The organism is Gammaproteobacteria bacterium, assembly GCA_016712635.1.
Lineage (GTDB): Bacteria > Pseudomonadota > Gammaproteobacteria > SZUA-140 > SZUA-140 > JADJWH01.
The window spans coordinates 617,427-674,106 of sequence record JADJQS010000001.1; the positions used below are offsets into that span (position 1 = coordinate 617,427).

Here is a 56,680-nt window from a genome sequence, read left to right on the forward strand (position 1 = left end):
ACGACGACACCGGTCGCAAGGTCTATTCCTCATTCATCCATAACGACCCATCCGGCACCATGCTGGACGCGCACCTGGCAGACGCGCTGCGCAGCGGACAGGTGCAGAACCGCGACATATATCGCGACGCCAGGGGCCATGTTCATCTCGAGTTCATCGTCCCGCTGCTCCTGGACACAGGCGCTGCCGGGCGTGTGGCCATCGGAAACCTCGTGCTGCATGCGCCCGTGGAGCGGTTTCTCTATCCGCTTGTCGATACCTGGCCTACGCCAAGCGCCAGCGCCGAAACCCTGCTGGTCCGCCGGGATGGGGACAAGCTCAGGTTGCTCAGTGAATTTCACCACAACCATGCCATCCAGTCAGACCAGGCCCCGCTTGAGATCGAACTTGCCGGCGTGGACGTCCCGGAACAAACGGCGGAGACGAGGGACTATCGCGGCACAACCGTACTGGCGGCCATCCGGCCGGTCATCGGCACCCCGTGGCATATCCTCGCCAAGATCGACCGCGATGAAGTGATGGCCCCGCTGCGGGACCTGGTGTTCTGGGTCTCCATCGTGGCGTTCTTCGCCATCGCCTGTCTCGCAGCGGCGGTATTCATGCTCTGGCGCCAGCAGGCGCATGCCCACGCCATGGAACTGCGGGCACAGGCGGCGGAGAAGGACAGGGTGTTGCGGCACTTCTATGATCTTTCGCTGATCGGCATGGCGATCACGTCGCCTCTCACCAAGCAGACGCTCCATGTCAACGACGAACTGTGCAGGATCACCGGGTACACGCGCGACGAGATGTTGCGGCTCCCGTGGCCGGAACTTATCCATCCGGAGCGGCGCAGCGTGGACCTCGCCGAGTACGCGCTGCTGCTGAGCGGCGAGATCGCCATATATGCGCGCGACTCCAGGCTCATACGCAAGGATGGCTCGGTCATCGACATCACCGTCAATTCCCAATGCGTTCGCAGGCCCGATGGACAGCCGGAACTCACCATCGCAACGATCCAGGATGTAACCGCACGCAAAAACATGGAACACGCGCTGCGTGAGAGCGAATCCAATCTGAATCACGCGCAGAGAATCGCCCGAATGGGCAGCTGGGCGCTGGATGTCCGTCGCAACGAGCTGATCTGGTCTGCCGAGACACACCGCATCTTCGACATCCCGGTCGGCACGCCCCTGACCTACGAGCTTTTCCTCAATCGCGTGCACCCCGAAGACCGCGACCAGGTGGATCGCGCATGGAAATCAGCATTGCAAGGCGAACCCTATGACATTGAGCACCGGATCATCGCCGCCGACGGGATCAAATGGATCCGGGAGCGCGCCGAGCTGAACTTCGCGGCCGATGGACAGCTGATCGGCGGACTCGGCACTTCGCAGGATATTACCGAGCGCAAGGAAATCGAGCTCAGGCTGCTGAAGAGCGAAGAGATCCGACGGCAATCCCAGCGTATCGCGGCGCTCGGACATTATGTCTTCGACATCGCAGCCGGAACCTGGACCAGCTCCGACACACTGGACGAGATCTTCGGCATCGACGCCTCCTATCCGAAGGAGGTAGAGAACTGGCTGATGCTCATTCATCCGGAAGAGCGCGACGAGATGCAGGATTACCTGCTGGATCATGTGCTGCGTGACAGAAAACCGTTCGACCGCGAGTATCGCATCGTGCGTCACAATGACGGCGCCGTGCGCTGGCTGCACGGTCTGGGGCGTCTGGAGCACGGCGCCGATGGGGCTCCGGTCATGATGCTCGGCACCATCCAGGATGTCACCGAACGCAGGAGGAGCGAGGAACGCATCCGGCTCGCCGCCGCGGTATTCGACAACAGCCGCGAGGGCGTCATGGTCACCGACGCGCAGCAGCGCATCGTGCTGGTGAACCGGGCCTTCTGCGAGCTCAAGGGTTACGACGAGCAGGAACTGCTGGGACAGGCGCCGGACATGCTCCAGTCCGGCCGCCACAGCGACGAATTCTACGCCGCCATGTGGGAGAGCCTCAAAACCACCGGCCACTGGCAGGGTGAGGCCTGGAACCGGCACCGCAGCGGCGAGGTATCTCCAGTCCTGGTGAACATCAGCAGTATCCATGACAACGAGGGCAAGATCACGCACCATGTCGGAGTATTTACCGACATCTCGATACAAAAATCGACGGAGGCCAGGCTCGAGTTCATGGCCCATCACGATTCGCTGACCCAGCTGCCGAATCGGCTGCTGATGCATTCGCGCCTCGAACACAGCGTCGAGGTCGCCCGGCGCGAGAATCGCCGCCTGGCGCTGCTGATGCTGGATCTGGACCAGTTCAAGGACGTCAACGACAGCTTCGGCCACCTCGCCGGGGACGAACTGCTGCAGCACGTCAGCAAGCGGCTGACCGGACGCATGCGCGGGGTGGATACCGTCGCCCGCCTCGGCGGCGACGAGTTCGCCGTTCTGCTCGACAACCCCGCACACCAGGAAGATGCCCTGCGCATCGCCAACGACATCATCGCCCTGCTCAGCGATCCCTGGCATCTCTCCAACGGTGTCGAGGTGCGCATCGGCGTGAGCATCGGCATCAGCCTGTACCCGGAACACGGCCGCAACGCCGACGCCCTTTTACAGCAGGCGGATGCGTCGCTGTATCGTGCCAAGTCGGAAGGACGCGGATGCGCCAGGTTCTTCACGGACGACATGACCGAATCGGCGCGCAACCGGTTGCAGACCGAATCCAAGCTGCGCCGCGCCTTGAAGCAGAACGAGCTTCGGGTTTATTACCAGCCCCAGGTCGACATGGCGAGCGGGATGATTACCGGAGCCGAGGCGCTGTTGCGCTGGCATGACCCGGAACGCGGCATGATCCCGCCGTGCGACTTCATTCCGGTCGCGGAGGAAACCGGACTGATCTCCGAGATCGGGGCCTGGGTGCTGAAGGAAACCTGCCGCCAGGGGCGCACGTGGATTGACGCGGGCCTGCCGCCCCTCACCCTCTCGGTCAATCTTTCTCCGCACCAGTTCCGCTTCAATGACATCTGGTCCACGGTGGGACAGATACTTTCCGAAACCGGCTTTCCGGCGCAGCGGCTCGAGCTGGAATTGACGGAAAGCGCCCTGATGGCGCGCGAGGGTGAGGTGACCGAGAGACTCGAGCGGCTGCGCGAGCAGGGAGTGCGCCTGGCCATAGACGACTTCGGCACCGGTTACTCCTCCCTTGCCTACCTCAAACTCTTCCCCATCGACGTGCTCAAGGTCGACAAGCGTTTCATCGACGACATACCGCACAATGAAGATGACAAGGCGATCACCGCCGCCATCGTAGCCATGGCCCATACCCTCGGCTTCGAGGTCACGGCCGAGGGGGTGGAAACTCCGGAACAGCTTGCCTTCCTGCGCACTCAGGGATGTGACCGTTACCAGGGCTACCTCGTCAGCCCCGCCGTGCCGGCCGAGGACTTCGCGGCGCTGGTGAGCGGCAAGCCGCAGCGGAACAGCCGCGCCGGCTGACACATCGCTCACATCCTCAGCGGGATTCGTCCCGCGACGCAGCCTCGACAGGCGCCTCGCGCAGCATGGAAGGATTCTGCTCCGTGAAGCGGCGCACCAGCGGGGCCGCGAGGGCGGCATCGCCGTGCCGGGTGTAGCGGTAGCCGAGCAGGGCGGCGAGGAAGGCGCTCGCGGCGTTCACCATCAGGTCGGTCATGGTGTCGACCAGGCCGGACTTCTGCATGTTGAAGCCGAACGCCCAGTCCATCAGGAACTCGAAGATCTCCCACAGCGTGCCCACTGTCACCGCGAATCCGAACGACATCAACCCGACATAGAGCGGCGCCATCCGGATGCGGTACGTGCTGTAGAAGATATACACCAGCAGGAAGCCGATCAGTCCCATGACCAGCGCGGAGACGCTGTGCAGCAGGATGTCCCACCACCAGAAACGCTGATAGAAACCGCGCACCTCGCCCAGGCCGAAGCTGGCGTACAGGAATACGGACGTCGCGAGGGTAAACTCGACCGGCAGGTGCACCGACAGCTGGTGCTCGATCAGGGCGGGCAGAAACGTCAGGGCGAGCACGACAACGGCCGTGAAGGCCACCAGCCACTGGCGCTCCCAGAGTGCGCCGAGAACTAACAGGAAGATGGCGAACTGCAATGCGCGCGACAGGCCGATCTGAACCGGCGTGGACCAGTCCCGTGTGCGCACCGCGCGCTTGATCAGGGCCTTCATGCGGGTCGGTCGGGGCATGACAGAGTCCGGCAGGGTCGTGGTGCGGGTGGCGCTCAATATACGCCAATTCCGCCGACAGCACACGGCGCCGGCGCGCCGTCCGGCGCAGGTACCGGGCGGATCCCGGGCAAGCGGCCGTCAGAGGATTTCCACCAGCGCCATCCTGCCGCAGACCAGCAGCTCCTTGTCGGCCTTGCTCAACTTCTTGACACGCCGCTCCGCCCGCAGAGCCTCGGATCGGCTGCCGACGGCACAGGTGTAGACGAGGTTGAGCGGCCCCTTGCCGCGCAGGTATTTCGCGCATGCCGGGCCTTCCTTCATGTGTTCGCGCAGTCTCCGCGCCAGGTCATTCGACACGCCGGTATAGAGTGAATTGTCCCGGCATCGGAGGATATAGAGCTGCCACATGGACGTGCATCCCGTCATTCGCGTCAGCTCGCCATAGAGTAGACGAGTCCCGCCGCCGCACAGGCGGCGATCACGGCTACGACTCCGACCTTGTAACGCCACAGCGCGATGAACGCGGCGACGCCCAGTGCCGCGGAAAACCACTCAAAACCGCCGTCGAAACCCTGCGGCCACAACACATGCCGGGCAAAGAAGAGTGCGAGGTTGATGATCACCCCGACCACCGCGGCTGTAATGCCCGCAAGCGGCGCGGTGAACCGGATCTCGTGGCGGCTGGCCTCGACCGCCGGTCCGCCGATCAGGATGAACAAAAAGGACGGCAGGAAGGTAAACAGCGTCGCGACGCAGGCGCCGGCGACTCCGGCCCATACGAGAAGCTCCGGACCGAAGATCTCCCTGCTCCAGGCGCCCACGAAACCGACGAAGGCCACCACCATGATGAGCGGGCCCGGCGTCGTCTCGCCGAGCGCGAGACCGTCGATCATCTGGGTCGCGCTCAACCACCCGTAGTGTTCGACGCCGCCCTGGTAGACATACGGCAGCACGGCATACGCACCGCCGAAGGTGACGAGCGCCGCCTTGGTGAAGAACCAGCCCATCTGGGTCAGCGTCCCGTCCCAGCCGTGATAGACGGTGAGAACGGCCATCATCCCCGCCCAGAGGAACGCCCCCGCGGCGACAAGACCGAGCAGCCTGCTCCACCTGAAGCGGGCATGATCCGGGACCGGCGTGTCGTCATCGATCAGGGCGGAACCCAGGGATCCCGCCCCTTCCGCGCCCTGAGTTGCGGTCATGAAACCACGCGGCGCGACGCGCGACCCGATGAGGCCCGCAATCCCGGCGGCGATGACGATCCAGGGAAACGGGACATCGAAGGCGAAGATGGCGAGGAAGGCCGCCAGCGCGATCGCCCACAGCCCCGGGCTCCGCAGCGTGCGGGACCCGATGCGCCAGGCCGAGAACGCGACGATGGCCGTCACCGCCGGCTTGACGCCATAAAGCAGGCCAGCGACCGCCGGCACGTCGCCGAAGGCAAGATAGATCCAGCTCAATCCGATCAGGATGAACAGGGAAGGCAGCACGAAGAGCAGGCCGGCAATGATGCCGCCGCGCACGCCGTGCATGAGCCAGCCGATATAGGTCGCGAGCTGCTGCGCCTCCGGCCCGGGCAGCACCATGGCATAGTTCAAGGCATGAAGGAAACGGCGCTCCGAGATCCAGCGGCGCTTCTCCACCAGTTCCTGATGCATCAGGCTGATCTGGCCGGCCGGGCCGCCGAAACTGATGAATCCCAGCCGGAACCAGTACGCGAAGGCCTGCCGGAGGGGCACAGGTGCGGTTTTCGCCCCGGACTCGTCGATGACTGGCGAGGACATGCCTGGACTGATCCTGGCGTGATGCGACTAACCCAGCGCGATGCTTCAGCCCGTCATGGCGAGGCCCGGCGCGGACAGGGCCCTTTACAAGCGTCGCCCCGCCCGGTCCGGCCCGTCAACGACGCGGGCTGCGCTGTGTTTCGGCGCTGCGGTACTGGGGATCGGTCCAGCAGCGCGGCAGCGCTTCCCCCGAGGGGAAGGTCAGGTCGCGCTTGGCGAAGGTCTCCGGATCCTGCGTCTCCTCGCCATGATGGTAACGGCCGACCACCGCCTCGCCACAGGGATCGATCAGGTCGTTGATGCCAAGCACCTCCACCAGATCGCCCGTCACCTTCTCTTTCAGGAACACGCCCTTCTCCTTTTATCAAGATGTTGAGCTGACGCGCGGCCGCCCGTATTGAAAAAGTCTATGCCATCACCGCGGCATTTACCATAGCGCGGGCAGCATCGGGATGTTCCATGATTATCCGGCGGCATTACAGGCCTTATCGCGTATAATGTCTCCATCGTGCGGGCAGACGCCCGATCACTGACCGATTGAAACCTGGGACCGCATCCATGGGTATTCCGGCCAAGGAAGCCTCCATCAACGTCTTCGGCGAGCCGCTGGAGAGTTGCAGCGAAAATCCGATGACCGGTTTTTTCCGCGACGGATGCTGCAACACCAGCGTCCAGGATACCGGCTCGCATACAGTATGCATCCTCACCACGAAGGAATTTCTCGAATACTCCCGTTTCCGCGGCAACGACCTCAGCACGCCCATGCCGCAGCACGGCTTTCCCGGCCTGCAGCCCGGCGACCAGTGGTGTCTGTGCGCGGCGCGCTGGCTCGAGGCCTATCACCAGGGGATGGCGCCGAAGGTGTATCTCAAGCGCACGCACCGGCGTGCGCTGGACATCGTCCCGCTGGAGCTGCTGCGCAAGCACGCCGTCGATCTGAATTAAACGGACGTCGAACCGGAACGAGCATCGCGGAATCGAGATGAGCGATTGCCTCGCGCCGCCGTTCATTTCGAATCCGCGCGCTGGACACGAGGACAGGAAACCGTAAGCAGATGTGCGGAATCGCCGGTTACCTGACGCGCAAAGGCGCCGCCGAATACGCGGTGCTCAATCTCATGCTCGACCGGATCGCCCATCGCGGACCGGACGATCGCGGCGTCTGGACGGATGGACACGTGGGCCTGGGACACGTTCGCCTCAGCCTGCTCGATCTCACCGATCGAGGGCATCAGCCCGCCATGACACCCGATGGAACCGGCGTACTCGTCTACAACGGCGAGGTGTATAACTTCAGTGAATTGCGCCGACTCCTTGAACAGACTGGAGTCCGGTTCAACAGCCGAAGCGATACCGAAGTCGTGCTGCATGCCTTGCATACCTGGGGTCCCGAACGCGCCGTCACGCTCTTCAACGGCATGTTCGCCTTTGCATATTTCAACCGGCGCGACGGCACGCTCTGGCTCGGCCGGGACCGACTGGGCATCAAGCCGCTCTATCTCGCGCGCACCGCATCGTCCCTGGTATTCGGTTCCGAGATCAAGGCATTGCTGGCACATCCCGAGATGGCGTGCCGGCCGGACATGCATGCCTTGGTAACGCAGCTGGTTTATGAACGGCTCGATGGTGGCTGGACCCTTTTCGAGGGCATTGAGTCCATACAGCCGGGCACGCTCGTCAGGATGCGGGGAGAAACATCGCACACGATCACATACTTTGACATCCTGCGTGACATCGACCCGCAGCGGATACTCGCTGGCGCAGGCATGAGCTTCATGAGCGCTGCCCAGCGCTTCGAGGAGCTTTTCCACTCCAGTGTCGAGCGGCACCTGATCTGTGACGCCCCGATCGCGGTCTTGTGCAGTGGAGGGCTGGACTCGAGCCTGATCACCGCCGCGGCGAAGGAACACAGGCCCGGTGTCGTGGCCTACGTCGCGGACATCGCCGGCATGGGGGGTGAAGAGGCGGCGCGCGCCGGACGCGTCTGCGACCATCTCGGCGTCGAGCTGCGCCAGGTGCCGGTGGAAATCGCGGATTTCTACCGGCTGTGGCCACAGGCGATATGTGCCAATGATCAGCCGAACTATTTCGCCCAGAACGTCGCGGCCCTGGCGGTGGCGGATGCCATGCGCCGGGACGGTTTCAAGGCGGTGCTTGCCGGCGACGGGGCGGACGAGCTCTTCGGCGGCTATGCGTGGCAGGCCGACGCCTACAGGATGTGGCGCAGGAGGCGACTGCATGCCGCCTGGATCCGGGACAACGCACTGTTTCGCCTGCTGGGCCGGCTCAATCCGTTACTGGCGCCCCTGAACCTCGCGGCGCTGGCCGAGCGGCCGTTCGCCCACGTCCACCATCCTGGCGAAAGCGGACTCGCCGGACCGAAGATCTGCGCCGTGGATGGGGCAAAGCGCCATCTGCGCGAGGCCGCGCTGTTTCGCCGCCTCGAATCCCTGCCGCTGCACGAAGAACGGGCCTTCCTTGCAAGATCCTGCGAGGACGTCTACGTTCATCTGGCGGAAATGCTGCGCACGAATGACCGCATGACCATGTGGCGGTCGATCGAAGCACGCGTCCCGTTTCTTGACAACGAACTGATCGACTTTGGCCTGCACCTCCCCTGCCGCATGAAATACCACCGCGGGGTGACCAAGCGCCTGGTTCACGCGCTCGCCCTCAAGCGACTCCCGCAGGACATCGTTCGCCGGCCGAAGATCGGATTTCACGCGCCCAGCTCACTCTGGTCAGGCCTCGCGGATTTCCTGCTCGGCGGCAGGCTCGCCGAGCTGCTCAAGTGGCGCAGTTCCGACCAGCAGGCGATCCTGCACATGTTCCGGAAACACCCGCGCATGCTTTATCGTCTGTTGAGCACGGAATTATGGGTACGCATCTATCTGCACGGGGAATCTCCCGCATCCCTGGGCGAATCGATGCTCCAGCTGCGCCTTAAGGCCGGATCGTGAAACGGGAGCGACCGGACCCGGGAGACGCCGCGAATGCGCTGCCGGGCGGTCTGCGGCCGCGAAGATGGCGCAGCACGGAACGCCGCGCGGCCGCTAGGAGAACAGCCTGCGCAACAGGCCCTTTTTGCTGTGGTTGGGATAAAGTCGGGTCTTGTCCCAGCGGCCGAAGGCATGATGCCTGTCCAGACCGCGTGCCAGCTCGTCCGTGATGATTCCCGGCCTGCCCCGCTGCAGGCTGCTGCAACCCCATGAACTGTTGCCTTCGATGATCATCGGGCCCTGCGCCGTATAGGCAATATCCCAGGCGATGGTGCCCATGAAATGGAGTTTCCGTGACGCCTTCAATGCCAGCTCGACGACGTCGTCGAATCCTTCGAACTCCGCGTCCAGCAGGCCGATACCCGTTTTTCTGTCATGGGTGATCAGCTCACGCAAGCCGAAGTCGTATGCGCAGTAGGGCCTGCCGCGCGCATCGAGATTGATCTGCACGCCCCCCTGGGCGTTATTGTCGACCACGGCCCCGGCGGCGCCGATCTTTACCGAGGTCGCCGCGCAATGCCACCGGCCGTCCCGGGTTTTTATGGTCACGACGCGAAACGTGTTGAGACAGCCGGGATTCAACCGCTCCAGCAGGCCTGTGTTTCCGACCCGCTCCTCGATCAGGTATCCCCGCTGCATACGCCCGCTCAACTCGGCCCATAAGACTTCCCGTGTGCAGGGCCTGTTCGCCGAATACAGCCGGCCATCCCGCTTTCCCACCAGCCAGATACTGTTTCCACCGGCGCTGCTGATGGATTTCACCATGACATCGCGTTCAAGGGTGTCGAGAAATTCGTAGAATCGCTGTTCTCCCTCGATCCCAAGCCCGGGCCCGAGCGTGGCGATCAAACGCGGGGTAGGCAGTCCGAAGCCGATGAACAGATGTTTCTGTATATATTTGTCGTTCAGCGCTATCGTGAATTTGAACTGATTGTTTTCGAACGGCCAGTAGCGAGACCCTCCCAAGGCCACGTAGCGGCCCTTTTCCTCCCAGCTTTTCCGGGTTTTGTAGAATTCGAAGAAGTAATAGTCCTTGACGCTGAAATTTATAATGAGCTTGTGCAGGACGATGTCCACAAGCTGCAGCGGAACGCTGCGATAGGGTGCTGCCTCCCTCATGTGGGAGAGCAATGTGTTAAACATCTTCATGATGGATATGACCTGAATGCGCACGCCCGGGACAGGCGCTTGACGCAACCTTATCGTGGCTGCTGACTCATGATAGTTTACATGAGTAGCTTGCGATATCCTGCTCCGGAGGAGAGCCCGACCGTATTCCATTGACCATATGACAGCCATCAGCCCCCGCGTCCGCTTGATCGACCTCTGCGGCCCCGGCCACCTGTTCAATTCCCGGGTGCCGGACAATGCAGCAGCGTGGGTCTTCGAATCTGCCGCCGTCGCCGACGCCTCCACCGGAAACCAGCTGACTGTACTGGGGAATATGCCGGTGCTTTGCAGTGCCGGCGTCGCCACGGAAAACGGCCTGGGCCTGCTGCGCGAGCTCGGATTCGAGCTGGAAGCCGAACTCGTGACCTTTACCGATGCCGCCGACCGTATGGACAAACTGAGGGAGCTGGCGCAACGCGACCTCATCTTCATTGATCAGCATGCCCAGCCCGAGGCCTCGCTGCAGCCCGGGGAGAGCTGGGTCGATCCCGCACTGCTGTCATCGCTGAACAACAAACGCAATCTGTCCCGGTGGGTGCCGGCCGAACTCGTGCCGCAGCGTGAAAACTGCGCCCTGGCCGCGCTGGACCATCTGAAAACAGCACCCGGGCGATTCCCCCTGCTGCTGAAGGCGGTGACGGATTCGAGCTGCGGCAGCGGCAAGGGGGTCCTGCTGCTTCGCGCCGCATCCGAAGTCGACGCGGCACGGGAATTCTTCGCCGCGTGCGACAGCGTCATCATTGAAGAGTACCTCGACATGACGCGCAACCTGTGCGTCAACTTCGCAGTATTCGACGACGGCAGGATCGAGTACCTCGGCGCGGCGCAGCAGATCATCAGCGACGGGCTGCGCTATCTGGGCAACTGGCTGGAGCCTGCCGGCGCTGAACCCGCCGCGCTGATAGAGGCCGGAATCGACATCATGCGTAACGCCTGTCGGCACGGTTATCGCGGCTTCGCGGGATTCGATGCCGCTGTCGGAACAGATGGCCGGTTTCACATCTATGATCTCAATTTCCGCTTCAACGGCTCCACCGCGCCGCTGTTGCTGTATGACTCGCTGGCGGCGCGCCTGGGACTGCCCGTCGCGAAGTATGGCGCCTGGAAATACAAGGGTGGCTTCGAGGATATGATGCCGCGTCTGCGCATCGCGATCGAACGATATCAACTCATGCCGTTCGGCATGTTCGACCCTTCACGCTGCGGGGTCGCGTACGAGCCTGTGCCACGCATATCAGCCATGCTGTTCGGATCCTCGCGGGAAGAGGTCGACGAGAAGGAAAAGGGGTTGGCCGCGCTGGGTTTTTATTGAGACCTGGTCCGGACTCGCGCCAGGCATCAGTTACCCAGGCGAAGCGACCGCTTAGCTCCGCCCAAAACACATCCCGGACATCCGGCCACGGATTTCGCCTGCCCACGCAGTGATGCGCGCGGAAACGTGCCATGTGTTTTCCCCGGAGACACTACCCCCCGCTCAGGGCGCACAGGATGTGGACACGGTCATCCGGCCGGAGCGCCCGGGCCAGATCCTCCGCCTCCGTCTCGTTGATGAAGATCCTGATATGCCGGCGGATCCGGTCCTGTTCGTCGATGATCCTGAAGCGCATGCCCGGATACGACTCATCGAGCTGACGCAGCAGTTCATCGAGCGTGGCGCCCTGCGCATCGACGACCTCGGACTGCGCTGTATACGTGCGCAGGGGCGAAGGGATGTAGACCCGCACGTGAAGACCCGGCGCCGCCGTCACCAGGCGGCGGTTTCCAGTGCGTAGATCTCCGGCAGATGCCGCGCCAGGCAGGTCCAGGAGCCGCCCTCGTTCGCACTGCCCCACACCTCGCCGGCCGTCGTGCCCAGGTACAGGCCCACCTTGGGCCGGTCATCGCAGGTCATCGCCTGGCGGAAGACGGTGAACCAGGCGTCCCTCTGCGGAAATCCCTTGTCGAGGCGCCGCCAGCGCCTGCCGCCGTCGCGCGTGCCGTAGACCGCGGGCCTGCCGTCGGGCGACGTGCGCGGCCAGACCGCGGTCCCGTCCATCGGGAACACCCACGCGGTGTCCGGATCGCGCGGGTGCAGCACGATGGGAAAACCGATATCGCCGACCTTCTTCGGCATGTTGTCACCGATGCGGACCCAGCGCCCCTCCGGCCGCTCCATGCGGTAGATGCCGCAGTGGTTCTGCTGGTACAGCCGGTCCGGCAGCAGGGGATGCAGGCGGATGCAATGCGGATCATGGCCGTATTCCGGATCCTTGACCGGAAGGAAATCGGCGGCGCAGCCGCGGTTCAGCGGCGTCCACGAGCGTCCCATGTCGACGGACTCGAAAACGCCTCCGCTCGAACAGCCCAGGTACAGGTGCGCGGGGTCGCGCGGATCAATGTTGATCGAGTGCAGCTTCGGCCCGTCCGGCGTGCCGTCCTTCTCGCCACCCGTCCACGCCTCGAGCATCGGGTTCCCGTTGAAGCCGGCCACTCCCTCCCAGCTTGCCCCGCCATCCGCGGAACGAAACAGTCCCTGCGGCGAGGAACCGGCGTACCAGACGCCGGGTTCCGAGGCATGCCCAGGCGTCAGCCAGAAGACGTGGTTGACCGTGCGACCCTTGCCGCCGGCCGGCGCCCTGGAAAAGGCGGGCGGCCGCGCGGACTCCTGCCAGGTCCTGCCGCGGTCGGTCGAGCGAAACACCGTCGGTCCGAGATGGCCGGTCTTGCAGGCCATCAGCAGCAGCTTCGGATCGCGCGGATCCTGCACCAGGTGATTGACGATGTGGCCGAGAAAGATTGGCCTGGATAGACTCCACTGCCTGCGCTTCGCATCGGAGCGCAGGATGAATGCCCCTTTGCGCGTCGCTATCAGCAGGGCCTGTCGTCGGGTCGCCCCCATGCTCACCTCCCCGGTCATTGCCTGGTTGTGAATCGTCCTGCCGTCGCCCGCATCGGGCAATGGCTGAAGTCGGAACGATAACGCCAAACCCCACGGAACGGAATAGCGCAGCGAAAAGCGCCGAATTAACAGCGCCGTTTTCGTCCATGCGCGGGAAAGACGCGCCCTACGTAGATGTACCGCCCTCCCGGCGACCGGGAAAGGAAACCTCGAGCACCACGCAGCCGGTATCCGTGCGGAATGGACCGTGCCGCTCGCCGGGCGGCCGGCTGGCGTAGTGGCCCGCCTCCAGCCACAGCCCGAAGGCCGCGTCGTACAGGCGGCCGCTGACGATGAAGATCTCCTCGGGATAGTCATGGGATTTGCCGCCGAACGCCGTCGTATCCGCGCCGGGATGGAAGCGCGTCAGGCGCGTGTACTCGCCGGTGTCCGGATCCAGGCTCAGCGTGAGTTCATCCGCCATCCCCTCCAGCCCGCGCACCGGCAGCCAGTGGCCGGTCGCCCCGGGCCGCAGCGGATTCCAGTAGGTGACGGTGGATTTGGTCATGGCTGGGCGTCGGGGGACGGCGGTCGGCGCGACTGCGCTTGCCGCCCGGCCGCGCGCTCGCGGCAGCGCGCGAGGATCGCCCGCTTCTCGTCTTCGCCCGCCGCGCCCCATCCCGTGATCTCCGCGAGGGTGCGGAAGCATCCCAGGCAGATGTCGTTCGCATCGAGGCAGCAGTTGCGCACGCAGGGAGAGGGGATATCGCGATCGGGAGGACTCGAGCTGTTCATTGTCGGCGCATGCAGGCCGGAGAACCGGCTTCCTAGATCGCCTCCAGGTTCGCGTACTGCACCACCAGCCACTTGCTGCCGGCCTTCTTGAAGTTGACCTGCACGCGCGCGTGGCTGCCGCGTCCCTCGTAGCTCAGCACCACGCCCTCGCCGAACTTGGCATGGGTGACGCGCTGGCCCAGCTTGAGTCCGGCCGGCCCTTCCTCGGCCACGGGCCTGTTGTACACCGCCATCGGCGGCGCGACCATCGGGCGCGACACGCTGGTGCGCACGCGCACCTCCTCGGTCAGTTCCCTGGGGATCTCGGCGATGAAGCGCGACGGCGACTGGTACATGTCGGAGCCGTGCAGGCGGCGTGTCTCGGCGTGCGTGATGTACAGATGTTTCTTCGCGCGCGTGATGCCGACGTAACACAGCCGGCGCTCCTCCTCGAGGCGGCCCGGCTCTTCCACCGAGCGGTTGTGCGGAAACATGCCCTCCTCCATGCCGGCGAGGAACACCAGCGGGAACTCCAGCCCCTTGGCCGAGTGCAGCGTCATCAGTTGCACGCAGTCCGTGTTCTCCTCGGCCTGGCCTTCGCCGGCCTCGAGCGCGGCATGCGCCAGGAAGGCGGACAGCGGGGGCATGTCCATCTCCTCGGGCGAATACTCGAACTGGCGCGCGGCGCTGACGAGTTCCTCCAGGTTTTCGATGCGCGCCTGGCCCTTCTCGCCCTTCTCCTTCTGATAGTGCGCGATCAGGCCGCTCTTCTGGATGGCATGATCGGTCTGCTCGAACAGCGGCAGGTCGGCAACCTCCACGGCCAGCTTGTCGATCAGGTCGAGGAACACTCGCAGCGCGCCGCCGCTGCGCGCGCCGAGTTCGCTCCCGCCGCAGACGACGCGCGCGGCGTCCCACAGCGAGCTGCCGTCCTGGCGCGCCTGCAGGCGCACCTGCTCGAGCGTGCGCTCGCCGATGCCGCGCGTCGGCGTGTTGACCACGCGCTCGAAGGAGGGGTCGTCGTTGCGGTTCGCGACCAGGCGCAGGTAGGCCAGCGCGTCCTTGATCTCGGCGCGCTCGAAGAAGCGGAAGCCGCCGTACACCTTGTAAGGAATGCCGAAGCGGATGAGCGCCTCTTCGATCACGCGTGACTGCGCGTTGGAGCGGTACAGCACGGCGGCCTCGCTGCGGCGGCCGCCCTCCTCGACCCAGCGTTTGAGCCGTTCGGCGATGAAGCGTGCCTCGTCGAGATCGCTGAAGGCGCCGTAGATATAGATCGGCTCGCCCTTGCCGCCCTCGGTCCACAGCTTCTTGCCGAGGCGGCCGGTGTTGTTGTCGATGAGGGCGTTGGCGGCTCCGAGGATGGTGGCGGTGGAGCGGTAGTTCTGCTCCAGCCGGATCATCTGCGCGCCGGGATAGTCCTTGCCGAAGCGCTGGATGTTCTCGATGCGCGCGCCGCGCCAGCCGTAGATCGACTGGTCGTCGTCGCCGACCACGAACAGGTGATTGCCGCCCTTCGTCAGCAGGCGCAGCCAGGCATACTGGATGGCGTTGGTGTCCTGGAACTCGTCCACCAGCACGTGGCCGAAGCGGCCCTGGTAATGGGCGAGGATCTCGGGGCGGTCGCGCCACAGCTCGTGCGCGCGCAGCAACAGCTCGGCGAAGTCGACCACGCCGGCGCGCTGGCACGCCTCCTCGTAGGTCTGGTAGATGCGCAGCATCTGGCCCACGTAGGGATCGCCGCGGTCGTCGATGTGCTTCGCGCGCCGGCCCTCGTCCTTCTGTCCGTTGATGAACCACTGCACCTGCTTCGGCGCCCACTGCGCCTCGTCGAGGTTCATGGCCTTCAGCACGCGCCGGATCAGGCGGTACTGGTCCTCGGAATCAAGGATCTGGAAGGTCTGCGGCAGGTCGACGTCGCGGTAGTGCGCGCGCAGCAGCCGGTGCGCCAGCCCGTGGAAGGTGCCCACCCACATGCCGCCCGCCGGCATGCCGAGCATGCCCTCGATGCGCCCGCGCATCTCCGCCGCCGCCTTGTTGGTGAAGGTCACCGCCAGGATGCCGAACGGCGACACGTTCTCGGCGCGGATCAGCCAGGCGATGCGATGCACCAGCACGCGCGTCTTGCCGCTGCCCGCGCCGGCGAGGACCAGCGCATGCCCGGGCGGCATCGCCACCGCCTCGCGCTGGGCGTCGTTCAGGGAATCGAGGATGCGGGTCACGTCCATGGGCGATCGCTTACGTATTCAATTTAAAATCAAGGCGGCAGACGCCGGAAGCGGGTTATGGGGACGGATTTCAAATCGATCCCCGGCCACATATACCGATGTGGTGGCATTGTAGCAGACTGCCCCCTGCAATTTGACGGAAAGGGGACAGATTTCAAATCTGTCCCCTCTATATAATGGACACTGCAGGGTCAACCTGCAGCGCGGGATCTATACGAGGCTGCGTCGGGCAGCGGGAGTTGCGCCATGACGGAACGCATCGGCATCGACCTGGGCGGGACCAAGATCGAGGGCGTGGTGATGTCGCGCGAGCGGGAGATCCTGCGCCGTGAGCGCATCGCCACCCCGCATACCTTCCATGAGGTCGTGCGCGCGGTGGCGGATCTGGTCGCCGCCCTGTGGCAGACCGCCCCCGGCGCCTCGGTCGGCATCGGCACCCCCGGCGCGAGCGACGCGGCCGGCCTGATCTACAACAGCAACTCGGTGTGCCTCAACGGCCGCCCGCTGCGCGCCGACATCGAGGCCGCCATCGGCAAGCCGGTGCGCATGGTCAACGACGCCAACTGCCTCGCCCTGTCGGAGGCGACCGACGGCGCGGCCGCGGGGGCGGAAGTAGTGTTCGGCGTGATCCTCGGCACCGGCGTGGGCGGCGGCGTGGTGGTGCGCGGCCGTGTGCTGTCGGGCCCGCACGGCATCGCCGGCGAATGGGGCCACAATCCGCTCAACCTCCAGGGGCCGAAGTGCTATTGCGGCCGGCGCGGCTGCGTCGAGACCTACCTGTCCGGTCCCGCCTTCGCGGCCGACTTCCGGCGCGCGGGCGGCGCGGCGCTCAAGCCGGCGGAGATCATGGCGGCGGCTCGGCAGGGCGAGCCGCTCGCCTCGGCCTGCCGCGCGCGCTATCTCGAACGCTTCGGCCGCGCGCTCGCGGTGGCGGTCAACATCCTCGACCCCGACGTCATCGTGCTCGGCGGCGGGATGTCCAACGTCGACGAGCTTTATACCGAGGGTCCGGAACGGGTGCGCCGCCACGTCTTCCATCCGGACTGGCGCGGACGCATCGTCCGGAACCGCTGGGGCGATTCGTCGGGGGTACGGGGGGCAGCGTGGCTGTGGGACGAGGCGTGAGGCGTGAGGCGTGAGGCGTGAGGCGTGAGGCGTGAGGCGTGAGGCGTGAGGCGGAAAAGCCTCGCCTTCGTCATATTTCCTGACAAGTACTTTGTAAATATTTTGTTTTTGCTCTTCCCGCTTAACGCCTGACACCTCACGCCTCACCCTTCATTTTTATCCACCACCCTGATTCTCAGCCCCGCAAACGTGCCGGCGGATGTATACGCGGCCGGCAGCCGCGTCCCGGCGAGCACGGCGCCATCAAGCTTGGCGCCGGAGAGATCCGCCTGCGACAGGTCGGCGCCCGTGAGGTCGGCGCCGGAGAGATCGGCGCCGGACAGCCGTGCCTGTGCGAGGTCGGCGCCGGCGAGCCTGGCGAGGCGCAGGTCGGCGTGCGCGAGGTTCGCCCGCGTGAGTCTCGCCCCGCACAGATCGAGCTGTACCAGGTTTGCCTCGGGCAGCTCCGCCTCCGCGAGGTCCGCGCCCGCCAGCGTGTCGGCCTCGAGGCGCAGCAGGCGGATGAAGCCCTTCTTGTCGTAGATCTCGATCATATGTTCCCCACGCATGAGGGGACGGATTTATCAATCCGTCCCCGGGTTTTCCTCAACTCAGTCTCAGCATCACGGGGACAGATTGTAAAATCTGTCCCCTCTTCCTGAGGAAAAGGTAAATCTGTCCCTGCTATTTTTTCAGCGACGGCAGTTCCAGGCCCTCGACGCCGCACTTCTCGCCCGCGAGCCGGCAGGCGTGCGCCAGCACCGCGGCCAGCGGCTCGCCGCGCAGGCTGGCGTCGATCACGCCGGCGTTGAAGGTGTCGCCGGCGCCCAGCGTGTCCACCACCAGCGGGGGCGGGCAGGCCGGGGCATGCAGTTCGATGCCGTCGCGATCGATGCCCCAGGCCCCCTGCGCGCCCCAGGCGCATATCATGTCGATGCCGGTCAGACTCCGCCGCATCACGCGCAGGAATTCCTGCGCCGACTCCGCCTTCGTCTCCGCGTACTCCCGCCCGAACAGGATCAGGTCGGCGTGGGCGAACAGGCGCTCGATGCCGTCGCGCGGCTTCTCCACCTCGAGCGAGCACGGCAGGTGGTTGTGCGCCTTGGCGCGGTGCAGCATCTTCGCGGTCTCCTCGATGTTGCGCCCTTCGAAGTGGCACCAGTCGTAATGGGACAGGTCGATGCGCTGGAAGGCCTCGAACGGATATTCGGGCAGGTCGCGGTAATGCACGATGGTGCGCGAGCCATTCCTGCGGTTGTGCACGATGTAGGAGATCGGCGTGTGCGCACCGGCGAACACCCGGCAGGGTACGATGCCGACGGCATGCACGGCAAGGTCGTCGCGGATATAGCGGCTGTCAGGATCATCGGCCAGCGCGCTCGCCAGGGCGCAGCGATGGCCGAGCTGGGCGAGCACGGTCAGCGTGTTTGCCGTGTTGCCGCCGCGCCTGATCGCCTGCGCCACGGCGCGCACCTTGGCGTCCTCCGCGGGATAACCATCAACGCTGTTGACGATGTCGAGGGTGGCGATGCCGATGCCGAGGATGTGCGCCATGGGGATCGCGGACCTGTGCGGGAGTCTTCACCGCCCCTTCGGGCGCAGCACCGAGAGCGGCATGTAGCTGATGTTGAGGAAATCGAGCAGCAGCCAGAACGGCACCAGGTACAGCAGCGGCAGGATGCTGTGATCGAGCCAGGCCCAGAAGCCGAACCACGCCGCGACCCACACGTAGACCATCGAGGCGGCCATCATCACCCAGGGCTGTGCGCACAGGCGGGAGCCGCAGTTCGGGCACAGGATGATGCGCCACATCCCGGCGCGGTATTTCTCCGTGAGCGGGATCGTGTCGGTCTTGCAGCTCGGGCAGGGGTAGTGTTTCATCGGTCAGCCGGGGCCGGTTGCGGTATCCGCCAATGATAGCCGGGGCCCCCCGCGCTTGCCAGCCGCCCCGGCGAAAGATGCTAGAATTGCCGACCATGACCGCAAAGATCCCCCGCGCCGCCGGCCTCCTGCTCGGCCTGTTCCTGCTCGCCGGCTGCGACAACAACACTCCGCTGATGCAGGCGGTGATGCATGAAGACCTCGCCGAGGCGCAGAAGCTTGCCGCGGAGGGCGACGTCAACGCGCGCAACAACTACAACTGGACCGCGCTGACGCATGCCGCGCGAGCCGGAAACACCGAGCTCATCACGCTGCTGCTCGACCGCGGGGCGGACATCAACGCGCAGGACGAATCGGGCGCGACCCCCCTGATCCGGGCCTGCACCAGGGGGCACACCGATGCAGTCAAGCTTCTTCTCGCGCGCGGCGCCGCGGTCAACCTGGCGGACAGGTCGCAATCCACCGCGCTGCACTGGGCCGCGAACCGCGACCACATCGATATCGCGCAGGCCCTGATCGCCGCCGGCGCCGACCAGAGCGCGCGCAACGCGCAGGGCATGACACCGATGATGGTGGCGATGGAGAAGGGCCGCAATAACATCGCCCTGCTGCTGCAACGCACCGGGGCGCGTGAGTAGCGCCGCAGGCCGCCATCGATTATGCGCTGTGCCCGGCGTGAGGCGTGAGGCGTGAGGCGTGAGGCGTGAGGCGTGAGGCGTGAGGCGTGAGGCGTGAGGCGTGAGGCGTGAGGCGTGAGGCGTGAGGCGGCAAGAGCATGGCCGCTTCATTTTTCATGTCAATTACTTTGTAAATTCAGTTTTTTGTTTTTTCCTAACTCCTCACACCTCACGCCTCACCTGACCTTCACCCGCGCCCCGTCCTCCAGCGTGTCGTCCGGATGCACGATCACGGTCTCGCCGCCCTGGAGACCGCCAAGCACCTGCGCCTGCAGACCGTTGCGATGGCCGATCTCGATCCTGTGCCGGCGCGCGCGATCGTCCTCGACGGTGAATACATACCACTCGCCGCCGGCGCGGAACAGGGCGCTGGCCGGGATCTGCAGCACATCCGGCTCCTCCCACAGGATGAAGCCCGCCTCGACGCGGTAGCCGTCGCCGAGGCGTTCCCATTGTGCCGGCGGCGAAGTGATGTCGGCGATCACCAGCACGCGCTGCTCCTCGACACCGAGCGCCGAGATCTTGGTAAAGCCGGCCGGTTCGACGGTGCGGACCACGCCGGCAAGTGGCTCATCCCCGCCCCAGCGCCCGAACTGCACGCGCATGCCCGGCCGGATGCGCACGGCATCATCGGACAGCACGTCGACCTCGACCTCCAGCGCGTGCGGATCGCCGACGTCGACCAGGGCCTCACCGTTCGCGACCACGCCCTCGCTCTTGCGGTGGACGGCGAGCACGCGCCCGTCGACCGGGGAACGCAGCGTGATGCGCTCCAGCACCTCGCCGCGCTCCTGCGCCGCCGAATAGGAGAGGGCGGTCCGCGCCGCCTCGAGGTCGTGCCGCGCGACATCGACCTGGAGCTGTGCCGCGCGCAGCGCGGCCTGCGTGCGCTCGGCCTCGGTGCGCGCGCGGTCCTCCTGTTCGGCGCTCGCGAGGTTGTTCCTGCGCAGGCCCAGCATGCGCTCATGTTCGATGCGGGCGAGATTCGCGCCCGATGCCGCGGCGGACGCGTTCTCCTTCGCCGCGAGATGGGCGGCGCCGGCGGCGGACGCGCGCGCCTCGGCGGACGCGCGGCTGCGCGGGTCGAGCACGTCGGAGGGCAGCGGTTCCAGCACCAGCAGCGGCGCGCCGCGCCTGACGGCGTCGCCGACGTCGAGGTCGACGCGGAGGGCGTAGGCGGCCACCGGCGCCGACAGCGTGTAGCGGTCGATGACGCGGGTCCGGCCTTCTTCATCCACCGTCACGCGCAGCGTGCCGCGCGCAGCGCGCGCGGTGTCGACGTTGATCGGCTGCGTACGGAAACCGTAGGCCAGCAGCGCCAGCACCAGGACGGTGATACCGATGTATACGATGCGCCTGCGCCAGTTTTTCAATGCTCAACTCCCATGTTCAATCTTCCGATCAGACCTTGCGCGCAAGGGTGTGTCAAGTCCGCGTCGGCACACAGCCCGTACCTGCCCTGCAGTTCCTGATCAATCATTACGCATTACCCATCATGCCTTTGATCATTACCCGGTCCTGAGCCCTGAGTCCTCAGTCCTATTCTTTTGTCTTCAGCACCCCGATCAGGTCCAGCCGGTCGAGCCGCTGCCGGACCACCAGGCCGGAGACCACCGCCGCGGCGATGACCACGGTGGCGGCGAACGCATAGGTGTTCGGCTGCAGGATCAGCGGGATGCGGTACAGGTCGTTCTGCAGGTTGTGCGCGATCATCCAGCACAGCAGCCGTCCGGCATACAGGCCCAGCGGCAGCGCGACCAGGGTGAGCAGGCCGAGCTCGCCGAGCAGGATGTAGGAGATCTCCCCGCGCGTGAAGCCGAGCACGCGCAGGCTGGCGAGCTCGCGGCTGCGTTCGGTCAGCGCGATACGCGCGCTGTTGTATACCACCCCGAAGGCGATGATGACCGAAAATATCAGGGCGACGAAGGTGTAGAACAGCAGCGACTCATTCATCGTCTTGTTGAAGTTGCGGATCTCCTGCTTGCGCAGCGCCACCCCGGCCACACGCGGCATGTCCTTCAGCCGCCGGTACAGCGCCGCCAGCTCGTCGCCGTCGGCTACCGCGAGATAGCCGCCCGAGATTGCCGGCCCCTCGCGCATGAAGCGGTTGAGCGCGCCGAGCTCCATGTAGGCGGATACGCCGAGATACTCCCTGACCACGCCGGCCAGCACCGCCTCGCGCACCGGGCGGCCGCCCTCGAGCACCTCCACCGTGAGGATGTCGCCCGGCCGCACCCCGAGCATCCCGGCCAGATAGTCGGTCAGGATCACGCCCGAGGACGGCAGGGTGATCGGCCGCAGTTCGGCATCGAGCAGGCGCTGCAGGTCGCCGCCCGGCTCCATGCCCTTGATCGCGGTGCGATAACTGCGGTGACCGAAGCGCAGCTCGACCGGCACGGTGCGCTGCACCTCGACCCGGCGCACCCCGGGCAGGGCGGCGAGTTCGAAGCGCGCACGGTAGGAGGTCGGTTCGGTGAACACCAGCGAGATGTCCTCGCGCTGCGACATGCCGTACTGCACCTCCAGCATGTAGCCGACGGTGTCCTTCTGGAAATGCCCGGTCATGGTGATGCCGCAGGCGACGGCGATGCCGCACACCGTGACGGCGGACTTGAACGGGCGCCGGCCGATGTGGCGCAGGATCATGCGGTTCGTCGGCGAGAGCCAGCGCCTCAGACCCATGCGTTCCGGCCACGATTCGCGGTAGCGCGCCGGCGGCTCCGGCTGCATCGCCTCGGCCGGCCTGAGCGCCGCCGCGCGGCGCACCGCCAGCGCCGTGCCGAGAATCCCCGCGCCGGCGCTGGCAATGCCCGCCTCGGCCACCACATGCGGCTGCAGGGAGAAGGCGAGATACGGGAAGCGGAAGAACTCCATATATATATCGCCCATCAACTGCGCGAGCCAGGCGCCGAGCGCGATGCCGCCGCCGATACCGATCAGCACGATCAGCAGCACCAGCTTGAGGTAGTGCCACATCACAGCGGCGTTGCCGTAGCCGAAGGCCTTCAGCGTCGCGATCTGTTCGCGCTGCAGGCCGATCAGGCGCGTGATCACCACGTTGAGCAGGAAGGCGGCGACGCCGAGGAATATCAACGGAAACATCTTCGACATCATGGCGAGCTGGTTGAATTCCTCGTCGAGGAATCGGTGCGAGCGCTGATCCTCGCGCCCGTACGCGCCGAGACCGCCGTAGCGGTCGAGCAGGCGGTCCAGGCGGTCGATGACATCGTGCTCGCTGGCGCCGGCGGCCAGCTCCAGCACCACGTCGTTGAAGGCGCCGTCCATGTCGAGCGCGTTGCCGAGCGCCTCGCGCCCCATCCACATCACGCCGTAACGCTTGTAGTCCGGAAACACCCCGCCGGGACGCAGCTGGTGAATGTACTCGGGCGAAAGGGCGGTGCCGACGATGGCGAGCGCCTGGCGCGTGCCGTTGATCACCGCCGAAAGCCTGTCACCGGGCACGAGGCCGTGCGCCTCGGCGAAGGCCTCGCTGACGACGATCTCGTCGGCGCGATTCGGCTCGACGTACCGCCCGCTGCGCAGATAGAGCGCATTGAGCGGCTGATAACCGTCGTCCGGAATCGAAACCACCAGGCCGGTCACAGGCTCGGGGAAGCCGGCAATGTCGATGTTGACGCCGGCCACCACCCGGGTCTCGACCCGCACCACGCCCGGGATCTCCTCGATCCGGCTGCGCAGACCCTCGGGCGCACGCTTCAGGCTCGCGAACACGTCGGCGAAGCGGTTCTGCACATAATAGTCGGAGCGCGTCGCGCGCAGGCTGTCGAGGATGGCGATGAACATGATGTAGGTCGCCACGCCGCACAGGATGACGAGCCCGATCGCCACCGCCTGGCCCTTCATGTTCCAGAGGTCGCGCCACAGCTTGCGGTCGAGCGCGCGCATGGCTACCAGCTGAGCTGCCCCGGAGACATGCGCACGGCGTTGCGCTCCTCGCTGTGGATGCGCCCGTTGCTCAGGTGGATGACGCGGTCGGCCATGCCGGCGATGACCACGTTGTGGGTGATGACGACGGTCGTGGTGCCGATCTCGCGATTGACGCGCTCGATCACCTCCAGCACCTTGATGCCGGTGGCGACATCGAGCGCCCCGGTCGGCTCGTCGCACAGCAGCACCGCCGGCCGCTTCGCCACCGCGCGCGCGATCGCCACCCGCTGCTGCTCGCCGCCCGACATCTGCGCCGGGAAGTGGTTCAGGCGTTCGCCGAGGTCGACCAGGCGCAGCGCCTCCTCGGGCGTCATCGGATCGCGCGCGATATCCGTCACCAGCGCCACGTTCTCGCGCGCGGTCAGGCTGGGGATCAGGTTGTAGAACTGGAACACGAAGCCGACGTGCTCGCGCCGGTACGCGGTCAGCTCGGCGTCGTCGTAACGCGTCAGCTCACGCTCGCCGTACAGCACGCGCCCGCTGCTCGGCGTGTCGAGCCCGCCGAGGATATTGAGCAGGGTCGACTTGCCGCTGCCCGACGGCCCGAGCAGCACGACGAACTCGCCCTGGTAGAGGTCGAGGTCGATGCCGCGCAGGGCGTGCACCTCCACCTCGCCCATGTGATAGACCTTGGTGAGGCCGCGGGCCTGGAAGACGGCGGCGGGAGCGGGGCGCGTTTCTGCGGGATTCATGTCCGGCCCAGAATTCTGTGGTGTGTGTCCGAGTGTAGCATTGGGCCCGGAAATGTCAGGAGTGAGGCGTCAGGTGTTAAGCGTAAAAGAACAAATTCTCTGGACCATGTCTTTTGTTACCCCCTGCCCCTCACTCCTTACTCCTCCTAACGCCTCACGCATCACACCTCACCTCCAGGTATCGCGCAGGTGCATGCTATCATTCTATTATTTATGAACTGTATACCGTCCATCGACCGCATAGTCCCCATGGGCCTGCTGCTCGCCGCCTGCGCGCTCGCGCCCGGCGGCGCAATGGCAGCGGCCGATCTCAGGAGCCTGCACCACAGCCGGGAGATCGAGCAGTGCGGCACCTGCCACACGCAGACCGATTTTTCCGCCCTGGACCTGAAGCGCGGCTGCGCCACCTGTCATGCGAACGGTGAGCGCGGCGGCCCGCTCAAGCCGCTGGCCGGCGAGAAGCCCGCGGAGCCGGCGCTCGCGGATGGCGACGCACTCGGCCTGGCGGGCGAGATGTACAACGAGGGCACGCGGCTCGGCGCCGCGCCCGGCGCGATGGTGCGCATCCCGGCAGGGGACTTCCGGATGGGCAGCAACGACCGCTTGTCCGACGAGGGCCCGCAGCACACCGTGCGCCTCGATGCCTACATGATCGACAGATATGAAGTCACCAATCTGCAGTACCAGGCCTTCATCGAAGCGACCGGTCGGCGCGCGCCGGACGATTTCGAGAACCGCGCCCATCCTCCCGGCAAGGCCGATCACCCGGTCACCTTCGTCACCTGGTTCGACGCGCGCGACTACTGCGCCTGGGCGGGCAAGCGCCTGCCGACCGAGCAGGAGTGGGAAAAGGCGGCGCGCGGCACGGATGCGCGCATCTTCCCCTGGGGCGACGAGTTCGACATCCGCGCCGCCAACACGCCGGTGCGCTGGGCGCGCCTCGGCCAGGAGGGCGACACCACGCCGGTCGGCGCCTTCAAGGCGGGGGCGAGTCCCTACGGCCTCCACGACATGTCCGGCAACGTGTGGGAATGGACCGCCTCCTGGTACCTGCCGCATCCCGGCAACTCTGCGAAATCGGAGAACTTCGGCGAGATCTACAAGGTGCTCAAGGGCGGCTCATGGTGGGACTGCTCGTTCTACAAATGCGGCATCTCCGCGCCCACCTACAACCGCAGCTTCTTCAACGCGCGGGTGAAGAACGCCTCGTTCGGTTTCCGCTGCGCGCAGGACGCGGGCGCAGCGCCATGATCCGGGCCGCGCTGGCTTCCGCGCTGCTCGCACTCGCGGCGACGGCCGCCGGCGCGGGCGAGATGATCGGGATCCCGGCCGGAGATTTCCTGTTCGGCAGCGATGCGGTCGATGCCGGCGCCGACAGCCGCGAGTTCGGCCTCAACAAGCCGCTCCATCTCGACGAGCACCCGCAGCGGAAGCTCCGTCTCGACGCCTTCCTGATCGACCACTTCGAGGTCACCAATGCCGACTACCGCGAATTCGTCGTCGCCGAGAACTACTGGCTGCCCGATCCGTGGCAGGACAACGGCTTCCTGCTCGCGCGCCCGATCCTTGAGGTCGCCGACCTGCCCACCCTGCGCCGTCTCGCGGTGGAGACCTTCCGCCTGGATCGGGATACGCGCGAGATGGACAGGAATGCGCTGCTGGACGCGATCGAGGCCAGACGGCGCGAACTCGAGGCGCTGCCGGTGAGCGGGGTGAACTGGAACGACGCGCAGCGTTATTGCGCCTGGGCCGGCAAACGCCTGCCGACCGAGCGCGAATGGGAAAAGGCCGCGCGCGGCACCGACGGGCGCGAATTCCCCTGGGGCAACGAGTGGTCCATCGAGCGCGTCAATGCCGGCCGCGGCGAGGAGTTCGGCGTCATGGCGGTCGGATCCCTGCCCGCGGGCCGCTCGCCCTACGGCGTCGAGGACATGGCCGGCAACGTGATGGAATGGGTCGCCGACTGGTACCAGCCCTATCCCGGCAGCGACTACGTCTCGAAGGATTACGGCGAGCGCTTCAAGGTCGTGCGCGGCGGCGGCTGGGGCGGCGTCGGACACTACGTCATCAGCCACTTCTACCGCGCCGCGTACCGATTCTACCTCGCCCCCGACTCGCGCTTCGACGACCTCGGTTTCCGCTGCGCCGGCGACAAGCAATAAGGCGGGCGTCCGCTCAAGATGGAAGGCAGGGGACAGATTTATAAATCTGTCCCCGGGCGCGGTCCCCGGGCGCGCTGTCCCGGCCGGGGCTACTCCTTCGGGGCGTCGGGAGTCCGGCCCGGGGTGTAGATGGGGGTGGGAAAACGCGCGACGTTGCCGCCCTTCTCGCCGCCGCTGATCTTCGCGGTGCCCTGCTTGTCGACCTCGTCGATGCGGATCACGGCGTGTAGCGGGATGTAGCTGCGCCGGACACCCTCGAACTCCGCCTTGAGCCGCTCCTCCGTCGGGTCGACCACCACGGCGGACTTCTCGCCGAACACGATCTCCGCAATCTCGACGAAACCGTACATGCCGCCCTGGTGCACCTGCCGGGCATAGATCTCGTAGACCTTGCCCTCGTTGTGAAACACGATCTTGTACAGATGTTTTGTCTTCATTGTCCGGCCATACGCTGTCGCTCTCTGCGCAGTCTACACCGTTACCGGTGCCGCGCCCTCAACGGATATGGGTGGACACCCGGTGCGCGAAGGAGTCGCCGCCCTGGTCCAGCGCGCGCTTGGCGAACATATCGTCCGGGAGGCCGAGATTGACGTGGATGTCGGTCTGCTCCAGCACCGTCCTGTTGCCGTTGACCCGGTTCACGGCCTCGACCCGGTCCCACACCCAGGCGTCGCCGATCCGGGACCACTCGAAACTCAGGGTCTTGACGTGGTTCAGGTCACGGTTGTAGCAATCGACGCGCAGCGGCAGATGACCGTCCTTCGCGATCCAGTAGACGAACTTCCCGTACGGGCTGCTGCCCGCGGCCAGCGGTACGGACTCGACGGTATAGACCGCCCGTCCGCCCAGGGTGTCGCTGCCGAGCAGGGTATGGCGGTCCAGTCCCGGGGCCCGCGGGACCAGTTCCTCCATGTCGAGCTCGGAAACGGAGAACTCGTCCCCTTCGGTGCGCCGGTCCGTCGCGGAGTAATCGCGCGGTTTGCGCGTCAGCTTGCGCGTCAGCCTGAGCTCGGGCAGGTACAGCCACTGGTCGGCATTCCGGTCCTGTTCGGCCCGGTAGAACCAGCCGAGGTAGGCGATATCCTTCTTGTCGGGCGGAAATTCGTTGAACATGATGACCTTCGACTCCACCCCGGCCGCGGCCGGAAAGCGCTTGTAGGCCATCACCAGGGCGAGGGCGCCGGTCTTGCCGCCGTCGTACTCGAAGCTGAACCGCAGGCGGGAAAAGGCGTCATCACCGCCATACACCTCGTAGACGCGCTGCATGATCCGGTCGGCGACGTCCTCTTCGGCGGCCGCGGCGGTGAATACGGCCAGCAGGCAGGCTCCGAGCGCGATGCGCCTGGTGAAGGTCTTCACGCTCATTCTCACGCGCCTCCGTAGTGCGCCCCTGGACGGGACGGGATCATCGACGGTCGCCGCCGCATCGCGCGGCTGCGTCCACAGCCCGGGGGCGGGGCGTCCCGCATCCGGCGCGGCCGGCCGCGGCGGCTATTCCTGACAATCCCCGTCTGAGGGTAAACTCTATTACAATTCATCATGTATTTCACCCGAGACGCGATCCGCCCGGCCCGGTGACGGGACAGCCCGCGTACGGTCCGCGCATCCGGCCGCCGGCACATGCACGTTGCGGCAGCATGAAGGTATTCCAATGAACCAGAAACCGTTTCGTACACTGCTGCTGTGGATCATCTGGGCCGCCACCGCCGTCATCACCTATTTTTCCCTGTACCGCGGCGGCGAGGTCTGGGCCTTCGTCCAGACCGACCAGAGTCGCGTGACCTGGCTGATCCTCGGCCTCTTCGTGTTCGGCCTCATCTGCAGCTTCGCGCTCACCATACTGGTCACGCTGGAGGCGCTGGTGGCCAACCGCGTGGACGAGAGCGTCGCCGGCAAGGGCCTGAAGGCGATCGACAGACTGCCGCGCCGGCGCAGCGTGAGCCGGTTCTACACGGCGCTCAAGACGACCACCGAGGCCAGCAACGGCAACGTGGACATCGAGGCGCTGCTCACCAGCGAACTCTCGATCTACCAGCGCATCAGCCATTCGACCGACGTCATCGGCAATCTGCTCATCACGCTCGGCCTGATCGGCACCGTGGTCGGCCTCACCCTGGTGCTCACCGGGCTCACCGGCTCGCTGGAGGCGCTCGGCCACGACTCCGAAATGATGCTGAGCGGCCTGCGCACGGCCATGGCAGGCATGGGGACCGCCTTCTACACCACCCTGCTCGGGGCGGTGCTCGGCGGCGTGCTGCTGCGCGTGTTCGCCCAGATCACCGAACACGGCATCAACAGCGTGTACGATGCCGTGATGCGGACCTGCCTGGTGCACTGCGCCGCAGACCTGCAGCCCACGATGCAGCGCGACCTGCGCCATCTCGACACCCAGATCGAGGCGCTCGGGCTGCGCATCAAGGTGCTGCAGCACGCGTTCGACGAATCGCGCGAGACAATGGCCCGGTTTCGCGAGGAGGCCACCCGCCTGCGCGACCTGTCGCAGGAGGAGAACAAGATCCTGCTCGACAACATACGCCTGCACAAGCACAGCATCGAGATGATGCGCGGCGAGGTCAAGGCGATGCGGAACATCAACAAGCCCTGGTGGGTGCGCCTGCGCGACGCCTTCTGGGAACAGAAGCCCTAGGGCCGGAGCCCGTGTCATGAAGGATAGACGCAAGGCCAGCTTCACGAACATCCACGAGAGCTTCTCGGACATGGCCCTGCTCATGCTGGCCACCTTCATCTTCCTGTTTGTGCTGATCCTGATCACCTCGCGACTGGCGGAGGAATACGAGACGCCCCAGCTCAAGCAGCAGGTCGACGAGATGCGCAGGGAGCTGCAGCGCAGCGCTGCGGACAAGGACCGGCTTCTGCGCGAGCTGGACGACATGGCCGGCATGAGCACCGAGGCGCAGATGCAGCGGGCACTCGAGGTCGCCCAGCTCGCCACCGGCCAGGGCCGCAAGGATTTCGAGATCTTCATCGCGGGGCTGCGCAACCTGCCCGGCGACGACCTGCACCTGGTGGTCGACGCCACCGGATCGATGCACGGCCTGTCGTCATTCCTGATCCCCATCCTGCGCGTGATCGTGATCCGCTCCGGCAAACATCTGGACGCGATCACCTGGTTCTCGGACGAGAACGCCGGGACCTATACCGGCTCGATGGGCGAGATGTTCGACCAGCTGGTGCAGGGCGCGCCGTTCATCGGCGCCAACGAGACCATCGGCGACGCCTTCCGCAAGGCCGCCATGAACGCCAAGGCCCCGGGCGCCTACCTGCTGCTCGGCGACGAGCCCTCGGACGACCGCATCTACTATCTCGACATCCCGAGCCCGGTGTTCACCCTGCCGATCGGCCGCTCCAACCCCACCACCCTGTGGGAATACCAGACCCTGGCGGACAAGACCGGCGGCAAGATGCTGCAGCTCAACTTCAAATAAAACCCGGGACCAAGGACTGAGGACTAGGGACTGGGTAAAAGTCAAAAGCAGCAAGGATTTTGCGGAGTAGTAGCCGAGTGAGGATTGAATAATCCGTCATGCCCGCGCAGGCGGGCATCCAGGCCCTTGAATTCTCGGATTACCGCTTTCGCTGGATGACAACCAGATCATCATCCGGAATTTCTCCAGATGTTTTATCTCAAAGCGATGCCCGCATTCTCCGATTCACAGGGACTGCGAGAATCAGGGGGCTCAGTTTTTACTTAGTCCTCAGTCCTGAGCCCTGTCTTTTCAGTTCACCTCCCCCAACAGCATGTCGATCATGGATTCCGCCTGCGCGCGATAACCGCCGCCGAACAGGTTGAGGTGATTGAGCACGTGGTAGAGGTTGTAAAGTGTCTTGCGCAGCCCATAGCCCGCGTCGAGCGGCCAGGCCTCGCGGTAGGCGTGATAGAACGCAGCGGGGAACCCGCCGAACAGCTCTGTCATCGCGATATCGGCCTCGCGGTCGCCGTAATACACCGCCGGGTCGAATATCACGGGCTCGCCGCCGCGCGTGAACGCCGCATTGCCGGACCAGAGATCGCCGTGCAGCAGCGACGCTTGAGGCGCATGGCCCGCCAGCAGCGCCGGCAGCGCCGCCAGCAGGTGTTCACCGCGTTGCTGGAGGCGGCCGCGGTGTCCGTTGGCGGCGGCGAGTTCGAGCTGATGGCCCAGGCGCCGTTCGCGCCAGAATCGCACCCAGTCCGCGTCGGGCCGGTTGGGCTGCGGGGTGGAGCCGATGGTGTTGTCGCGCCGCCAGCCGAAATCGGGCCGCGTGACGCGATGCTGCGCCGCGAGCCGGCGTCCCAGCTCCTCGTGGCCCGCGGCAGCGCCCCGCCCCAGCTCCAGGAATTCCAGCACCAGAAAGGCCGCGCCCGGGGTCACCCCAAGACACACCGGCGCCGGCACGCGCACGGCATTCGCCGCGCGCAGTTCCTCCAGGCCGGCGAACTCGGCGGCAAACATCGGCGCGCGATCAGGTTCGTTCAGCTTGACGAAATACGACTGCGCGCCGCTGCTGACGCGCCACGCGGCATTGATGCAGCCGCCGCTGACGCTATCCTGGGTACGGATACTGAAGGCCCGGCCTGCGGCCTCGCTGATCGCCTGCGCGACCGCGTTCGACAGTTCCTGGTCCATGAGCAGACCCGCACCCTCCGGAAAATCGGGCAATGGTACGGGGACGGATTTAAATCCGTCCCCTGGCAGAGAAAAATGGGGACAGATTTATTTTTTGACGAACTTTTCCCTTCGTAAACCGGGCGTTTCCAAAAAATAAATCTGTCCCCCGATATCCGTCCCCGATATCCACAAAAAGAAAAAGGTCCCCGGCGTTTGGCGCCGGGGACCTTCATGATACGGAATCAGCCCTTGCGTGTCCCGCCGCTGGCGCGCGCGGGCGACATGCCGGCCACCTTGTGGGCGATGGCGTCCAGCAGGGTGTGGAAGGACTGTGCGAACTTCTTCACGCCGTCCGCCTCGAGGTCGCGCGTGATCGCGGCCAGGTCGATGCCGTGAGCGGCCACGTCCCTGAGGGCGGCCTGCGCCTCGGCCAGATCCTGGGTCAGCGTCGCCTGCGGAGCGCCATGGTCGCGGTAGGCGAGATAGGTGGCGGGCGGCACGGTATTCACCGTCTCCGGGCCGATCAGTTCCTCGACGTACATCACGTCGCTGTAGTCCGGGTTCTTGGTGCCGGTGCTGCCCCACAGCAGGCGCTGGGCGTGCGCCCCGGCATTCGCCAGCGCCTTGAAGCGGGCCGAGGCGAACACCTCGCGGTAGGCCTGGTACGCCATCTTGGCATTGGCAATGGCCGCCTTTCCGCGCAGCGCGAGGATGCGCGCGCGCTCCGCCTCGGGCGCTGCGGCCGCCTTCTGTTCCAGCAGCTTGTCGACCTGATTGTCGACTCGGCTGATGAAGAAGCTGGCGACGGAGGCGACCTGATCCAGCTTGTGGCCGCCGTTCCGGCGCGCCTCCAGCCCTTTGATATAGGCCTCGGCGACCGCGCGATAGCGCTCGACCGAGAACAGCAGGGTGACGTTGACGTTGATGCCGTCGGCGATCAGCTGCTCGACGGCCGGCAGGCCCGCCAGGGTCGCCGGCACCTTGATCATCAGGTTCGGCCGGTCCACGCGGCGATGCAGGGCGCGCGCCTCCGCGATGGTGCCCGCGGTATCGTGCGCCAGGTCGGGCGAGACCTCGAGGCTCACCATGCCGTCGCGATGGCCGCTCGACTCGTAGACCGGCAGCAGGATGTCCGCCGCCGCCTGGATGTCTTCCACCGCCAGCGTGTAGAACAGCTCCTGGTGGGACTGCCCGGGATAGCGCGCGACCAGCGTCTGCATCGCGCGGTCATAGTCCGGACTGCCGTTGATGGCCTGCTCGAAGATGGTCGGATTGGAGGTGATGCCGCAGATGCCGTCCTCGCGGATCATGCGCTCCAGTTCGCCGGATTCCAGCAGGTTGCGGTGGATATTGTCGAGCCAGATGCTCTGTCCCAGTGTCTTCAAGCGCAGTAATGGATTCATGTGTCGGTTTCTCCCGGCTCCGGCGCGCGCGGCGCGCCCGTTATGTAGTACTATTTTAAACCTTTTTCCATTCCATCATGGCGGACGTCAGCCTGGCCGAGACGTCCGTGAATTCGCCTCCGAGTGAAAGCAACCGGTCGGCCTCGGCCCGGTTGCCGGCGAGCGCCTGTTCCGCCACGCGGGCGGCGCATTTATGGAACTCGGCGTGCAGGTCCTTCACCGTCCGGTAATGATTCGAGGTCTTGTCCTGGGCGCTGATGCCCGCGCCGTGCAGCCATTTGCCGAAGGCGCATTGATTGTCCTGGCGGATCGTGTCCACCGAGATATCGGTCTTGCCGGTATCGATGGTCTGCTTGAGGCGGGTCTTCCACATGCCATGGGCGCCGATGGCCTTGGCAAGTTCGTCTTTATTGATCATGCCGCATATCCTCCTGACTCTTATTTATTATTCTCGGCCGGATATAGCGCGCCGGCTTTCGATAACCACGGACTTGTTAACGGCATTCCCGTGGAAATCATTGAACCCCGGACGGGCCGTTCTACGTCTGCAGACGGGTGGCGCAGCAGCATGGCATCATCAGATCTGATGTGAAATCCGCAGCTTATGCGAGACAGGTCACGGCCGGCGCGGTCGGAGGAGGCTATCCTGTCACGCACTGATCACCCGGCCTTCGGTACGGCGATGCGATTTGGCACCACCCTGATTCCAGCCTCCCTGTTCTGCCTCGTCGCGATCCTGGCGCAGCCGGCGCAGGCGGGCCCTTTGGGCGCCACCCTCGCGCCGGTGGCGGAAGCCCCGGGAACGGCAGTCTGCATCGACCCCTGGCGCAAGACCCGGCCCTGCCGCCCCGCCGCCTCCCTCCTCAGCACCGCCGCCCATCGCACCGACCAGACGAACCGCTGGCTGCTGAGCCTGTGGTCCACCGCCGGGGAGGTCGCCGCCGGTCCCCGGTTGATCCTGTCCGGCAAGCGCGTCTCCTGCAGCGCCGCGTCCGGCACCACCCCCCTGGTCAGGCTCGACTTCACGCGCTTCCAGCTCAATATGGATATCGACATGGACGCAGATGAAGAACGCCTCGACACCGTCCGCCTCGCCTACCGCAGCTGCTGGCGCTGACGCGGCGCCGCGGAACCCGCAAATAGGCTTAAGTCTTGGTGCCGGCCACGGTATCATGTCCGGTGTGACGGACATCGATACGACAGACCAGTACCCGCCCGTAAACGAGCCGGCGGAGATCCGGCGCGACAATCCGGTCCCCGTACCGCCTTTCTGGGGCAACCGGTGCATTGATCGCATCCCGCTGCGGGCGGTGGTGCCCTACATCAACCGCAAGACCCTGTACAAATTCCAGTGGGGCTACAAGGCCGCCGGGCGCTCGGAAGACGAATACCAGACCTTCGCGCGCGCGGAGATCGATCCGATCCTGAACCGCCTGCTGGAGCGCAGCGAGAAGGAAGACATCCTGCGGCCGCAGGCGGTGTACGGCTACTTCCCCTGCAACGCCGACGGCAACGACCTGGTCGTTTATGAAGACCCCGCGGGCACGACCGAACGCTGCCGCTTCACCTTCCCGCGCCAGTCCAAGGGCCGCCACCTCTGCCTCGCCGACTTTTACCGCCCGCACGGCTCCGGCGAGATCGACGTGGTCGGCTTCCAGCTCGTCACCGTCGGGCAGCACGCCTCCGACTTCGCGCGCGAGCTGTTCAAGGCGGACCAGTACCAGGAATACCTCTACTGGCACGGCATGAACGTCGAGTCGACCGAAGGCCTGGCGGAGTACGTGCACAAGCGCATCCGCGCCGAGCTCGGCTTCAGCCGCGAGGAGGCGCGCTCCATGCACGAGGTGCTCAAGCAGGGCTACCGCGGCTCCCGCTATTCCTTCGGCTATCCCGCCTGCCCCAATCTCGCCGACCAGGACAAGATCCTCGCGCTGCTCGACGCCGCCCGCATCGGTGTGGTGCTCGGCGACGAGGATCAGCTGTGGCCGGAGGAGAGCACCAGCGCGATCGTCGCGCACCATCCGCAGGCCAAGTATTTCACCATGTAGCCGCCGCCGTGCGTACCGCCCGCACGAGCACGTACCACACGCGAGGAGAACGAATGGGTAGACTGCTGCAGCGCTTCTTCGACATCTGCCTGCTGCGCGCGGGCCCGCAGGATCTGCCGGCCGCCCGTTTTCTGCTCTGGCTGAGCGGGCTGGCCTATTTCGCCGTCGGCATGGCCATGTCGGTGCAGAATCTCGACGTCCCGCGCGCGATCCTGCTGGTGGTGCTCGACGTCGCGCTGCTCGCGGCCCTGCTGTTCGCCCTGCTGTGGAGCCGCGCCCTGCTCGAGCGCTATCGCCAGACCCTGACCGCGCTGCTCGGCACCGGCGCGATCCTCCAGGCGGCGGTCATGCCTATCCTCTCCTGGCAGCAGGCCGGGCTCGCGGACGAGACCATCAGCCCCGCGCTGATGCTCGCCTCGCTCCTGCTGTGGGTCTGGCTGCTGTGGGATCTGATGGTGATCGGCCACATCCTGCGCCATACCCTGGCGACGCGCCTGCAGATCGGCGTGCTGCTTGGCCTGGCCTACCTGTTCATTTCCTACAGCGTGACCCGAATCCTGTTCTTTCCGGAGACCAACTGAGATGCGCGTGCATATCCTGGGAATCTGCGGCACCTTCATGGGCGGCATCGCCCTGCTGGCGCGCGAGATGGGACTCGAGGTCGACGGCTCCGACCTCAACGTCTACCCGCCGATGAGCACCCAGCTCGCCGACAGCGGCATACGTCTCTTCGAGGGTTACAAGCCGGAGCACCTCGAACCGGCGCCGGACCTGGTGGTGATCGGCAATGCGCTGTCGCGCGGCAATCCCGCGGTGGAACATGTGCTCAACCGCGGTCTCGACTACATGTCCGGGCCGGAATTCCTCACCCGCCACGTGCTGAAGGACCGCTGGGTGCTGGCGGTGGCCGGCACGCACGGCAAGACCACGACTTCCAGCATGCTGGCGTGGATCCTCGAATACGCGAAGCTGAAGCCGGGCTTCCTGATCGGCGGCGCGCCGCTCAACTTCACCGGCTCCGCCCGCCTCGGCGATGCACCGTTCTTCGTGGTCGAGGCCGACGAATACGACTCCGCGTTTTTCGACAAGCGCTCGAAGTTCGTGCACTACCGTCCGCGCACGCTGGTGATGAACAACCTCGAATTCGACCACGCCGACATCTTTCCCGACCTCGCGGCGATCCGGCGCCAGTTCCATCACCTGGTGCGCACCGTGCCCGGTTCGGGCCTGATCATCTCGCCCGCCGGCGACCCCGAACTCGACGCCGTGCTCGGCATGGGCTGCTGGACACCGACCGAGCACTTCCGTACCGACGGCGAGCACGACGCGACCCACTGGTGGGCGCGGCCGCTCGACGCCGCCGGCAGTCAATTCACCGTGATGCACGGCGCGCGCGAGGCCGGCACGGTGCGCTGGGCGCTGAACGGACGGCACAACATCAGCAACGCGCTCGCCGCCATCATCGCCGCGCGCCACGCCGGCGTGCCGCCGGCGGAGGCGATCGCGGCGCTGGGCGAGTTCCGCAACGTCCGGCGCCGGCTGGAGAAGCGCGGTGCGGTCGGCGGCATCGCCGTCTACGACGACTTCGCCCACCACCCGACCGCGATCGCCACCACGCTGGAGGGCTTTCGCCACAGCATCGGGCATGGCCGCGTCGTCGCCGTGCTGGAGCTGCGCTCGAACACCATGAAGATGGGCGTGCACAAGGAACTGCTGGCGCCGGCGCTCGCACAGGCCGACGAGGTCGTCCTCTACCAGCCGCCCGACCTCGGCTGGTCGCTGCAGGAGGTGGCCGACGCGGTCGGGCCGCGCTGTCGCGTGATCGATCGGGTACAATCGATCATCGATCATCTGAAGGCGAACAGCCGCAGCGGCGACCACATCCTGATCATGAGCAACGGCGGATTCGAGAACATACACAAGCGACTGCTCGAGGCGCTGGGCCATGGGCGCTAAGACCGTCGCGCTCGCGATGACCGGCGCCTCCGGCGCCCCCTACGGCCTGCGCCTGCTGGAATGCCTGCTGCAGTCCGGCGTGCGCGTGCCGCTGATGCTGTCGCCGCCGGGCCAGGTGGTGATCGCGATGGAGACCGACCTCAGGCTGCCCGGCACGCCGCGTGAGATCGAACGCACGCTGTCCGAACACTTCGGCGCCGCGCCCGGCCAGTTGCAGGTCTACGGCAAGGACCAGTGGACGGCGCCGCTCGCCAGCGGCTCGGGCGCGCCGGACGCGATGGTGGTGTGCCCGTGCACCAGCGGCACGCTGGCCGCGATCGCGACGGGAAACAGCGATAACCTGCTTGAACGCGCCGCCGACGTCGTCATCAAGGAGCAGCGCAAGCTGATCCTCGTGCACCGCGAGATGCCGGTGTCGGCTATCCACCTCGAGCACATGCTGAAACTCGCGCGCCTCGGCGTCGTCATCATGCCGGCGAACCCGGGCTTCTATCACCGCCCGCAGAAGATCGAAGACCTTGTGGATTTTGTCGTCGCGCGGATTCTCGACCACCTCGGTGTCGAGCACCGGCTCGTGCCGCGGTGGGGGGAGTAAAAAACAGGACTGAGGACTCAGGACTGAGTAGAACCAGTCTCAAATTTGATATGCATGCAATGAAACATCAAGTCGTCATTCCCGCGCAGGCGGGAATCCAGTGTTATTGCTTTTCGACAGATTAAAATCAATGGGTCCCCGCTTTCGCGGGGACGACACCTGCTTTTTTCACTCATAACCGATTTTGAGACAGGTTCTGGAAAAACCTGACTCCACTCTTGCGGCATCACCAGGCGGTGACGGATCATCGCCCCGGATGGGGACAGATTTTAAAATCTGTCCCCTGTCCACAATTGGTTCTGTTATTTTTGATTTTGACTCAGTCCTTAGTCCTAAGTCCTTAGTCCTTCTTTTCCAAACCCGGCCGGATCAAAGCCAGCGCTTCGACCCGCCTCCGTGCCAGTTCATCACCCAGCGCCTTGCCGCTGAAACCTTCCGCGGGCAGCGCCGATGCATCCACCGCCTGCGCTGTCTGCAAGGCGCGGCGCAGATAGATCCCCTGCGTGAACACGCTGTCCTCGTAGCCGGTGCGGCCACGCGAGTCGGCCTCGCATGCCTGCAGGAACAGCTCGAAGCGGTCCGGGCGGCGGAAGGCGTCGGTCGACTCCAGCAGGTGCAGCACTGTTTCCGGCCGCAGCTCCCCGGCGCGATGGACCTGGCCGTGATAACGCGCGACCAGCACGGCGAGGTCGCGGTAATCGTTGGGGATACGGTAACGCCGGCACAACTCCTCGACCAGCGTCACGCTGCGCTCCTCGTGGGCGATGTGGCGCGGCCACTGTTCGGGCGGCGTCGTACCCTTGCCGAGGTCGTGCACCAGCGCGGCGAAGCGCACGCGCATGTCGGCGGTCAGCCGCGCGGCGCTCTCCAGCACCATCATGGTATGCACGCCGGTGTCGATCTCGGGATGATGCTGCGGCGGCTGCGGTACACCCCACAGGCGCTCGATCTCGGGGAACAGCCGTGCGAGCGCGCCGCAGGCGCGCAGCACCTCGAAGAACGCCGACGGCCGCACCTCGCCGAGCGCGCGCAGGAGTTCCTGCCACACGCGCTCCGGCACCAGCGCGTCCACTTCGCCGGCGTCGGCCATGCGCCGCATCAATGCATTGGTCTCCGGCGCGACGGCGAAGCCGAGCGGCGCGAAGCGGGCGGCGAAACGCGCCACGCGCAGGATGCGTACCGGATCCTCGGCGAAGGCCTCCGACACGTGGCGCAGCACACGGTCATGCAGATCCCGCCGCCCGCCGAAGGGATCGATCAGGATGCCGTCCTCGGTCTCCGCCATCGCATTGATGGTGAGGTCGCGCCGAAGCAGGTCCTCCTCCAGCGTGACCTCGGGCGAGGCCTGCACTTCGAACCCCTTGTAGCCCGCCGCCACCTTGCGCTCGGTGCGCGCCAGGGCGTACTCCTCATGGGTCTCGGGATGCAGGAAGACGGGGAAATCCTGGCCTACGGGGCGGAAGCCGCGCGCGCGCATCGAATCGACGTCCGCCGGTGTCGCGCCGACCACCACCCAGTCGCGGTCCTGCACCGGGAGACCGAGCAGTCTGTCGCGCACCGCGCCGCCGACGATGTAGGCCTTCATCGGGCCTCCCTTGATCCGGATAAATCGGAGAACGGCATGACGGGCCCGGCCTGTGCTGTCGTTGATGCCACAGGTTACTGGATTCCCGCCTGCGCGGGAATGACAGCGAATGATTTGCCCGGCTCTCTATATATAGAGGCTCAGTAATTGTGGCGCGCGCGCTGGCGTATGTCATCCAGCCGCCCGCGCTGGTCGCGGTGGCGCAGGTACAGCGGCACCAGCGCCTCCACCGACGCCGGAGTGATGCCGAACAGCGCGGGAAAACCGCCCGCGCATACCGCATCGACCTGCAGCGAGAGGTAGTTGTCATGGGTGAAGGCCCGGCCCGGCAGGTGCCCCAGCACGGCGGCCTGCAGGCGCGACAGGCCGGGACTGAGCCCGATTACGCTGCGCCGGAGTCCGAGGACCCGCGCGGTGAGCTCCACCAGTTCCTTGAGCGTGTAGGCGTGCGGGCCGCACAGATCGTAACGGTGGCCGATCGTGCGCGGCTCTTCCAGCGCGACGAGCATGGCCTGCGCGACGTCGCCGACGAATACCGGCGCGAAGCGCGCCTGCGGGCAGGCGAGCGGAAACACCGGCATCGGCATCCTGAGCAGGCAGGCAAAGCGGTTGAAGAAATGGTCATCGGGCCCGAAGATCACCGACGGGCGGAAGCTGGTCACCTGCAGGTCGTCCGCCTTGTGCACCAGGTCTTCGCCCTCGCCCTTGGACTTGAGATACCGGCTCGGTCCGCGCGCGGCGTCGGCGTTGAGCGCGCTCATGTGCAGCAGGCGCCGCACGCCCGACTCGGAGCACAGCTTGACCAGGTTGCGCGGCAGTGTGACGTGCACATCCTGGAACCTGCCGGCCTTCCGCTCGTTGAGGATGGCGACCAGGTTCACCGCCGCCGCGCAGCCCCGCAACAGAGCGCGCAGCGCGGCCGGGTCGTGCACGTCGGCCTGGACCAGCTCGACGCCCGGCAGCACGCGCAGTGCCTTGTGGCGGTCGGCGCGACGCGTCGGGATGCGCACGCGATAGCCGTGGGCGGACAACAGGGCGGCGAGATGGCCGCCGACGAAACCGGTGCCGCCCAGCAGACAGACGAGCGGCTTGATCGCCGGCTCAATTTTCAAAGGCATGCGAAATCTCCGATTAGTAACACGCGCGGCGGCGAGGTTGCCGTGCCTCGCGATCGGGCGGCCTGTGATGCTGGATTGCTCCCGCATTGCCCGGACCCGCGGCACGCCAGCCGATTTTACGCGAGTCCGGCGCGCTTTGTCAGTCGCGCCCTGCAGCGCGGGTCGGCGCTGTGCTATTAAGCCTTAAATATTTGCCTGACACCCCTGTAGCCCGGATGATGCACAGCGAAATCCGGGAATGCTGATTTCATCTCCCCGGATTCCGGCGCCCTGCGCCTCCATCCGGGCTACGAACTACAGTGCGGGTCGGCGCTGTGCTACTCTGAATCAGTCCAGCCAGGACGGACACGTGAGGCAGTCATGGCGTTCATATCGATCAATCCGGCCGACGGCGCCACGCTGAAGGTGATCGAACCCTGGACCGGCGCCCAGATCGACCGCGCCCTCGACGGAGCGGCCGCCGCGGCCGCGCTGTGGTCGGACATGCCGCTCGCGCGGCGCTGCGAGCTGCTGCGCACGCTCGCCTGGGTCCTGCGCGAACGGCGCGAGCCACTCGCCCGCCTGATCACCCGCGAAATGGGCAAGCTGATCGGCGAGGCGCGCGCCGAGGTCGAGAAATGCGCCCTCGGCTGCGAATACTACGCCGATCATGCGGCGGCCTTCCTCGCCGACGAACCCGCCGCCAGCGACGCCGGGCGCAGCTTCGTGGCGTACCAGCCGCTCGGGACCGTGCTCGCCGTCATGCCGTGGAACTTCCCGTTCTGGCAGGTGTTCCGCTTCGCCGCGCCGGCGCTCGCCGCGGGCAACACCGCCCTGCTCAAGCATGCGTCCAACGTCCCCCAGTGCGCGCTCGCGATCGAGGAGCTGTTCCAGGACGCCGGCATCCTGCCCGGCGTGTTCACCACGCTGATGATCGAGTCCGGTCAGGTCGAGGCCGTGATCGCCGACCCGCGCGTGCACGCGGTGACCCTGACCGGCAGCGAGGCGGCGGGACGCCAGGTGGGTGCCGCCGCCGGCCGCGCCCTCAAGAAGAGCGTGCTCGAACTCGGCGGCTCGGACGCCTTCATCGTGCTCGCCGACGCGGACCTCGAGCTCGCCGCGATGACCGCCGTGACCGCGCGCTTCCAGAACGCGGGGCAGAGCTGCATCGCCGCCAAGCGCTTCATCGTCGACGACGCCGTCGCCGACGAGTTCGTCGAGCGCTTCCGCATCGGCGTGGAGGCGCTGCGCGCGGGCGATCCGCTCGACCCCGCCACCACGCTGGCGCCGCTCGCGCGCCCGGACCTGCGCGACGAGCTGCACCGCCAGGTCGAGGCGAGCCGCGCGCTCGGCGCCGTCGCGGTGACCGGTTGCGAGCCGATCCCCGGCCCGGGCGCGTACTACCACGCCTCGATACTCGACCGCGTCACGCCCGGCATGCCGGCCGCCGCCGAGGAGCTGTTCGGTCCGGTCGCCGCGGTGCTGCGCGTGCGCGACGAGGAAGAGGCCGTGGCGCTCGCCAACGCCTCGCGCTTCGGCCTCGGCGGCAGCGTCTGGACGCGCAACGCCGCGCGCGGCGAACATGTCGCGCGTCGGCTCGAGTGCGGCTGCGCGTTCGTCAACGGCATGGTCAAGAGCGATCCGCGCCTGCCCTTCGGCGGCGTGAAGGATTCCGGCTACGGCCGCGAGCTGTCGCGCCTCGGCATGCTCGAATTCGTCAACGCCAAGAGCGTCTGGATCCGCTGAGCGCGGCGATCGCGGCGCGCCTGTGGAAATACTTCCGCCCGATCTGATCTCCTATCTCCTGCTGGGCGCCGGGGCCGGCTTTTGCGCGGGCCTGTTCGGCATCGGCGGCGGCCTGATCATCGTCCCGGCGCTGGCGTTCATGCTGGAGGCGCAGTCGGGCAGCGCGCTGATGCACACTGCGGTCGGCACCTCGCTCGCGACCATCATCCCGACCGCGCTCTCCTCGATCCGGGCGCACCACCGCCACGGCGCGATCTCCTGGCCGCTGGCGGGACGCCTCGCCCCCGGCATCGTCCTCGGCACCGCCGCCGGCGCGGCCTTCGCCGACCAGGTCAGCGGCGAAACCCTGCGCATCGTCTTCGCCGCGTTCATGCTGGCGATCTCCCTGTACATGGCCTCCGGCATCATGCCGGCGGGTCGGCGCGCGCTGCCCGGCGCGGCGGGCATGGGCGCGGCGGGCTTTACGATCGGCGCCGTCTCCGCGCTGATCGGCATCGGCGGCGGCACGCTCACCACGCCGTTTCTCGCCTGGTGCCGCGTCGAGCTGCGCCGCGCGATCGCCACCTCCGCCGCCTGCGGCCTGCCCATCGCGCTGACCGGCACGGCCGCCTACCTGATCGCCGGACTCGACGCGACCGGCCTCCCGGCCGGCAGCAGCGGCTATATCCACTGGCCCGCGGCGATCGCGATCGCCGCGGCGAGCATCTTCACCGCGCCGCTCGGGGCGCGCCTCACGCACAGCCTCCCGGTCGCGCGGCTGCGCCGCCTGTTCGCCCTCCTGCTGGTCCTGGTGGCCGTGCGCCTGCTGTTCCCGTGAATCCGGGGGCGATCCGGCCGCCCCGACGCAGCGCGGAAAATCTCCAGCCCGGCAAGGGGCTTGCGGCATGATGCCGCGCCGGTGCGCGGGCGGCCCGAAATTCAGCCTTGAGCGCCGTTCCGGTTCCGTGGTCAAATACCCGCAGGCCGCGATTACCAGAACAATACCGATCGGTCAGCGGCGGCCGCAATCGTGCAAGCAGGCAACCCATGTTCAAATTCTCCCTGTCCGAGCTGATCCAGCCGGAAACCAGGATCACGATCCTCGACGTCGGCGCCAGCCTGACGGAGAAGCCGCCCTACGCGCACCTCATCGAATCCGGGCTGGTGCGCGTGATCGGCTTCGAGCCCAACGAGGAGCAGTGCGAAAAGCTGCGGAATTCCTACGGCAAACCGCACGAGTTCTTCCCCTACTTCATCGGTGACGGGAATCCCGCGGTGTTCTGGGAGACGAACTGGTTCGCGACCGGCTCCCTGTTCAAGCCGAACAAACCCATGCTGGAAAAATTCCAGAATCTCTACGAGCTCGTCACGCCGGTCGCGCAGCACAACATCCAGACGAAACGGCTGGACGACATCCCCGAGATCGACGACGTGGATTACATCAAGATCGACGTCCAGGGCGCCGAGCTGATGGTGTTCAAGGGCGGGGAGAAGCTGCTGGAAAAGGTCCTGTTCATCCACAGCGAGGCCGAATTCCACCAGCTGTACGAGGATCAGCCCCTGTTCGCCGACCTGGATATCTACCTGCGCGGCAGGAATTTCATGTTCGGCAAGTTCGTGGGTTTCGGAACCCGCTGCATCAAGCCGACGCTGGTCAATTCGAACCCCAACCTGGGCACCCACATCCTGTGGTGCGACGCGCTGTACCTGAAGAACTGGCTCGACCCCTCGGTCTTCTCCAACGACAAGCTGATCAAGTACGCGATCATCGGGCACGACATGTACGACTACGCCGATCTGTCCTATTACCTGCTGAAGCACCTCGACGAGCGGAAGGGCACGAACTACGCGCGGGACTACTATCAGATGCTGACGAAACCCTGAGCCTGCGCGTACCTCCGCCGGCGTGCGATAAGGCCAGCCCCGCGTCTCTCCCCGGCTTCAGTCCCTGAAGTTCTTGAACTGCAGCGGCAGCTCCAGCTTCGACTTGCGCAGCAGCGCGATCGCATCCTGCAGGTCGTCCCGCTTCTTGCCGGTCACGCGCACGCTGTCGCCCTGGATCGCGGCCTGCACCTTGAGCTTGCTGTCCTTGATCAGCCTGACGATCTCCTTCGCGAGCGGGGCCTCGAGACCCTCGCGCACGGTGACGCGCTGGCGCGCCTCGCGCCCGAAGATCTCCGGCTCGTCGGTCTTCAGGCAGGAGATGTCGATGCTGCGGCGGGTCAGCTTGTCCTGCAGGATATCCAGCATCTGCTTGAGCTGGAAATCGGACTGCGAGTGCAGCGTGACCACCTGCCCCTCCTGTTCATACTTGGAGCCGCTGCCCTTAAAATCGAAGCGGTTGCCGACCTCGCGGTTGGCCTGGTCGAGCGCATTGGCGAGCTCGTGCTTGTCCACCTCGGAGACGACGTCGAACGACGGCATAACGATTACCTCCGTGATCATTGACTGACATGACGACCGGCACAGGAATCCTGGCGGACATGCACGACCCCGGGACCGGCGGCGTGTGTCCGCTGTGCGGCACGCCCGGCGCGGTGCTGCATCACAGTGACGCTGCGCGCGCGTACCTGCGCTGCGCCGTGTGCGCGCTGATCCATGTGCCTGCGCGCCATCATCTGCCAGCCGACCAGGAAAAGCAACGCTATGATTATCATCAGAACGATGCGCAGGATGCCGGTTACCGCCGCTTCCTCGCGCAATTGTTCGAGCCGCTCGCGCCGCGCCTGCCGGCGGGCGCGGCGGGACTCGACTACGGCTGCGGGCCGGGCCCGGTGCTGGCGCGGATGTTCGGGGACGCCGGGTTCTCCATGCGCGTGTACGACCCGTACTACGCCCCGGACACCGGCGCGCTGCAGCGGGAATACGATTTCCTGACCTGCACCGAGGCGGCCGAGCACTTCGCGTATCCCGGCGCGGAATGGCAGCGCATCTGCGCGCTGGTCCGGCCCGACGGCTGGATCGGCGTGATGACCAGCCTTCACGACGATGCGCCCAGCTTCGCGGACTGGTACTACAAGAACGACCCGACGCACGTGTGTTTCTACGCGCGGCAGACCTTCGAATGGCTGGCGCACAGGCATCGGCTGACGCCGCAGCTTGTGTCCGGAGCGGTGATCCTGTTGCAGCGGCAGTAACGGGAGCGGGCGTCCCGATCAGGGTGACAGCAGATCGGACCCGAACCATTCAACCTGCAGGCCGCGATAATGCTCGGCCTTGCGCACCTGCAGATGCTCCAGCGGATTGAGGTTATCCGTCAGCGGCACGCCCCCGGATGCGTCCACCTCGATGAGCCGGTTCTTCAGCCACGCCGCCTGCCCGCGATCGAGCGCGGGTGAATCGAGGTCGAGGGGGTGGAACGAGGCGAGGAAGATGAAGTCGTTCAGGTCCCTCCCGGGCTCGGAAACAAAGACCTGGCGATGCGCGAACACCTGCGCGAGCGTGCGCGCGACGGATGCGAGCGCGGCATCGTGTCCCTTGTCCGTCAGCGCCACGAAATTGAGGGCGAGGATGGCGCGATCCGACATCAGCGCACGCAGCTGCGACAGCGCCTCGACCGTCAGCAGGTGCGCCGGCTCCGCTCCGCCGGTGAAGCAATCGAGGATGACCAGGTCGTAGGGACCTGTTAACTGACGGATCTCGTAGCGCGCGTCCCCGACCCGGGCATCGCCCGTGGGAGTAAAGCCGAAGTATTCAACGGCGGCCTCCGCGACCACCGGATCGATCTCCAGGGTATCGGTCACGATCCCGTAGCGGTCGCGCAGCGTCATCGCCATATGGCCCGCGCCCTGGCCCACGAGCAGTGCACGACTGATCCCGGGCACCAGGGCCGGAATCAGCTTCGCGATCTCCTGGTAGGTGAGCTGGTTGACGCCGTCGGAGATCCGGGCCGCGCCGATCGCCGAGGCGTCGGACATCAGCAGGCGCAGGTCGCGGGCCGGCTCGTCGACCACCCGCACCCAGCCGTAGAGACTCTCGCGCTCGAAGCGGACCTGGAACCTCTCGCCGCCGGTGTAGACATGGCCCGCACCGATGACCTGCGGCAGCATCGCCATGCCGGCCACGACCAGCAGCACGCACGGCAGTATCGCGTGGCTCCGGCCCATTCGCCTTTGTTCATAGACAGACAGGGTCACCGCCAGCAGGAACAATACGATGCTGAGACCGATCAGCACTTCACGCGAGCCCACCAGCGGAAACAGGAAGAAACCCAGCATCAGGGTGCCCACCACGCTCCCCAGCGTGCTCACGGCATAGATCGAACCCGCGCTGCTGCCGACGCGATCCAATTGGGTGGTCGCGAGCTTGATGGCAAAGGGTCCCACGACGCCGAGCAGGGTCAGGCTCGGCGTAAACAGGATCAGCGCGCTGACGAAGGCGCCGGCGCGCAGGCCGAGCGGATCGGTCGCCAGCAGCACCGGGCGGACCATCCACGGGATCGCGAGCGTCAGCAGTGCGGCGAGCGCAATGACCAGGGAAAGACCCGTGCGCTTCGCGCGGTCGGCCCACCAGCCGCCGACGAAATAGCCCACGGCGAGCGCGATCAGCGCGACCGAGATCAGTGAGGACCAGACATACAGGCTCGCGCCGTAGAACGGGGCGATCAGCCGCGTCCCCAGCAGCTCGATCACCATCACCGCGGCGCCTGTCGTGAAAACAGTCAGATAGAGTCCGGCGCGTTCCATCTTCATAGACAAGCCCCCTCAAAAAGGAATCCGCCCGCGCCCCGGACGGGACACGGGCGGATATCGTTCCGGATCAGGCCGACTCCGCAATCAGGCGGGTGGCATATCCTCGTCGCCCGGGGTTTCCGGGGCGCTGGCATCGCCGGGCGGCATATCCGCATCCGTCAGAGCGGCGGCCGCCGTTATCGTGCTGTCGGGCGGCAGCAGGTCGACGCCGAGGATGGTCTCCTCCGCTGATGCCGTGGGATCAGGATCCGGCGTCTCATCTGAATCGCTGTCACCGCCACAGCCTGCCAGCAGCGCCAGGCATACGAATGCCACACCGGACAATGCAGTCAGTTTGTGTGCGCGCATCAGTATTTCACCCAGATCGTGTCGGACTCGGTCAGCGTGGTGCCGGTATCCGTGCCCAGATTGCTGTAGGTGAGGTCTTCAGTCACCAGTTCATCGATCTTGTCCGAGGTGGTGGCGTTGGGGCTGTAGCCCTTCTTCCCTACCCAGACGATCGCGGCGTCGCCGAAATAGGCCTTCAGCCGGGCGGCGATCGGGGCGGTGGCGAAATCACCGACAGTGGAGGCATCCAGCGTGTACTGGTTGAATCCCTTGCGCTTCTCCGGGAAAGCAATGATCGTGGGCGAACCCGAACCCCAGTCCAGCACAATATCACCGCTGCTAACACCATCGTTGCAGGTCTGCACCGCCGGGAACTGGTATTTCTTGATGGCGAAATCGTCGGCGGAGGCAACGGCCGGCATCCTCATGCGGATGCTCACCTTGTAGAGCTGGTCGTCGGCAGCAGCAATGCCCGCAACCTTGTTCCAGGTGAACGTGATCGAACCGTCGCCATTCGCGGTGCGCGACACATCTCCGAATTCCCCGGCGTTGCTCGGGCGAACCGAGCCGGCCCCGGTGGCGGTGACAATGGCCGCGGGCACCGTGATCTCGAGCCTGGTGGTATCCATGGCCGGATCGACAGCCGGAACAGCTTCGTCGTTGCAGCCGTGCGGAACCAGGAACTGGATGTCGCTGGTGCCGTTGGCGACGCCGAAGGTGGTCTGTCCGCTGGCGGAAAGGGGCAGGGTGTTGTTGAAAATACCCACGTGGGCCATGGCGCTGCCGGCGCCCAGCAGGCCGGTTACGAGTACTGCATATGCCGATTTTTTCATTACCGATTCTCCCATTAAATATAGGTATAAACAGCCGCCGCGCCTCGGTCCGGCGCCAGCCGCACAAGGACGGATCTACATCGCCGAAAGAATGTATTCGATCTTCCACGCGATGAACATGCGGCAAAATGCCGCACCCTCACCATCGATGAGTGAGGCTACAATTGGCGGTCTGTGTGAATGCAAACGAAGCCGCAGCAATTCATCGGGTTGCCGCACCGGCGAGGCCATATACAGTGATCACGATCCGCAGATGCGACGCCAGGCGTGCGCTGAACTCCGCGCTGTGCGCCGCCATGCTCGCACTGGGCGCCAGCCCGTTCATTTACGCAGACGAGATACGGCCCGTCCCGCCGTGCAATCTGAAACAGATGGACTCCGACGAGTCCTTCAATCTGCACCGGTATCACGGCAAGGTCGTGTACGTCGATTTCTGGGCCTCGTGGTGCGGTCCCTGCGTGAAGTCATTTCCATTTCTGAACACGCTCGATCGCGACCTCAAGGGACAGGGGCTGGAAGTGCTGGGCATCAACCTGGATGAGAACCTGGAGGATGCGTCCGCCTTTCTCGCCAGGCACCCGGCCGGATTCAGCATCGCCATCGATCCCGACAAGAGCTGTCCCAGGGACTTCGGCGTGCAGGGCATGCCGACATCGTATCTCGTCGATCGCCAGGGGAGGATCCGGTTCGTGCATCTCGGATTCCGGCCGGGAGAGGCCGGCCAGCTCAGATCGAAGATCGAGCAATTACTGAATGAACCAGCCACGGAACTTTGAAGGCAGGCTGATCGATCTGTCATTCCGGGCCAAGCGCAGCGAAGTCCCGGAATCCCGCTTGCGCGGGAGTGACATCAAGGCAATCCGAGATTTCTGAATATACCCAGGCGGGAAAATGAGCAGACAGACGATGATCCGGTATTCGCTATCGACGCTCGCTTTCGTGCTGATGCTGTCGGGCTGTGCCTCCGTCGAGCCCTGGGAACGGGGCACCCTGGCCAGGCCGCAGATGGCATCGGACCCGCATCCGCTGCAAAGCTCGCTGAGCACGCATGTGTATAACAGCCGCGAGGCGGCATCAGGCGGCAATTCCGCCGGCGGCGGCGGTTGTGGCTGTTATTAGGCAACCGGGCGCGGCCGTCATGCGGCGCCGCCGTCTTTCGCAACTGACGGGCCGGAACGCGGACGCACATCTCCTGGTTCCGGATTACCGCAGACACAATCGCGCGCCGGAGCGCCGGAGTCCCCTGAGGGCCCTGACGCTCGCCGCCATGGCCCTGCCCGGCCTCATGGCGCAACCCGTCTGCGCGGAGGAAGGCGACTCGGCCGGTTTTCAGTTCGGACACTATCAGGAAGGCGAGCGGGACCTGGCCGGTGCCGACAGCATGTTCGACCCCATCGAGGTCGACAGCTTTCACACCGGCGTGAACTTCACGCCGGGCGATCGCCTGAAGGGCACGGTCAAATTCACCGAGGACGCCTGGTCCGGCGCAACGCCGGTCGCGACCGCGCCGCTGTCGGCGCACGGCAACCGCGTCACCACGACCCATGTCATGACGGGCGCCTCCATCGAAGGCCTTCACAATCACGACGAGGAAGCGGAAGAGGAAACGCCTGCTGAGACCGATGGTGTAACCGGCGCCTCGCCGTATCTCTACAGCACGCTGAAGCTGGACGGGCAATACCGGCCGCTGCTCACGGACGTGGAAGGCGCGGTCATCGGCGGCGTGGACACGGAACTGGTGCACACCATGTCCAGCGCATCGCGCGAGGTGCGCAAACAGGTCGATCTGGGCCTGAGCCGGGAATTCAATGAGTCGGCGCTGAATGTCGGCGGAGGGATCTCGCACGAGCGGGACTTCGAATCGATGTACGGCAGCCTCGGCGGACGCTGGGACTTCAACCGCAAGCTCACCACCCTGGAAGCCGGCCTCAGCTACACCGCCAGCACCACCGAGGCCCTGCTCGATCATGATGTCGTGCCCCATGTCTATGAGCCGTACATGTACATCTACGAGCGGCGCGGCGATGACATATACAACCGGACCCAGTCGACCAGCCGGATGGAGCTCGGCGAGTTCGCGCCGACCCTGACGGGAGATCGCACGGACTGGGCGATGAACCTCGGCGCGACCCGGATCCTGAACAAGAAGGCCTACCTCGAAGCGAATCTTGGCTACACGCGCAGCTCCGGCTACCTGTCCAACCCGTACAAGGCCGTGGAGGCGATATTCATCGACCCGCTGCTGCAGGAAGGCCAGGCCGGCGGCAATACGTCCGCGGACTATGTCTATGACGCGCAGATCGTCGCGCTGCTGGAACAGCGCCCGGACCTGAGAAACCAGGGCACGCTCAACCTGCGCTACGTCCAGCACATCGCCGCCACCGACGCCGCCCTGCACCTGAATTACCGCTACTTCCAGGACGACTGGGGGATTCGCGCGCATACGCTGCAGACCGAGTGGGTGCAGCCGGTGGGCGACAGCTGGACCCTCTCGCCCAGGCTGCGCTATTACTCGCAATCGGCCGCCGACTTCTACACGCCCTATCTCACCACGCAGCAGGGCCTGTTCACCTATGTGACCGATCCGACCCTCGGGCCGATCTACATCAATACCGGGTCGCCCACCGACGGCATCAAATATTACGAGGATCAATCGGGAACGGTGACGCCGCCGATCGATCCCAACCCGGGCTCGCGCAATTTCGGCCAGCCGGTGGTCAGCCTCAACGGCCTCGCCGTCATCAACCAGCAGACCGGACAGCCGGTCAACGACCAGACACTGGTCGACGCCCTGACGCAGGAAACGGTGCCGTTCGACCGCAAGAAACTCCCCGAACACTATTCGAGCGACTCGCGGCTCGCCGGTTACGGCACGCTGAGCGCGGGCATCACGCTGGTCAAGCGCCTGGCCAAAGGGATCCGGCTCGAACTCGGTTATGAATACATCGAACATGCCGGCAGCCTGAAGCTCGGCGGCGGCGGCGAGGACGATTACATCGATTACGATGCGTCCCTGTTCAACGCCGCGGTCACGATCGACCTCGACTCGGCCAATCTCTTCGACGGCGCGATGGAGGATCACTCTGGCCACGCGGGGCACATGCATCACGACATGCACGAGCACCACGCGGGCGGCGCGCCGGCCGGCGTCATGTTCGACCACATGCTGGCCGGCAGCGGAGACCTCATGGTGGGCTACCGCTACATGTTCAGCCGCCAGGGCGGCGATATCCTGGGCGGCAGCAATACCGGCGGCGTCAGCGATTTCAACATCATCAATCGCGCCTGCGCCGGCAAGCCCTGTTATGTCCGTCCGACCGAAATGAGCATGCACATGCACATGCTCGACATCATGTACGCCCCCACCGACTGGCTGAACCTGATGCTGATGCCGCAGTTCGTGGAGATGGACATGTCCATGCGGCTGCTCGATGAGTCGCCCCGCACCGGCGGCATGGACGCCATCGGCATGGCCATCACGCACAGCAGCCATGCCCACACCTCGGCGGGCTTCGGCGACACCGAGATGCACGCGCTGTTCAGGCTGTTCCGCGGCCGCAGCTCCGGGATGCACCTGGGCCTGGGCCTCAGCGCTCCCACCGGCGACGTGTCAGTCGGGATGCGGAACATGATGCACGTCGACATGGGCCTGATGGATTACGGCATGCAACTCGGCAGCGGCACCTGGGACTTCAAGCCGAGCCTGACCTACACCGGCGCGCGCGCGCCTCTGTCCTGGGGCGTGCAGCTCAACGGCACGATGCGCCTCGAGGATCGCAACGCCTCCGGCTACGCCCTCGGCGACGTGCTCCAGGCTACGGCCTGGGGCAGCTATGACCTGGGCGACGTCTGGTCGACCTCGCTGCGCGGCATTTATACCTTGCAGGGTGAGATCGAGGGCGCATACAACGACACCCACATCCGGATTGGCCCGGTGGACTACCCGCACAACTACGGCGGCACCTTCATCGACCTCGGCCTCGGCCTGTCCGCCAGCATCCGGAGCGGGACCTTCGCGGGCAACCGCCTGAGCCTCGAATGGCTGCTGCCGGTGCAGAACGATTTCAACGGCCACCAGCTCGACCGCGAAGGGACACTGGTCTTCAACTGGGGCATCCATATCTGACGACCGGGCCGACTTGACACCCCGTCACCCGGAGCCGCATCGTTTGGGAAGTCATGAAGTCTTCCGGCGAATCGCGACTGTTCAAATTCCCGTTCAGGGCGATGGGCTCGCCGTGCGAGATCCAGCTCTACGCGCGCGACGACTCCGCCGCCCGCCGCATCGCGAACCTGGCCATCGCCGATGCCGAACGGCTGGAGGCGCGCTACTCACGTTACCGCGACGACAGCCTGCTGTCCGCCATCAACCGCGTCGCGGCCGCGGGCGGCAGCATTAACGTCGACGATGAAACCGCCAGCCTGCTGAACTACGCCGACACCTGCCACCGCGAGAGCGACGGCCTGTTCGACATCACCTCCGGCCTGCTGCGCCAGGCCTGGAACTTCAAGTCCGGCACCCTGCCCGAGGACAGGCAGATCCGGCAACTGCTCGACCGGATCGGCTGGCACAAGGTGCGCTGGTCGCCGCCGACGATCGGGTTCGAACCCGGCATGGAGCTCGACCTCGGCGGCATCGTCAAGGAATACGCGGCCGATCACCTCGCGACGCTGTGCCGGAACGCGGGCGCGCGCCACGGCCTGGTGAATCTCGGCGGCGACATCCGCGTCATCGGTCCGCACCCGGACGGGAGTCCCTGGCGCATCGGCATACAACACCCGCGCAAGCCGGGCATCGAACCGATCGAGACCATCGCCCTGCACCAGGGCGGCGTCGCGAGCAGCGGCGATTACGAGCGCTGCATCATCGTCGACGGCATCCGCTATGGCCATATCCTGAATCCGAAAACCGGCTGGCCCGTGCGGCACATGGCCGCCGTCACCGTGGTGGGAGATTTCTGCGTCGTGGCCGGCAGCGCCTCCACCATCGCGATGCTGAAGCAACAGGACGGCCCGGCCTGGCTGGAAAGCCTGGGATTGCGCCATCTTTGGGTGGATGTGGAAGGGAATGTCGGCGGATCGCTGAGCCGGCCTGTCGTTCGCCCGTAGTCCGGCGTGATGCGGACATAGATTGCACTATGCTGCGGATGGGGACAGATTTGAAATCTGTCCCCGATGTTCTATTGATCAGTACTATGCCGCCCTGGCGTGCAATTGAAGGCCGAGCGCCTTCGCCACCTTCAACACTGTCGCCAGACTGGGGTTTCCATCCTCGCTCAAAGCCTTGTATAAGCTCTCGCGACTGAGCCCCGATTCCCGCGCCACCTTCGACATCCCCTTGGCGCGCGCAATATCCCCCAGCGCCCGGGCGATACCGGCGGCATCATCCGGCGCCTCGGTCAGCCATGCATCCAGGTAGGCGGCCATTTCCTCGGGCGTGCGCAATTGATCCGCAACATCGTAGGGAACGGTCTTTGTCTTTACTCTGGTTTTGGTAGATGTCTTTGCCATAGTCGATCCATACAAACATGCTGACGCACATGACATTAGATCGTATCCTATAGGATACAGCTGTCAAGCATTAATGTGGCCTATGACGAGACAGAACGCCCAAATCAAAAAGTCATCGATGGGAGCTCACTGGTAGCCGCTGACGGGGACAGATATGAAATCTGTACCCGATGTTAAATAAATCTGTCCCCAATTTTATTTCAGTCCGGCCGCGCGCCTTCCGGCGGCGCGCGCAGGAACCAGAGCTGGTGGGCGCAGATCAGCCATTGCAGCGCGAAGGCGGTCCCCATCACCGCGCCGCCGGCGAACACCGTGTAGGCGAACACCACCGACACCTTGGTCAGCCACCAGGAACCGATGTCGACGAAGATCGCGAGGAAGGGCAGCGCGATCAGGATCGACTTCAGGTGGCGCTGCCGTACATAGGCATGGCTGAAGATCAGGCCGAGGAATGCGAAGATGAAGGTCATGCCGAACAGGTGCACGTGCGACACGCGCACCAGCGCGCCGATGGACACCCCGCCGTCGGTCGCCGTGAGCGGCCTGACCTCGGCATAGCTCCCCAGCGAGGGATCCCTGCTGGCATGGCAGAGCTGGCACTTCGCCTGCAGGATCGGCTGGATATCCCGATTGAATTCCGCTTCGTCCGCCCCCGTGCGCACCCAGGCGATGATCTGCTGGACCTGCTCGGGGCTCGCCATGGCGGACATCGGGCCGCGCAGCGCCGTCTCCAGCCGGCTGTTGTCCGGCGTACCGGCATAGGCGATCTGAATGTCACGCACCGACAGGCCGGGTTTGCCGTCCGCGCCCGCGTGCACCTCGAAGATCTGGATCACGGCAAACAGGTAGCCGAGGCCCAGGATCAGCAGAATCATGCTGTAGAGCACCTTGAGGTGGCGCGGCAGTTCGGAGAAGAACGGATGGTGATAGACCGGGCGGCTGGCGTTCATAGCGATGGCTCACTTAAGTGAGAGCGCCCGGGGCTGGGCGAGCCGAGATTCTAACCGAAGCGGCGGTGATAAAACGAGTCCGCACCTGGCTTCAAGTATGTCAGGTTCGTGACAAGGGCGGAGGACCTTCGCTAATCATCAGGTGCGTGCGCATCAAGGGCTCGGAGTGAATGAACATCTCAGTCATAGAATTTTCACCAGCTCTGGCCCCCTGATCCGCTGATAACGTTCGGCTCACGGGCCGCATGTCCCATGGAGCCGATAATTACGCCGCGGATTCCTGCTGCACATCCCATCCTGGGAATACCAGGACCGCGGGATGACATTTGAGCGCTCTGGCAAGAACCTTGGCTCGCTCCACCCCAAGGCTAACTCGATCATTTTCAATAGCCGAGATAGTAGACTGTGGAATGCTGGTAATTTCCAGCAAGTTCATTCTGACTTAACCCTGCAACTCTCGAAGGATTTTCACCGACTCGCCTACCGACACTTCCACCATTTTCTTCGCTTTACGATAATCTTTCATTTCACTTGCTCCGATAATCATGTGTGGAGTCACGCTGACTACCTGCACAGAACCTTTTCTCTCACCACCCGGTAAATCACACGATACTGAATATTGAGACGGGAAGATCGGTGCCCCTGCCATTCACCTCTTAGAGCTTCGTCTCTGAATCCTGAGATTGCCCTTAACCCCTCTGGGCCGCTGATTAAAACGATATCCTTCCATTTCTCGTAACGCTTGAGGATATCCATAGGAAGCGCCTCCAGTTGCTTTATGGCCTTCCTGTGCTCGTATATCTCCCACATACCTGAATTAGTATATCCTATATGGTATGTCAATCGCGCGGCATAACGAGTCGCTAACCGGTGCAGCGCTTTTTGCATGTCCGGTTGAGCGACTTGTCAGAGATTGCTCCTGGGTCTCCGTATATGCATCGAGAAGCCAGCGAATCATTTTCTGATATTGGGTATTATGCTTCGTTGCCTCGCATAAGCTTCATCATAGGAGGAATCGGAAAAATACTTTTTATATGCATCTTTCAATAAGTCTTCACAGGCTGGATCATGATTTTCAATCAACGCGGGCTTAAACCAAGACGACTCAACATTGACATCATCTGCCGGTGCCGGCTTTACCGCGCATGCCAAATAGAAGAACATCATCATGTAGTTCAGTTTCCGCATCTGTTCCTTCTTTAATTAGAGAGAACCGAGAGGGTCAGAGATCTACACCCGATCGCCTTGCCCGAATGTGCATGGCAGATTTTTTATCGGAGGTATCGAGGTCAGCGATGGTTATATCAACAACTCTGACCCCTTGATACCCGCAACGTGAGCACTTGAATTGTTTCACTTTGGGTTGGCTCATTGGAAAAAGCTTACTCACAATGGTCAACACAACGACCATTGCGATAAGAACTCCAATGACAATTTCCGGTGACATTTAACTCCTAGGCTGGCACGACTGCAAATTGTTATTTGCTTCTATCCTTCTCATGATCTCACGTTTGCGAGAAACACTCTCATCGCCTATATCGATCCCCTAGGATCTTCAGTCGTAATGGGCTTTGACCCCTTTCCCCCACCTAAAATAACGTGGTCTGTCCCCTGTTGCCCATCGAACAATTTCCAAATTTGGTGCTTGAATCATAGTGAGTCCCTTTGTAAGGCCAACGCACAAGCTGTGAGGCGCAAACGAAGCACAGCGGAGTTTGCGCCCGAACAAGCGCCTTGTTAGGCGCTTATCAAATCTTAATACGTTACTTTCAAATTTGGATGAAACGTACTCACTGGATTATCCGCAGAATCTGGATCCTTGAGCGCCATCCTTACTTGTGTTGCGATCTCAGCTTTATACGTTTGAAGATTTGGCACCATTGTGAAGATATTCGTAGTATCAATTTGGATGGTTCTGAATTGTTCTAAGTCGAAAGGTATCTTGTCGGCCTTCCTAATTATTTGAACCGTTGGAAGGCGACATACATGCCGCAGGCACAACTCGTAGAATACGTTTGGATTGTGATAAGAGAGGTCCGCAATAACAAGTTTTGCTTTTAAGATATGTTCAATAATTTGGGAAGTTATCATTCCAGGCTTGCCGATCTTATCCGCCCTGACAACGGCTAGCCCAAACTCTTCAAGAGTTGGTTCTACAATAGATCCTAAAAACAAGTCTGCTGCGCCTATGCTCTGTGCCTTCATCACCAATAGGAGAAATGTAGAAACAAATCTTTTCCCATTCATGAGGTTCGGCCTTCGGGGCTTTGCCCCGATTCTCGTCTCGCGGTTGATCAACGGGATTTTCTAATGAAGTTGCCGATGAGCTCGATGCAGGCAACTCTTCCAGAATTTGCTCGATTGGCACTATCCTTTCGGGTCCAGCTATGGGCTTCAGTACACCAAGGAACTTAGAGTTAACGATAAACATCTAAACGCATTCCTTTACATCGTCCTCCGGTATGTTTTGCTCCTTTGCCAAATCCTCTAGCACAGATGTTGCTGGAAGCCTATTCCCTTTCAGCGAATCATAGAGAGCCTTAAATGGAGGAATCTTGTCGATGGCCAGCTGGAAACGTGCCTTTAGTTTGTCGCGTGGAGCGATCTCGGAACCTGTAACCACTTTCCCATCCGCAGTAAGCTCAAGGTGTTCGGCTGTATAGCTTCCTTTCGTCAAGCCATACTTATTCGAATTGACAATAAGCATGCGACTTGAGCTGCTGTCGGGCGATTTTCCAATTTGATCGAACAGGGTCAATCTGCGCACCTTTTGCCCGGCAGCGTGCTTTTGAATCGCATTTGCAAGAGTCAGGGCTTCTTCAAAGGATGCAGCCGGGAAGAGAGTGGTTCTGCGCGCTCTTTTCTGTGTG

55 protein-coding genes and 2 pseudogenes (2 of these 57 only partly in view) are annotated in these 56,680 nt (G+C 64.7%); 23 read left to right on the forward strand and 34 right to left on the reverse strand.

The window, feature by feature from the left end; translation table 11 throughout:
• On the forward strand, positions 1–3,482 hold the 3' portion of the coding sequence (locus IPK65_02800; GenBank protein MBK8162105.1) for an EAL domain-containing protein. 592 nt of this gene lie to the left of the window's left edge; 3,482 of the gene's 4,074 nt are visible here — the last part of the coding sequence; its start codon lies off the left edge, out of view; the stop codon is at positions 3,480–3,482.
• A 16-nt stretch (positions 3,483–3,498) separates the two neighbouring features.
• Here IPK65_02800 and IPK65_02805 read toward each other — a convergent pair whose 3' ends face one another.
• The 4 genes from IPK65_02805 to IPK65_02820 all read right to left on the reverse strand — a co-directional run bounded on the left by IPK65_02805 (position 3,499) and on the right by IPK65_02820 (position 6,336).
• On the reverse strand, positions 3,499–4,203 hold the full coding sequence (locus IPK65_02805) for a hypothetical protein (GenBank protein MBK8162106.1): 705 nt from the start codon (positions 4,201–4,203) through the stop codon (positions 3,499–3,501).
• Between the two features lie 138 nt (positions 4,204–4,341).
• The gene (locus IPK65_02810; GenBank protein ID MBK8162107.1) at positions 4,342–4,629 is read right to left on the reverse strand and encodes a GIY-YIG nuclease family protein; all 288 of its coding nucleotides are present in this window, start codon (positions 4,627–4,629) and stop codon (positions 4,342–4,344) included.
• 5 nt (positions 4,630–4,634) lie between these two features.
• Positions 4,635–5,987: a chromate efflux transporter gene (gene chrA / locus IPK65_02815; protein ID MBK8162108.1), complete on the reverse strand. Its 1,353-nt coding sequence runs from the start codon at positions 5,985–5,987 to the stop codon at positions 4,635–4,637.
• Positions 5,988–6,102: 115 nt separating this feature from the next.
• Positions 6,103–6,336, reverse strand: a complete 234-nt coding sequence (locus tag IPK65_02820; GenBank protein MBK8162109.1) for an acetyltransferase — start codon at positions 6,334–6,336, stop codon at positions 6,103–6,105.
• A 209-nt stretch (positions 6,337–6,545) separates the two neighbouring features.
• On the opposite strand from IPK65_02820, the gene IPK65_02825 reads away from it, so the two are divergent.
• Positions 6,546–6,932 (forward strand): DUF2237 domain-containing protein, encoded by a 387-nt coding sequence (locus IPK65_02825; GenBank protein ID MBK8162110.1) that lies wholly within the window; start codon positions 6,546–6,548, stop codon positions 6,930–6,932.
• Positions 6,933–7,042: 110 nt separating this feature from the next.
• The gene (asnB, locus tag IPK65_02830) at positions 7,043–8,947 is read left to right on the forward strand and encodes an asparagine synthase (glutamine-hydrolyzing) (protein ID MBK8162111.1); all 1,905 of its coding nucleotides are present in this window, start codon (positions 7,043–7,045) and stop codon (positions 8,945–8,947) included.
• Positions 8,948–9,040: 93 nt separating this feature from the next.
• Here the strand turns inward: asnB and IPK65_02835 are convergent, their stop codons facing one another.
• A complete protein-coding gene (locus IPK65_02835; protein ID MBK8162112.1) occupies positions 9,041–10,135 on the reverse strand; it encodes a hypothetical protein in 1,095 nt (364 codons plus the stop codon).
• 139 nt (positions 10,136–10,274) lie between these two features.
• Between IPK65_02835 and IPK65_02840 the strand changes: the two genes are divergently transcribed.
• Positions 10,275–11,468 (forward strand): hypothetical protein, encoded by a 1,194-nt coding sequence (locus IPK65_02840; protein ID MBK8162113.1) that lies wholly within the window; start codon positions 10,275–10,277, stop codon positions 11,466–11,468.
• A 151-nt stretch (positions 11,469–11,619) separates the two neighbouring features.
• Here IPK65_02840 and IPK65_02845 read toward each other — a convergent pair whose 3' ends face one another.
• The 5 genes from IPK65_02845 to uvrD all read right to left on the reverse strand — a co-directional run bounded on the left by IPK65_02845 (position 11,620) and on the right by uvrD (position 16,015).
• Positions 11,620–11,880 (reverse strand): MoaD/ThiS family protein, encoded by a 261-nt coding sequence (locus tag IPK65_02845; protein ID MBK8162114.1) that lies wholly within the window; start codon positions 11,878–11,880, stop codon positions 11,620–11,622.
• A gap of 20 nt (positions 11,881–11,900) precedes the next feature.
• Positions 11,901–13,034, reverse strand: coding sequence for a glycosyl hydrolase (locus tag IPK65_02850; protein ID MBK8162115.1), 1,134 nt, complete (start codon positions 13,032–13,034; stop codon positions 11,901–11,903).
• A gap of 166 nt (positions 13,035–13,200) precedes the next feature.
• Positions 13,201–13,581: a cupin domain-containing protein gene (locus IPK65_02855; protein MBK8162116.1), complete on the reverse strand. Its 381-nt coding sequence runs from the start codon at positions 13,579–13,581 to the stop codon at positions 13,201–13,203.
• Positions 13,578–13,808 (reverse strand): DUF1289 domain-containing protein, encoded by a 231-nt coding sequence (locus IPK65_02860; GenBank protein ID MBK8162117.1) that lies wholly within the window; start codon positions 13,806–13,808, stop codon positions 13,578–13,580. Before IPK65_02860 ends, IPK65_02855 begins: the two co-directional genes overlap by 4 nt.
• Before the next feature lie 32 nt (positions 13,809–13,840).
• Positions 13,841–16,015: a DNA helicase II gene (gene uvrD, locus IPK65_02865; protein MBK8162118.1), complete on the reverse strand. Its 2,175-nt coding sequence runs from the start codon at positions 16,013–16,015 to the stop codon at positions 13,841–13,843.
• Between the two features lie 246 nt (positions 16,016–16,261).
• Here uvrD and IPK65_02870 point away from each other — a divergent pair, with 246 nt between their 5' ends.
• A complete protein-coding gene (locus IPK65_02870; protein MBK8162119.1) occupies positions 16,262–17,140 on the forward strand; it encodes an ROK family protein in 879 nt (292 codons plus the stop codon).
• Positions 17,141–17,283: 143 nt separating this feature from the next.
• Here IPK65_02870 and IPK65_02875 read toward each other — a convergent pair whose 3' ends face one another.
• The 3 genes from IPK65_02875 to IPK65_02885 all read right to left on the reverse strand — a co-directional run bounded on the left by IPK65_02875 (position 17,284) and on the right by IPK65_02885 (position 19,000).
• A complete protein-coding gene (locus tag IPK65_02875; protein MBK8162120.1) occupies positions 17,284–17,673 on the reverse strand; it encodes a pentapeptide repeat-containing protein in 390 nt (129 codons plus the stop codon).
• 130 nt (positions 17,674–17,803) lie between these two features.
• Entirely contained in the window at positions 17,804–18,673 is an 870-nt protein-coding gene (locus tag IPK65_02880; GenBank protein MBK8162121.1) for a ketohexokinase, read from the reverse strand.
• 27 nt (positions 18,674–18,700) lie between these two features.
• On the reverse strand, positions 18,701–19,000 hold the full coding sequence (locus IPK65_02885; GenBank protein MBK8162122.1) for a hypothetical protein: 300 nt from the start codon (positions 18,998–19,000) through the stop codon (positions 18,701–18,703).
• Positions 19,001–19,095: 95 nt separating this feature from the next.
• On the opposite strand from IPK65_02885, the gene IPK65_02890 reads away from it, so the two are divergent.
• Positions 19,096–19,638, forward strand: coding sequence for an ankyrin repeat domain-containing protein (locus IPK65_02890; GenBank protein MBK8162123.1), 543 nt, complete (start codon positions 19,096–19,098; stop codon positions 19,636–19,638).
• A 215-nt stretch (positions 19,639–19,853) separates the two neighbouring features.
• Here IPK65_02890 and IPK65_02895 read toward each other — a convergent pair whose 3' ends face one another.
• The 3 genes from IPK65_02895 to IPK65_02905 all read right to left on the reverse strand — a co-directional run bounded on the left by IPK65_02895 (position 19,854) and on the right by IPK65_02905 (position 24,317).
• A complete protein-coding gene (locus IPK65_02895; protein MBK8162124.1) occupies positions 19,854–21,050 on the reverse strand; it encodes an HlyD family efflux transporter periplasmic adaptor subunit in 1,197 nt (398 codons plus the stop codon).
• A gap of 166 nt (positions 21,051–21,216) precedes the next feature.
• Positions 21,217–23,583: an ABC transporter permease gene (locus IPK65_02900; protein MBK8162125.1), complete on the reverse strand. Its 2,367-nt coding sequence runs from the start codon at positions 23,581–23,583 to the stop codon at positions 21,217–21,219.
• A gap of 2 nt (positions 23,584–23,585) precedes the next feature.
• Positions 23,586–24,317: an ABC transporter ATP-binding protein gene (locus tag IPK65_02905; GenBank protein ID MBK8162126.1), complete on the reverse strand. Its 732-nt coding sequence runs from the start codon at positions 24,315–24,317 to the stop codon at positions 23,586–23,588.
• A gap of 213 nt (positions 24,318–24,530) precedes the next feature.
• Here IPK65_02905 and IPK65_02910 point away from each other — a divergent pair, with 213 nt between their 5' ends.
• Positions 24,531–25,568 carry a formylglycine-generating enzyme family protein gene (locus tag IPK65_02910; protein MBK8162127.1) on the forward strand — a complete coding sequence of 346 codons (1,038 nt, stop codon included), beginning with the start codon at positions 24,531–24,533 and terminating at the stop codon, positions 25,566–25,568.
• Positions 25,565–26,479 carry an SUMF1/EgtB/PvdO family nonheme iron enzyme gene (locus tag IPK65_02915; protein ID MBK8162128.1) on the forward strand — a complete coding sequence of 305 codons (915 nt, stop codon included), beginning with the start codon at positions 25,565–25,567 and terminating at the stop codon, positions 26,477–26,479. Before IPK65_02910 ends, IPK65_02915 begins: the two co-directional genes overlap by 4 nt.
• Positions 26,480–26,568: 89 nt before the next feature.
• Here IPK65_02915 and IPK65_02920 read toward each other — a convergent pair whose 3' ends face one another.
• Positions 26,569–26,916 (reverse strand): DUF1820 family protein, encoded by a 348-nt coding sequence (locus tag IPK65_02920; GenBank protein MBK8162129.1) that lies wholly within the window; start codon positions 26,914–26,916, stop codon positions 26,569–26,571.
• Between the two features lie 58 nt (positions 26,917–26,974).
• Complete coding sequence (locus tag IPK65_02925; protein MBK8162130.1) at positions 26,975–27,844, reverse strand: outer membrane lipoprotein-sorting protein; 870 nt, start codon at positions 27,842–27,844, stop codon at positions 26,975–26,977.
• Between the two features lie 286 nt (positions 27,845–28,130).
• Here IPK65_02925 and IPK65_02930 point away from each other — a divergent pair, with 286 nt between their 5' ends.
• Positions 28,131–29,126, forward strand: coding sequence for a MotA/TolQ/ExbB proton channel family protein (locus IPK65_02930; protein ID MBK8162131.1), 996 nt, complete (start codon positions 28,131–28,133; stop codon positions 29,124–29,126).
• A 16-nt stretch (positions 29,127–29,142) separates the two neighbouring features.
• The gene (locus tag IPK65_02935) at positions 29,143–29,925 is read left to right on the forward strand and encodes a hypothetical protein (GenBank protein ID MBK8162132.1); all 783 of its coding nucleotides are present in this window, start codon (positions 29,143–29,145) and stop codon (positions 29,923–29,925) included.
• A gap of 291 nt (positions 29,926–30,216) precedes the next feature.
• On the opposite strand, the gene IPK65_02940 is transcribed toward IPK65_02935, so the two are convergent.
• From IPK65_02940 to IPK65_02950, 3 genes are all read right to left on the reverse strand, one after another.
• Positions 30,217–31,107, reverse strand: a complete 891-nt coding sequence (locus IPK65_02940) for a fructosamine kinase family protein (GenBank protein MBK8162133.1) — start codon at positions 31,105–31,107, stop codon at positions 30,217–30,219.
• Between the two features lie 224 nt (positions 31,108–31,331).
• Positions 31,332–32,492: a transaldolase gene (gene tal, locus IPK65_02945; protein MBK8162134.1), complete on the reverse strand. Its 1,161-nt coding sequence runs from the start codon at positions 32,490–32,492 to the stop codon at positions 31,332–31,334.
• A gap of 55 nt (positions 32,493–32,547) precedes the next feature.
• Complete coding sequence (locus IPK65_02950; protein MBK8162135.1) at positions 32,548–32,910, reverse strand: CZB domain-containing protein; 363 nt, start codon at positions 32,908–32,910, stop codon at positions 32,548–32,550.
• A 264-nt stretch (positions 32,911–33,174) separates the two neighbouring features.
• Here IPK65_02950 and IPK65_02955 point away from each other — a divergent pair, with 264 nt between their 5' ends.
• Genes IPK65_02955 through IPK65_02975 form a run of 5 tightly spaced genes read left to right on the forward strand, consistent with a single transcriptional unit; the run spans position 33,175 to position 37,091 of the window.
• On the forward strand, positions 33,175–33,609 hold the full coding sequence (locus IPK65_02955) for a hypothetical protein (protein ID MBK8162136.1): 435 nt from the start codon (positions 33,175–33,177) through the stop codon (positions 33,607–33,609).
• A 55-nt stretch (positions 33,610–33,664) separates the two neighbouring features.
• Complete coding sequence (locus IPK65_02960) at positions 33,665–34,540, forward strand: hypothetical protein (protein ID MBK8162137.1); 876 nt, start codon at positions 33,665–33,667, stop codon at positions 34,538–34,540.
• 53 nt (positions 34,541–34,593) lie between these two features.
• Entirely contained in the window at positions 34,594–35,121 is a 528-nt protein-coding gene (locus tag IPK65_02965; GenBank protein ID MBK8162138.1) for a hypothetical protein, read from the forward strand.
• A gap of 1 nt (position 35,122) precedes the next feature.
• The gene (mpl, locus tag IPK65_02970; GenBank protein MBK8162139.1) at positions 35,123–36,496 is read left to right on the forward strand and encodes a UDP-N-acetylmuramate:L-alanyl-gamma-D-glutamyl-meso-diaminopimelate ligase; all 1,374 of its coding nucleotides are present in this window, start codon (positions 35,123–35,125) and stop codon (positions 36,494–36,496) included.
• Complete coding sequence (locus IPK65_02975; protein MBK8162140.1) at positions 36,486–37,091, forward strand: UbiX family flavin prenyltransferase; 606 nt, start codon at positions 36,486–36,488, stop codon at positions 37,089–37,091. Before mpl ends, IPK65_02975 begins: the two co-directional genes overlap by 11 nt.
• Before the next feature lie 340 nt (positions 37,092–37,431).
• Here IPK65_02975 and IPK65_02980 read toward each other — a convergent pair whose 3' ends face one another.
• On the reverse strand, positions 37,432–38,676 hold the full coding sequence (locus IPK65_02980) for a multifunctional CCA addition/repair protein (protein MBK8162141.1): 1,245 nt from the start codon (positions 38,674–38,676) through the stop codon (positions 37,432–37,434).
• Between the two features lie 140 nt (positions 38,677–38,816).
• Entirely contained in the window at positions 38,817–39,794 is a 978-nt protein-coding gene (locus IPK65_02985; GenBank protein MBK8162142.1) for a complex I NDUFA9 subunit family protein, read from the reverse strand.
• Positions 39,795–40,154: 360 nt separating this feature from the next.
• Here IPK65_02985 and IPK65_02990 point away from each other — a divergent pair, with 360 nt between their 5' ends.
• The 3 genes from IPK65_02990 to IPK65_03000 all read left to right on the forward strand — a co-directional run bounded on the left by IPK65_02990 (position 40,155) and on the right by IPK65_03000 (position 43,382).
• A complete protein-coding gene (locus IPK65_02990) occupies positions 40,155–41,519 on the forward strand; it encodes an NAD-dependent succinate-semialdehyde dehydrogenase (GenBank protein MBK8162143.1) in 1,365 nt (454 codons plus the stop codon).
• 28 nt (positions 41,520–41,547) lie between these two features.
• Positions 41,548–42,336 (forward strand): sulfite exporter TauE/SafE family protein, encoded by a 789-nt coding sequence (locus tag IPK65_02995; protein MBK8162144.1) that lies wholly within the window; start codon positions 41,548–41,550, stop codon positions 42,334–42,336.
• Positions 42,337–42,545: 209 nt separating this feature from the next.
• Positions 42,546–43,382, forward strand: a complete 837-nt coding sequence (locus IPK65_03000) for an FkbM family methyltransferase (protein MBK8162145.1) — start codon at positions 42,546–42,548, stop codon at positions 43,380–43,382.
• A 57-nt stretch (positions 43,383–43,439) separates the two neighbouring features.
• Here the strand turns inward: IPK65_03000 and IPK65_03005 are convergent, their stop codons facing one another.
• A complete protein-coding gene (locus IPK65_03005) occupies positions 43,440–43,922 on the reverse strand; it encodes a YajQ family cyclic di-GMP-binding protein (protein ID MBK8162146.1) in 483 nt (160 codons plus the stop codon).
• A 59-nt stretch (positions 43,923–43,981) separates the two neighbouring features.
• Here IPK65_03005 and IPK65_03010 point away from each other — a divergent pair, with 59 nt between their 5' ends.
• A complete protein-coding gene (locus IPK65_03010; protein MBK8162147.1) occupies positions 43,982–44,635 on the forward strand; it encodes a class I SAM-dependent methyltransferase in 654 nt (217 codons plus the stop codon).
• Between the two features lie 18 nt (positions 44,636–44,653).
• Here the strand turns inward: IPK65_03010 and IPK65_03015 are convergent, their stop codons facing one another.
• The 3 genes from IPK65_03015 to IPK65_03025 form a co-directional block, all read right to left on the reverse strand.
• Positions 44,654–46,189, reverse strand: coding sequence for a fused MFS/spermidine synthase (locus IPK65_03015; protein MBK8162148.1), 1,536 nt, complete (start codon positions 46,187–46,189; stop codon positions 44,654–44,656).
• 84 nt (positions 46,190–46,273) lie between these two features.
• Positions 46,274–46,537, reverse strand: coding sequence for a hypothetical protein (locus tag IPK65_03020; protein ID MBK8162149.1), 264 nt, complete (start codon positions 46,535–46,537; stop codon positions 46,274–46,276).
• Positions 46,537–47,349, reverse strand: coding sequence for a hypothetical protein (locus tag IPK65_03025; GenBank protein MBK8162150.1), 813 nt, complete (start codon positions 47,347–47,349; stop codon positions 46,537–46,539). Before IPK65_03025 ends, IPK65_03020 begins: the two co-directional genes overlap by 1 nt.
• A 296-nt stretch (positions 47,350–47,645) precedes the next feature.
• Between IPK65_03025 and IPK65_03030 the strand changes: the two genes are divergently transcribed.
• The 4 genes from IPK65_03030 to IPK65_03045 all read left to right on the forward strand — a co-directional run bounded on the left by IPK65_03030 (position 47,646) and on the right by IPK65_03045 (position 52,458).
• Entirely contained in the window at positions 47,646–48,125 is a 480-nt protein-coding gene (locus IPK65_03030; protein MBK8162151.1) for a TlpA family protein disulfide reductase, read from the forward strand.
• Positions 48,126–48,240: 115 nt separating this feature from the next.
• Entirely contained in the window at positions 48,241–48,468 is a 228-nt protein-coding gene (locus tag IPK65_03035) for a DUF4266 domain-containing protein (protein ID MBK8162152.1), read from the forward strand.
• 19 nt (positions 48,469–48,487) lie between these two features.
• On the forward strand, positions 48,488–51,475 hold the full coding sequence (locus IPK65_03040) for a DUF3570 domain-containing protein (GenBank protein ID MBK8162153.1): 2,988 nt from the start codon (positions 48,488–48,490) through the stop codon (positions 51,473–51,475).
• Positions 51,476–51,576: 101 nt separating this feature from the next.
• Positions 51,577–52,458, forward strand: coding sequence for an FAD:protein FMN transferase (locus tag IPK65_03045; protein MBK8162154.1), 882 nt, complete (start codon positions 51,577–51,579; stop codon positions 52,456–52,458).
• 84 nt (positions 52,459–52,542) lie between these two features.
• Here the strand turns inward: IPK65_03045 and IPK65_03050 are convergent, their stop codons facing one another.
• The 7 genes and pseudogenes from IPK65_03050 to IPK65_03080 form a co-directional block, all read right to left on the reverse strand.
• Complete coding sequence (locus IPK65_03050; protein ID MBK8162155.1) at positions 52,543–52,860, reverse strand: putative addiction module antidote protein; 318 nt, start codon at positions 52,858–52,860, stop codon at positions 52,543–52,545.
• Positions 52,861–53,060: 200 nt separating this feature from the next.
• On the reverse strand, positions 53,061–53,810 hold the full coding sequence (locus IPK65_03055; protein ID MBK8162156.1) for a hypothetical protein: 750 nt from the start codon (positions 53,808–53,810) through the stop codon (positions 53,061–53,063).
• Positions 53,811–54,075: 265 nt separating this feature from the next.
• Positions 54,076–54,336, reverse strand: a pseudogene (locus IPK65_03060) (helix-turn-helix transcriptional regulator).
• Between the two features lie 21 nt (positions 54,337–54,357).
• Positions 54,358–54,620: pseudogene (locus IPK65_03065) on the reverse strand (type II toxin-antitoxin system mRNA interferase toxin, RelE/StbE family).
• 144 nt (positions 54,621–54,764) lie between these two features.
• On the reverse strand, positions 54,765–54,980 hold the full coding sequence (locus IPK65_03070) for a hypothetical protein (GenBank protein ID MBK8162157.1): 216 nt from the start codon (positions 54,978–54,980) through the stop codon (positions 54,765–54,767).
• Positions 54,981–55,565: 585 nt separating this feature from the next.
• On the reverse strand, positions 55,566–56,015 hold the full coding sequence (locus tag IPK65_03075; GenBank protein ID MBK8162158.1) for a hypothetical protein: 450 nt from the start codon (positions 56,013–56,015) through the stop codon (positions 55,566–55,568).
• A gap of 226 nt (positions 56,016–56,241) precedes the next feature.
• A protein-coding gene (locus IPK65_03080; GenBank protein MBK8162159.1) for a hypothetical protein crosses the window boundary here: on the reverse strand, positions 56,242–56,680 show its 3' portion. The gene runs 47 nt beyond the window's last position; only the last 439 of its 486 coding nucleotides appear in the window; its start codon lies off the right edge, out of view; its stop codon occupies positions 56,242–56,244.

Bases quoted from the DNA above. Each gene is read 5' to 3' on its own strand.
- IPK65_02805 (MBK8162106.1), bottom strand. From the start codon at position 4,203: ATGAAGGCCCTGATCAAGCGCGCGGTGCGCACACGGGACTGGTCCACG.
- IPK65_02810 (MBK8162107.1), bottom strand. From the start codon at position 4,629: ATGACGGGATGCACGTCCATGTGGCAGCTCTATATCCTCCGATGCCGG.
- chrA (MBK8162108.1), bottom strand. From the start codon at position 5,987: ATGTCCTCGCCAGTCATCGACGAGTCCGGGGCGAAAACCGCACCTGTG.
- IPK65_02825 (MBK8162110.1), top strand. From the start codon at position 6,546: ATGGGTATTCCGGCCAAGGAAGCCTCCATCAACGTCTTCGGCGAGCCG.
- asnB (MBK8162111.1), top strand. From the start codon at position 7,043: ATGTGCGGAATCGCCGGTTACCTGACGCGCAAAGGCGCCGCCGAATAC.
- IPK65_02835 (MBK8162112.1), bottom strand. From the start codon at position 10,135: ATGAAGATGTTTAACACATTGCTCTCCCACATGAGGGAGGCAGCACCC.
- IPK65_02840 (MBK8162113.1), top strand. From the start codon at position 10,275: ATGACAGCCATCAGCCCCCGCGTCCGCTTGATCGACCTCTGCGGCCCC.
- IPK65_02850 (MBK8162115.1), bottom strand. From the start codon at position 13,034: ATGGGGGCGACCCGACGACAGGCCCTGCTGATAGCGACGCGCAAAGGG.
- IPK65_02855 (MBK8162116.1), bottom strand. From the start codon at position 13,581: ATGACCAAATCCACCGTCACCTACTGGAATCCGCTGCGGCCCGGGGCG.
- IPK65_02860 (MBK8162117.1), bottom strand. From the start codon at position 13,808: ATGAACAGCTCGAGTCCTCCCGATCGCGATATCCCCTCTCCCTGCGTG.
- uvrD (MBK8162118.1), bottom strand. From the start codon at position 16,015: ATGGACGTGACCCGCATCCTCGATTCCCTGAACGACGCCCAGCGCGAG.
- IPK65_02870 (MBK8162119.1), top strand. From the start codon at position 16,262: ATGACGGAACGCATCGGCATCGACCTGGGCGGGACCAAGATCGAGGGC.
- IPK65_02875 (MBK8162120.1), bottom strand. From the start codon at position 17,673: ATGATCGAGATCTACGACAAGAAGGGCTTCATCCGCCTGCTGCGCCTC.
- IPK65_02880 (MBK8162121.1), bottom strand. From the start codon at position 18,673: ATGGCGCACATCCTCGGCATCGGCATCGCCACCCTCGACATCGTCAAC.
- IPK65_02885 (MBK8162122.1), bottom strand. From the start codon at position 19,000: ATGAAACACTACCCCTGCCCGAGCTGCAAGACCGACACGATCCCGCTC.
- IPK65_02890 (MBK8162123.1), top strand. From the start codon at position 19,096: ATGACCGCAAAGATCCCCCGCGCCGCCGGCCTCCTGCTCGGCCTGTTC.
- IPK65_02900 (MBK8162125.1), bottom strand. From the start codon at position 23,583: ATGCGCGCGCTCGACCGCAAGCTGTGGCGCGACCTCTGGAACATGAAG.
- IPK65_02905 (MBK8162126.1), bottom strand. From the start codon at position 24,317: ATGAATCCCGCAGAAACGCGCCCCGCTCCCGCCGCCGTCTTCCAGGCC.
- IPK65_02910 (MBK8162127.1), top strand. From the start codon at position 24,531: ATGAACTGTATACCGTCCATCGACCGCATAGTCCCCATGGGCCTGCTG.
- IPK65_02915 (MBK8162128.1), top strand. From the start codon at position 25,565: ATGATCCGGGCCGCGCTGGCTTCCGCGCTGCTCGCACTCGCGGCGACG.
- IPK65_02920 (MBK8162129.1), bottom strand. From the start codon at position 26,916: ATGAAGACAAAACATCTGTACAAGATCGTGTTTCACAACGAGGGCAAG.
- IPK65_02925 (MBK8162130.1), bottom strand. From the start codon at position 27,844: ATGAGCGTGAAGACCTTCACCAGGCGCATCGCGCTCGGAGCCTGCCTG.
- IPK65_02930 (MBK8162131.1), top strand. From the start codon at position 28,131: ATGAACCAGAAACCGTTTCGTACACTGCTGCTGTGGATCATCTGGGCC.
- IPK65_02935 (MBK8162132.1), top strand. From the start codon at position 29,143: ATGAAGGATAGACGCAAGGCCAGCTTCACGAACATCCACGAGAGCTTC.
- IPK65_02940 (MBK8162133.1), bottom strand. From the start codon at position 31,107: ATGGACCAGGAACTGTCGAACGCGGTCGCGCAGGCGATCAGCGAGGCC.
- tal (MBK8162134.1), bottom strand. From the start codon at position 32,492: ATGAATCCATTACTGCGCTTGAAGACACTGGGACAGAGCATCTGGCTC.
- IPK65_02950 (MBK8162135.1), bottom strand. From the start codon at position 32,910: ATGATCAATAAAGACGAACTTGCCAAGGCCATCGGCGCCCATGGCATG.
- IPK65_02955 (MBK8162136.1), top strand. From the start codon at position 33,175: ATGCGATTTGGCACCACCCTGATTCCAGCCTCCCTGTTCTGCCTCGTC.
- IPK65_02960 (MBK8162137.1), top strand. From the start codon at position 33,665: ATGTCCGGTGTGACGGACATCGATACGACAGACCAGTACCCGCCCGTA.
- IPK65_02965 (MBK8162138.1), top strand. From the start codon at position 34,594: ATGGGTAGACTGCTGCAGCGCTTCTTCGACATCTGCCTGCTGCGCGCG.
- mpl (MBK8162139.1), top strand. From the start codon at position 35,123: ATGCGCGTGCATATCCTGGGAATCTGCGGCACCTTCATGGGCGGCATC.
- IPK65_02975 (MBK8162140.1), top strand. From the start codon at position 36,486: ATGGGCGCTAAGACCGTCGCGCTCGCGATGACCGGCGCCTCCGGCGCC.
- IPK65_02980 (MBK8162141.1), bottom strand. From the start codon at position 38,676: ATGAAGGCCTACATCGTCGGCGGCGCGGTGCGCGACAGACTGCTCGGT.
- IPK65_02985 (MBK8162142.1), bottom strand. From the start codon at position 39,794: ATGCCTTTGAAAATTGAGCCGGCGATCAAGCCGCTCGTCTGTCTGCTG.
- IPK65_02990 (MBK8162143.1), top strand. From the start codon at position 40,155: ATGGCGTTCATATCGATCAATCCGGCCGACGGCGCCACGCTGAAGGTG.
- IPK65_03000 (MBK8162145.1), top strand. From the start codon at position 42,546: ATGTTCAAATTCTCCCTGTCCGAGCTGATCCAGCCGGAAACCAGGATC.
- IPK65_03005 (MBK8162146.1), bottom strand. From the start codon at position 43,922: ATGCCGTCGTTCGACGTCGTCTCCGAGGTGGACAAGCACGAGCTCGCC.
- IPK65_03010 (MBK8162147.1), top strand. From the start codon at position 43,982: ATGCACGACCCCGGGACCGGCGGCGTGTGTCCGCTGTGCGGCACGCCC.
- IPK65_03015 (MBK8162148.1), bottom strand. From the start codon at position 46,189: ATGAAGATGGAACGCGCCGGACTCTATCTGACTGTTTTCACGACAGGC.
- IPK65_03020 (MBK8162149.1), bottom strand. From the start codon at position 46,537: ATGCGCGCACACAAACTGACTGCATTGTCCGGTGTGGCATTCGTATGC.
- IPK65_03025 (MBK8162150.1), bottom strand. From the start codon at position 47,349: ATGAAAAAATCGGCATATGCAGTACTCGTAACCGGCCTGCTGGGCGCC.
- IPK65_03030 (MBK8162151.1), top strand. From the start codon at position 47,646: ATGCTCGCACTGGGCGCCAGCCCGTTCATTTACGCAGACGAGATACGG.
- IPK65_03035 (MBK8162152.1), top strand. From the start codon at position 48,241: ATGAGCAGACAGACGATGATCCGGTATTCGCTATCGACGCTCGCTTTC.
- IPK65_03040 (MBK8162153.1), top strand. From the start codon at position 48,488: ATGCGGCGCCGCCGTCTTTCGCAACTGACGGGCCGGAACGCGGACGCA.
- IPK65_03045 (MBK8162154.1), top strand. From the start codon at position 51,577: ATGGGCTCGCCGTGCGAGATCCAGCTCTACGCGCGCGACGACTCCGCC.
- IPK65_03050 (MBK8162155.1), bottom strand. From the start codon at position 52,860: ATGGCAAAGACATCTACCAAAACCAGAGTAAAGACAAAGACCGTTCCC.
- IPK65_03055 (MBK8162156.1), bottom strand. From the start codon at position 53,810: ATGAACGCCAGCCGCCCGGTCTATCACCATCCGTTCTTCTCCGAACTG.
- IPK65_03070 (MBK8162157.1), bottom strand. From the start codon at position 54,980: ATGATGATGTTCTTCTATTTGGCATGCGCGGTAAAGCCGGCACCGGCA.
- IPK65_03075 (MBK8162158.1), bottom strand. From the start codon at position 56,015: ATGAAGGCACAGAGCATAGGCGCAGCAGACTTGTTTTTAGGATCTATT.